General features: G+C 68.2%; 64 protein-coding genes and 1 pseudogene (2 of these 65 running past the window's edge). 34 read left to right on the top strand and 31 right to left on the bottom strand.

Going from position 1 to position 52,234, the window contains the following annotated elements; all coding sequences use genetic code 11:
- The 4 genes from ACPW96_RS02655 to ACPW96_RS02640 form a co-directional block, all read left to right on the top strand.
- Positions 1-969: the 3' portion of an FAD-dependent oxidoreductase gene (locus ACPW96_RS02655; RefSeq protein WP_425881923.1), read on the top strand. Its footprint begins 450 nt before the window's first position; the window shows 969 of its 1,419 coding nt (coding positions 451-1,419); the start codon falls outside the window, past its left edge; the stop codon is at positions 967-969.
- 117 nt (positions 970-1,086) lie between these two features.
- Positions 1,087-1,743 (top strand): histidine phosphatase family protein, encoded by a 657-nt coding sequence (locus ACPW96_RS02650; RefSeq protein ID WP_425881922.1) that lies wholly within the window; start codon positions 1,087-1,089, stop codon positions 1,741-1,743.
- A 144-nt stretch (positions 1,744-1,887) separates the two neighbouring features.
- Entirely contained in the window at positions 1,888-2,217 is a 330-nt protein-coding gene (locus ACPW96_RS02645) for a hypothetical protein (protein ID WP_425881921.1), read from the top strand.
- Positions 2,218-2,302: 85 nt separating this feature from the next.
- Positions 2,303-2,467, top strand: coding sequence for a hypothetical protein (locus ACPW96_RS02640; protein WP_425819438.1), 165 nt, complete (start codon positions 2,303-2,305; stop codon positions 2,465-2,467).
- 25 nt (positions 2,468-2,492) lie between these two features.
- Here ACPW96_RS02640 and ACPW96_RS02635 read toward each other — a convergent pair whose 3' ends face one another.
- Both ACPW96_RS02635 and ACPW96_RS02630 read right to left on the bottom strand, forming a co-directional pair.
- Positions 2,493-4,535: an elongation factor G gene (locus ACPW96_RS02635; protein ID WP_425881920.1), complete on the bottom strand. Its 2,043-nt coding sequence runs from the start codon at positions 4,533-4,535 to the stop codon at positions 2,493-2,495.
- A gap of 149 nt (positions 4,536-4,684) precedes the next feature.
- Positions 4,685-5,059, bottom strand: a complete 375-nt coding sequence (locus ACPW96_RS02630) for a hypothetical protein (protein ID WP_425881919.1) — start codon at positions 5,057-5,059, stop codon at positions 4,685-4,687.
- Between the two features lie 222 nt (positions 5,060-5,281).
- Here ACPW96_RS02630 and ACPW96_RS02625 point away from each other — a divergent pair, with 222 nt between their 5' ends.
- The 3 genes from ACPW96_RS02625 to ACPW96_RS02615 all read left to right on the top strand — a co-directional run bounded on the left by ACPW96_RS02625 (position 5,282) and on the right by ACPW96_RS02615 (position 8,241).
- Positions 5,282-6,907 carry a DUF5597 domain-containing protein gene (locus ACPW96_RS02625; RefSeq protein WP_425881918.1) on the top strand — a complete coding sequence of 542 codons (1,626 nt, stop codon included), beginning with the start codon at positions 5,282-5,284 and terminating at the stop codon, positions 6,905-6,907.
- A 97-nt stretch (positions 6,908-7,004) separates the two neighbouring features.
- Positions 7,005-7,325 carry a winged helix-turn-helix transcriptional regulator gene (locus tag ACPW96_RS02620; protein WP_425881917.1) on the top strand — a complete coding sequence of 107 codons (321 nt, stop codon included), beginning with the start codon at positions 7,005-7,007 and terminating at the stop codon, positions 7,323-7,325.
- Between the two features lie 502 nt (positions 7,326-7,827).
- Positions 7,828-8,241 (top strand): hypothetical protein, encoded by a 414-nt coding sequence (locus ACPW96_RS02615; protein ID WP_425881916.1) that lies wholly within the window; start codon positions 7,828-7,830, stop codon positions 8,239-8,241.
- A 107-nt stretch (positions 8,242-8,348) separates the two neighbouring features.
- Here ACPW96_RS02615 and ACPW96_RS02610 read toward each other — a convergent pair whose 3' ends face one another.
- On the bottom strand, positions 8,349-9,395 hold the full coding sequence (locus ACPW96_RS02610; protein ID WP_425881915.1) for a PDDEXK nuclease domain-containing protein: 1,047 nt from the start codon (positions 9,393-9,395) through the stop codon (positions 8,349-8,351).
- Between the two features lie 84 nt (positions 9,396-9,479).
- The gene (locus tag ACPW96_RS02605; RefSeq protein ID WP_425881914.1) at positions 9,480-9,920 is read right to left on the bottom strand and encodes a DUF1801 domain-containing protein; all 441 of its coding nucleotides are present in this window, start codon (positions 9,918-9,920) and stop codon (positions 9,480-9,482) included.
- Positions 9,921-10,071: 151 nt separating this feature from the next.
- On the opposite strand from ACPW96_RS02605, the gene ACPW96_RS02600 reads away from it, so the two are divergent.
- On the top strand, positions 10,072-10,677 hold the full coding sequence (locus ACPW96_RS02600; RefSeq protein WP_425819454.1) for a dihydrofolate reductase family protein: 606 nt from the start codon (positions 10,072-10,074) through the stop codon (positions 10,675-10,677).
- Between the two features lie 228 nt (positions 10,678-10,905).
- Positions 10,906-11,943 (top strand): alpha/beta hydrolase fold domain-containing protein, encoded by a 1,038-nt coding sequence (locus ACPW96_RS02595; protein WP_425881913.1) that lies wholly within the window; start codon positions 10,906-10,908, stop codon positions 11,941-11,943.
- Here the strand turns inward: ACPW96_RS02595 and ACPW96_RS02590 are convergent.
- From ACPW96_RS02590 to ACPW96_RS02580, 3 genes are read right to left on the bottom strand one after another with little or no spacing between them, the layout of a single operon-like run.
- Entirely contained in the window at positions 11,909-12,364 is a 456-nt protein-coding gene (locus ACPW96_RS02590) for a DUF2255 family protein (RefSeq protein ID WP_425881912.1), read from the bottom strand. The genes ACPW96_RS02595 and ACPW96_RS02590 overlap by 35 nt on opposite strands.
- Positions 12,365-12,372: 8 nt before the next feature.
- On the bottom strand, positions 12,373-12,975 hold the full coding sequence (locus tag ACPW96_RS02585) for a response regulator (protein WP_425819460.1): 603 nt from the start codon (positions 12,973-12,975) through the stop codon (positions 12,373-12,375).
- On the bottom strand, positions 12,972-14,195 hold the full coding sequence (locus tag ACPW96_RS02580) for a sensor histidine kinase (protein ID WP_425881911.1): 1,224 nt from the start codon (positions 14,193-14,195) through the stop codon (positions 12,972-12,974). Before ACPW96_RS02580 ends, ACPW96_RS02585 begins: the two co-directional genes overlap by 4 nt.
- 165 nt (positions 14,196-14,360) lie before the next feature.
- Between ACPW96_RS02580 and ACPW96_RS02575 the strand changes: the two genes are divergently transcribed.
- The 4 genes from ACPW96_RS02575 to ACPW96_RS02560 all read left to right on the top strand — a co-directional run bounded on the left by ACPW96_RS02575 (position 14,361) and on the right by ACPW96_RS02560 (position 17,122).
- On the top strand, positions 14,361-14,924 hold the full coding sequence (locus ACPW96_RS02575) for a hypothetical protein (protein WP_425881910.1): 564 nt from the start codon (positions 14,361-14,363) through the stop codon (positions 14,922-14,924).
- Between the two features lie 122 nt (positions 14,925-15,046).
- A complete protein-coding gene (locus tag ACPW96_RS02570) occupies positions 15,047-15,253 on the top strand; it encodes a hypothetical protein (protein ID WP_425881909.1) in 207 nt (68 codons plus the stop codon).
- Positions 15,254-15,344: 91 nt separating this feature from the next.
- Positions 15,345-16,388, top strand: a complete 1,044-nt coding sequence (locus tag ACPW96_RS02565) for a lactonase family protein (protein ID WP_425881908.1) — start codon at positions 15,345-15,347, stop codon at positions 16,386-16,388.
- 8 nt (positions 16,389-16,396) lie between these two features.
- Positions 16,397-17,122: an AAA family ATPase gene (locus tag ACPW96_RS02560; RefSeq protein ID WP_425881907.1), complete on the top strand. Its 726-nt coding sequence runs from the start codon at positions 16,397-16,399 to the stop codon at positions 17,120-17,122.
- Positions 17,123-17,164: 42 nt separating this feature from the next.
- On the opposite strand, the gene ACPW96_RS02555 is transcribed toward ACPW96_RS02560, so the two are convergent.
- From ACPW96_RS02555 to ACPW96_RS02535, 5 genes are all read right to left on the bottom strand, one after another.
- Positions 17,165-17,578, bottom strand: coding sequence for a hypothetical protein (locus ACPW96_RS02555; RefSeq protein ID WP_425881906.1), 414 nt, complete (start codon positions 17,576-17,578; stop codon positions 17,165-17,167).
- 4 nt (positions 17,579-17,582) lie between these two features.
- Positions 17,583-18,065 (bottom strand): pyridoxamine 5'-phosphate oxidase family protein, encoded by a 483-nt coding sequence (locus tag ACPW96_RS02550; RefSeq protein WP_425881905.1) that lies wholly within the window; start codon positions 18,063-18,065, stop codon positions 17,583-17,585.
- Between the two features lie 179 nt (positions 18,066-18,244).
- On the bottom strand, positions 18,245-18,607 hold the full coding sequence (locus tag ACPW96_RS02545) for a nuclear transport factor 2 family protein (RefSeq protein ID WP_425881904.1): 363 nt from the start codon (positions 18,605-18,607) through the stop codon (positions 18,245-18,247).
- 59 nt (positions 18,608-18,666) lie between these two features.
- Positions 18,667-19,098, bottom strand: a complete 432-nt coding sequence (locus tag ACPW96_RS02540) for an SRPBCC family protein (protein ID WP_425881903.1) — start codon at positions 19,096-19,098, stop codon at positions 18,667-18,669.
- Positions 19,091-19,414, bottom strand: a complete 324-nt coding sequence (locus ACPW96_RS02535) for an ArsR/SmtB family transcription factor (protein ID WP_425881902.1) — start codon at positions 19,412-19,414, stop codon at positions 19,091-19,093. Before ACPW96_RS02535 ends, ACPW96_RS02540 begins: the two co-directional genes overlap by 8 nt.
- A 118-nt stretch (positions 19,415-19,532) precedes the next feature.
- Here ACPW96_RS02535 and ACPW96_RS02530 point away from each other — a divergent pair, with 118 nt between their 5' ends.
- Positions 19,533-19,970 carry a VOC family protein gene (locus tag ACPW96_RS02530; protein ID WP_425881901.1) on the top strand — a complete coding sequence of 146 codons (438 nt, stop codon included), beginning with the start codon at positions 19,533-19,535 and terminating at the stop codon, positions 19,968-19,970.
- Positions 19,971-20,535: 565 nt separating this feature from the next.
- Here ACPW96_RS02530 and ACPW96_RS02525 read toward each other — a convergent pair.
- Positions 20,536-20,982 (bottom strand): annotated as a pseudogene (locus tag ACPW96_RS02525) (SRPBCC family protein); the annotation flags it as partial.
- Positions 20,983-21,223: 241 nt separating this feature from the next.
- Between ACPW96_RS02525 and coaBC the strand changes: the two are divergent.
- The 3 genes from coaBC (at position 21,224) to ACPW96_RS02510 (ending at position 24,231) form a co-directional block, all read left to right on the top strand.
- Entirely contained in the window at positions 21,224-22,471 is a 1,248-nt protein-coding gene (coaBC, locus tag ACPW96_RS02520; RefSeq protein ID WP_425881900.1) for a bifunctional phosphopantothenoylcysteine decarboxylase/phosphopantothenate--cysteine ligase CoaBC, read from the top strand.
- The gene (gene coaA / locus ACPW96_RS02515; protein ID WP_425881899.1) at positions 22,468-23,424 is read left to right on the top strand and encodes a type I pantothenate kinase; all 957 of its coding nucleotides are present in this window, start codon (positions 22,468-22,470) and stop codon (positions 23,422-23,424) included. Before coaBC ends, coaA begins: the two co-directional genes overlap by 4 nt.
- Before the next feature lie 102 nt (positions 23,425-23,526).
- Positions 23,527-24,231, top strand: a complete 705-nt coding sequence (locus ACPW96_RS02510; protein WP_425819959.1) for an NRDE family protein — start codon at positions 23,527-23,529, stop codon at positions 24,229-24,231.
- Positions 24,232-24,235: 4 nt separating this feature from the next.
- Here the strand turns inward: ACPW96_RS02510 and ACPW96_RS02505 are convergent, their stop codons facing one another.
- Positions 24,236-24,925, bottom strand: coding sequence for a MerR family transcriptional regulator (locus tag ACPW96_RS02505; protein ID WP_425881898.1), 690 nt, complete (start codon positions 24,923-24,925; stop codon positions 24,236-24,238).
- A 111-nt stretch (positions 24,926-25,036) separates the two neighbouring features.
- On the opposite strand from ACPW96_RS02505, the gene ACPW96_RS02500 reads away from it, so the two are divergent.
- From ACPW96_RS02500 to ACPW96_RS02490, 3 genes are all read left to right on the top strand, one after another.
- Positions 25,037-25,483 (top strand): DUF6194 family protein, encoded by a 447-nt coding sequence (locus ACPW96_RS02500; protein ID WP_425819491.1) that lies wholly within the window; start codon positions 25,037-25,039, stop codon positions 25,481-25,483.
- 68 nt (positions 25,484-25,551) lie between these two features.
- On the top strand, positions 25,552-26,916 hold the full coding sequence (locus ACPW96_RS02495; RefSeq protein WP_425882134.1) for an FAD-binding oxidoreductase: 1,365 nt from the start codon (positions 25,552-25,554) through the stop codon (positions 26,914-26,916).
- Positions 26,913-28,271, top strand: a complete 1,359-nt coding sequence (locus tag ACPW96_RS02490; protein ID WP_425819495.1) for a class I SAM-dependent methyltransferase — start codon at positions 26,913-26,915, stop codon at positions 28,269-28,271. The genes ACPW96_RS02495 and ACPW96_RS02490 overlap by 4 nt, the downstream gene beginning before the upstream one ends.
- Here the strand turns inward: ACPW96_RS02490 and ACPW96_RS02485 are convergent.
- Positions 28,268-28,936 (bottom strand): TetR/AcrR family transcriptional regulator, encoded by a 669-nt coding sequence (locus tag ACPW96_RS02485; RefSeq protein WP_425819497.1) that lies wholly within the window; start codon positions 28,934-28,936, stop codon positions 28,268-28,270. The two genes, ACPW96_RS02490 and ACPW96_RS02485, sit on opposite strands and share 4 nt — an antisense overlap.
- Positions 28,937-29,049: 113 nt before the next feature.
- On the opposite strand from ACPW96_RS02485, the gene ACPW96_RS02480 reads away from it, so the two are divergent.
- On the top strand, positions 29,050-29,751 hold the full coding sequence (locus tag ACPW96_RS02480; protein ID WP_425819499.1) for a DUF899 domain-containing protein: 702 nt from the start codon (positions 29,050-29,052) through the stop codon (positions 29,749-29,751).
- A gap of 62 nt (positions 29,752-29,813) precedes the next feature.
- Here the strand turns inward: ACPW96_RS02480 and ACPW96_RS02475 are convergent, their stop codons facing one another.
- The 4 genes from ACPW96_RS02475 to ACPW96_RS02460 form a co-directional block, all read right to left on the bottom strand.
- Complete coding sequence (locus ACPW96_RS02475; RefSeq protein WP_425819501.1) at positions 29,814-30,443, bottom strand: LysE family translocator; 630 nt, start codon at positions 30,441-30,443, stop codon at positions 29,814-29,816.
- 136 nt (positions 30,444-30,579) lie between these two features.
- Complete coding sequence (locus ACPW96_RS02470) at positions 30,580-30,732, bottom strand: hypothetical protein (RefSeq protein ID WP_425819503.1); 153 nt, start codon at positions 30,730-30,732, stop codon at positions 30,580-30,582.
- Positions 30,733-30,740: 8 nt separating this feature from the next.
- Entirely contained in the window at positions 30,741-31,586 is an 846-nt protein-coding gene (locus ACPW96_RS02465) for a class I SAM-dependent methyltransferase (RefSeq protein ID WP_425881897.1), read from the bottom strand.
- A 124-nt stretch (positions 31,587-31,710) separates the two neighbouring features.
- Positions 31,711-32,799: an alpha/beta fold hydrolase gene (locus ACPW96_RS02460; protein ID WP_425819505.1), complete on the bottom strand. Its 1,089-nt coding sequence runs from the start codon at positions 32,797-32,799 to the stop codon at positions 31,711-31,713.
- Between the two features lie 232 nt (positions 32,800-33,031).
- Between ACPW96_RS02460 and ACPW96_RS02455 the strand changes: the two genes are divergently transcribed.
- The 3 genes from ACPW96_RS02455 to ACPW96_RS02445 all read left to right on the top strand — a co-directional run bounded on the left by ACPW96_RS02455 (position 33,032) and on the right by ACPW96_RS02445 (position 35,961).
- Positions 33,032-33,970, top strand: coding sequence for an ABC transporter ATP-binding protein (locus ACPW96_RS02455; protein ID WP_425881896.1), 939 nt, complete (start codon positions 33,032-33,034; stop codon positions 33,968-33,970).
- The gene (locus ACPW96_RS02450) at positions 33,967-34,725 is read left to right on the top strand and encodes a hypothetical protein (protein ID WP_425881895.1); all 759 of its coding nucleotides are present in this window, start codon (positions 33,967-33,969) and stop codon (positions 34,723-34,725) included. Before ACPW96_RS02455 ends, ACPW96_RS02450 begins: the two co-directional genes overlap by 4 nt.
- A gap of 207 nt (positions 34,726-34,932) precedes the next feature.
- Positions 34,933-35,961, top strand: coding sequence for an alpha/beta fold hydrolase (locus tag ACPW96_RS02445; RefSeq protein ID WP_425881894.1), 1,029 nt, complete (start codon positions 34,933-34,935; stop codon positions 35,959-35,961).
- Positions 35,962-35,969: 8 nt separating this feature from the next.
- Here ACPW96_RS02445 and ACPW96_RS02440 read toward each other — a convergent pair whose 3' ends face one another.
- The 3 genes from ACPW96_RS02440 to ACPW96_RS02430 all read right to left on the bottom strand — a co-directional run bounded on the left by ACPW96_RS02440 (position 35,970) and on the right by ACPW96_RS02430 (position 38,061).
- The gene (locus ACPW96_RS02440; protein WP_425881893.1) at positions 35,970-36,509 is read right to left on the bottom strand and encodes a glyoxalase superfamily protein; all 540 of its coding nucleotides are present in this window, start codon (positions 36,507-36,509) and stop codon (positions 35,970-35,972) included.
- Positions 36,510-36,919: 410 nt separating this feature from the next.
- Positions 36,920-37,465: a hypothetical protein gene (locus tag ACPW96_RS02435; RefSeq protein WP_425881892.1), complete on the bottom strand. Its 546-nt coding sequence runs from the start codon at positions 37,463-37,465 to the stop codon at positions 36,920-36,922.
- A gap of 200 nt (positions 37,466-37,665) precedes the next feature.
- Complete coding sequence (locus ACPW96_RS02430; protein ID WP_425819518.1) at positions 37,666-38,061, bottom strand: VOC family protein; 396 nt, start codon at positions 38,059-38,061, stop codon at positions 37,666-37,668.
- Between the two features lie 181 nt (positions 38,062-38,242).
- On the opposite strand from ACPW96_RS02430, the gene ACPW96_RS02425 reads away from it, so the two are divergent.
- Complete coding sequence (locus ACPW96_RS02425) at positions 38,243-39,034, top strand: hypothetical protein (protein WP_425881891.1); 792 nt, start codon at positions 38,243-38,245, stop codon at positions 39,032-39,034.
- A 25-nt stretch (positions 39,035-39,059) separates the two neighbouring features.
- On the opposite strand, the gene ACPW96_RS02420 is transcribed toward ACPW96_RS02425, so the two are convergent.
- Positions 39,060-39,488 carry a DUF1801 domain-containing protein gene (locus ACPW96_RS02420; RefSeq protein WP_425819522.1) on the bottom strand — a complete coding sequence of 143 codons (429 nt, stop codon included), beginning with the start codon at positions 39,486-39,488 and terminating at the stop codon, positions 39,060-39,062.
- Positions 39,489-39,693: 205 nt separating this feature from the next.
- A complete protein-coding gene (locus ACPW96_RS02415) occupies positions 39,694-39,888 on the bottom strand; it encodes a hypothetical protein (protein WP_425819961.1) in 195 nt (64 codons plus the stop codon).
- A gap of 116 nt (positions 39,889-40,004) precedes the next feature.
- On the opposite strand from ACPW96_RS02415, the gene ACPW96_RS02410 reads away from it, so the two are divergent.
- Positions 40,005-40,496, top strand: a complete 492-nt coding sequence (locus tag ACPW96_RS02410) for a methyltransferase domain-containing protein (protein ID WP_425881890.1) — start codon at positions 40,005-40,007, stop codon at positions 40,494-40,496.
- A 57-nt stretch (positions 40,497-40,553) separates the two neighbouring features.
- On the opposite strand, the gene ACPW96_RS02405 is transcribed toward ACPW96_RS02410, so the two are convergent.
- Complete coding sequence (locus ACPW96_RS02405; RefSeq protein ID WP_425819526.1) at positions 40,554-40,823, bottom strand: hypothetical protein; 270 nt, start codon at positions 40,821-40,823, stop codon at positions 40,554-40,556.
- Positions 40,824-40,962: 139 nt separating this feature from the next.
- Here ACPW96_RS02405 and ACPW96_RS02400 point away from each other — a divergent pair, with 139 nt between their 5' ends.
- Positions 40,963-41,763: a nucleotidyltransferase family protein gene (locus ACPW96_RS02400; protein WP_425881889.1), complete on the top strand. Its 801-nt coding sequence runs from the start codon at positions 40,963-40,965 to the stop codon at positions 41,761-41,763.
- A 123-nt stretch (positions 41,764-41,886) separates the two neighbouring features.
- Here ACPW96_RS02400 and ACPW96_RS02395 read toward each other — a convergent pair whose 3' ends face one another.
- Entirely contained in the window at positions 41,887-42,300 is a 414-nt protein-coding gene (locus ACPW96_RS02395; RefSeq protein WP_425881888.1) for an SRPBCC family protein, read from the bottom strand.
- On the opposite strand from ACPW96_RS02395, the gene ACPW96_RS02390 reads away from it, so the two are divergent.
- Positions 42,299-42,862, top strand: a complete 564-nt coding sequence (locus ACPW96_RS02390; RefSeq protein ID WP_425881887.1) for a TetR/AcrR family transcriptional regulator — start codon at positions 42,299-42,301, stop codon at positions 42,860-42,862. The two genes, ACPW96_RS02395 and ACPW96_RS02390, sit on opposite strands and share 2 nt — an antisense overlap.
- Positions 42,863-42,890: 28 nt before the next feature.
- Here the strand turns inward: ACPW96_RS02390 and ACPW96_RS02385 are convergent, their stop codons facing one another.
- The gene (locus ACPW96_RS02385; protein ID WP_425819534.1) at positions 42,891-43,061 is read right to left on the bottom strand and encodes a hypothetical protein; all 171 of its coding nucleotides are present in this window, start codon (positions 43,059-43,061) and stop codon (positions 42,891-42,893) included.
- A gap of 213 nt (positions 43,062-43,274) precedes the next feature.
- On the opposite strand from ACPW96_RS02385, the gene ACPW96_RS02380 reads away from it, so the two are divergent.
- The 3 genes from ACPW96_RS02380 to ACPW96_RS02370 all read left to right on the top strand — a co-directional run bounded on the left by ACPW96_RS02380 (position 43,275) and on the right by ACPW96_RS02370 (position 45,579).
- On the top strand, positions 43,275-44,141 hold the full coding sequence (locus tag ACPW96_RS02380; protein WP_425881886.1) for a GyrI-like domain-containing protein: 867 nt from the start codon (positions 43,275-43,277) through the stop codon (positions 44,139-44,141).
- Positions 44,142-44,238: 97 nt separating this feature from the next.
- Complete coding sequence (locus ACPW96_RS02375; protein WP_425819538.1) at positions 44,239-45,006, top strand: alpha/beta fold hydrolase; 768 nt, start codon at positions 44,239-44,241, stop codon at positions 45,004-45,006.
- A 3-nt stretch (positions 45,007-45,009) separates the two neighbouring features.
- Entirely contained in the window at positions 45,010-45,579 is a 570-nt protein-coding gene (locus ACPW96_RS02370; RefSeq protein WP_425819540.1) for a dihydrofolate reductase family protein, read from the top strand.
- A 124-nt stretch (positions 45,580-45,703) separates the two neighbouring features.
- On the opposite strand, the gene ACPW96_RS02365 is transcribed toward ACPW96_RS02370, so the two are convergent.
- On the bottom strand, positions 45,704-46,093 hold the full coding sequence (locus ACPW96_RS02365; RefSeq protein WP_425819542.1) for a hypothetical protein: 390 nt from the start codon (positions 46,091-46,093) through the stop codon (positions 45,704-45,706).
- A 65-nt stretch (positions 46,094-46,158) separates the two neighbouring features.
- Between ACPW96_RS02365 and ACPW96_RS02360 the strand changes: the two genes are divergently transcribed.
- A complete protein-coding gene (locus tag ACPW96_RS02360; RefSeq protein WP_425819544.1) occupies positions 46,159-46,869 on the top strand; it encodes an NADPH-dependent F420 reductase in 711 nt (236 codons plus the stop codon).
- A gap of 64 nt (positions 46,870-46,933) precedes the next feature.
- Here ACPW96_RS02360 and ACPW96_RS02355 read toward each other — a convergent pair whose 3' ends face one another.
- Positions 46,934-48,196 carry an MFS transporter gene (locus ACPW96_RS02355; RefSeq protein WP_425819546.1) on the bottom strand — a complete coding sequence of 421 codons (1,263 nt, stop codon included), beginning with the start codon at positions 48,194-48,196 and terminating at the stop codon, positions 46,934-46,936.
- A gap of 272 nt (positions 48,197-48,468) precedes the next feature.
- Between ACPW96_RS02355 and ACPW96_RS02350 the strand changes: the two genes are divergently transcribed.
- A complete protein-coding gene (locus ACPW96_RS02350; protein ID WP_425881885.1) occupies positions 48,469-48,639 on the top strand; it encodes a hypothetical protein in 171 nt (56 codons plus the stop codon).
- A gap of 30 nt (positions 48,640-48,669) precedes the next feature.
- Here the strand turns inward: ACPW96_RS02350 and ACPW96_RS02345 are convergent, their stop codons facing one another.
- Both ACPW96_RS02345 and ACPW96_RS02340 read right to left on the bottom strand, forming a co-directional pair.
- Positions 48,670-50,058: a hypothetical protein gene (locus ACPW96_RS02345; RefSeq protein ID WP_425881884.1), complete on the bottom strand. Its 1,389-nt coding sequence runs from the start codon at positions 50,056-50,058 to the stop codon at positions 48,670-48,672.
- Positions 50,059-50,062: 4 nt separating this feature from the next.
- Complete coding sequence (locus ACPW96_RS02340) at positions 50,063-51,079, bottom strand: diacylglycerol/lipid kinase family protein (RefSeq protein ID WP_425881883.1); 1,017 nt, start codon at positions 51,077-51,079, stop codon at positions 50,063-50,065.
- 274 nt (positions 51,080-51,353) lie between these two features.
- Here ACPW96_RS02340 and ACPW96_RS02335 point away from each other — a divergent pair, with 274 nt between their 5' ends.
- On the top strand, positions 51,354-52,234 hold the beginning of the coding sequence (locus tag ACPW96_RS02335) for a hypothetical protein (protein ID WP_425881882.1). 919 nt of this gene lie beyond the right edge of the window; the window shows 881 of its 1,800 coding nt (coding positions 1-881); the start codon lies at positions 51,354-51,356; its stop codon lies off the right edge, out of view.

Below are 52,234 nucleotides of genomic sequence, written 5' to 3'. Positions count from 1 at the left end.
CGGCTGCTGCCGACAGCGGCGACGGGGCTGACGTTTCACGATGCGCGCGTCAGCGGCGTGCGATTGTCGGCCGCGGACGAGGAGAGCGTCGTGCCGGCCGAGTTCGTCGTGGATGCGATGGGCCGCTCCAGCAGGCTGGCGGCCTGGTTGGAGCGCGACGGGTGGGAACCGCCGCCGTTGCAGCGCATGCAGATCGACGTGAACTACGCGACGGCCTACTTCGCCCGCTCACAGAACGAGCCACCGGTCGCGGTGGCGACATCCCGCGTCTCGCCCGATTACCCGAAGAAGACGCACGCAGCGCTCACCGCCGTCGAGAACGGCCGATGGATGCTTCTGCAGATGACATATGGCGAGGATCGGCCGCCTCAGGACTGGGACGGCTTCGTGGCCCGTTGCGCCGACCTTCCTCCGGTCTTCGCCGATGTCGCGCACAACCAGCCGATAGGAGAGGTGCACGCCTTCCGGCTCGCGGAGGCGCGGCGGCGCCGCTATGACCGGCTGAATCGCCTGCCCGGTGGTCTGGTCAGCGTCGGGGACGCCGTCGCGTCCTTCAACCCGATCTACGGCCAGGGCATGTCTTCGGCCGCACTGCACGCGTCATGCCTCTCGGAATATCTGTGCGGCGCCTCCGATGCGACCGGCGTGGCGACCCGCTTCTTCGAGCTGCAGAAGGTCGTCGTGGATGCGGCGTGGGACTTGTCCACCCAGAGCGATGCCCAGCGGCTCGAGACCGGCCGGCCCCCGCTGCCGACCCGGTTGCAGCGCGCGCTGGTCGATCAAGTCCTCGCTGCCGCCGTGGTCGACATCCCCGTTGCGACGGCATTCAACGAGGTGGCGTTCATGAATGCGCACCCCAGCACGCTCGCGGCACCCTCCGTGGTGCTCAGGTCGGTGGCCTCGAACGTGCGCACCCGTGCCCGTGCTGCGCGAGGAAGGCTCACATCAGAAGCCGGCACGCCTGGGTAGCTCACCCCTCTTCGCCGCCGTCTCGGTGGCCGTCGCCCGTCGGCATGCTCCGACCTGCGCTGTCTTGGATCGCTCGGGACGAAGCCGGGAGAGCGGCACCGACACTACGGTTGCGATGTGTCCACAAACGATCCGCTGCCCGACCGGCCCGCTCCCGACAACCCGTCGGGAAAGCTGATCCTCCTGCGCCACGGCGAGACGGAGTGGTCGAGGAGCGGCCGGCACACAGGACTCACGGACGTTCCGCTCACCGCCCGAGGGGAGGATCTTGCGCGCGGGGCAGGCGAGTTGGTCGCCGGTTATCGTTTCTCGCTGGTCCTGACGTCGCCGCTGCAGCGCGCGCGACGCACTGCTGAACTCGCCGGCCTGCATGCCGACGTGGATCCCCTCCTCGTCGAATGGGACTACGGCGGGTACGAGGGGCGGACGACTCGTGACATCCGCAACGAGCTCGGCTACAACTGGAGCGCATTCACCCACGGCGTCATTCGCGGGCTGACGCCCGGTGAGACGGTGGAGGAGGTCGCCGCCCGTGCATCGCGCGTGCTTACAAGGGTGCTGCCTGCGATGGCCGAGGGGGATGTCGCCCTTGTCGCGCACGGCCACTTCCTGCGCATCCTGACCGCCGTGTATCTGCGACTCGCCCCTCGCTTCGCCTCCCAGATCACCCTGGACGCTGGGTCGGTGTCGGTGCTGAGCTACTACCGCGAGCAGCCGGCGATCCTGTCGTGGAACTATGGACGCGAACTTCCCCTGGTGCCCTCAGAGTCCTGACACTCCGTGGTCGATGGGTCGCCTGCGTAGCACCACCTGCACCTCCTGCCCCCTGAAGCGCGAGCGAGCGTTGATCCCATATCCCACGGTTCGCTGCGACGCTACCCCCGTCCGCAATGCCGGCCGGCGGGGCTATACCCAAGCATGAAATCGATCATCTACGCCCACACCGAGCTCCTCACTGGAGACGCGATCGCTGTGGCCGTCCTGCACTACGGCGCCGCACTCGCCGACAACGGTCTGGCGGAAACGATCGAGATCCCCATCCTGGAGCCCGACGGCTCACGCTCCACCGCCCTCATGCTGATCGGGCCGGCCAGCCAGATTGTGGCAAAAGGGGTGCAGGCGGGTATCGAGGAACTGGTGGACACCGATGTCGTCGCAGAGCTGGAACGAAGAACACGGATGCTGAGGCCCGAGGGGATGGAGGACTTGGGCGATCCCGGCTATGTCGAGTGGCACAGTGAGGCCTGACGAGGCGGCGCTATAACGCCCTAGCACCACGCACCCGCATTTGGAATGCCCCGGCTTGCGCGGACTTGGCGCGTAGGTTGGCTGCATGTGGACAGTTCTCGTGATCTTGCTTGTGGCCTGGGCGGTCCTGTCGATCGTCGGTTTCGCCTTCGAGGGTCTTCTCTGGCTGGCAGCGGTCGGAATCGTGCTCTTCGTCGGCACGCTCGTCTTCGGAGCGGTCAGGCAGCGCGCTCGGGGGAAGCGACCCTAGCCGTCATCCAGCGATGCTCGCACGGTCACGCTGAATGCGGTGCGGGTTCGTAGCGGTCCGGCGCGATCGTCAGCTCGGCCTCGCCGCCGGTGAGGGACCGCAGTTCCAGCACATACCGGCCGAGCTCGGCCTCGGGCACGCGGGCGATGATGCGGGTGCGTCCATCGTCCGTCGATTCGGTCGCGTGCACATGCCCGCGCCTGGATGACAGGTCGGTGAGAACCGGGCCCTGCAGGGCTGCGGGGACGGTGATCGTCACGGCTGAGACGGGTTCGAGCAGCACCGTGCCCGCTTCCACCAGAGCCGCCTTGACCCCGAGCGAAGCCGCGGTGCGGAAGGCCATCTCGGAGGAGTCGACGGAGTGCGACTTTCCGTCGTACAGCTCCACCCGCACGTCGACGACCGGATGACCCTGCGGCCCGCCGGAGGCCAGCGCGTCACGCGCGCCCCTCTCGACAGCGGGGATGTATGTGCGAGGCACGGAGCCGCCGACCACAGCGTCGACGAACTCGAAGCCGCTCCCAAGCGGAAGCGGCTCCAGGCGGAGCTGCACGACCGCGAACTGGCCGTGCCCGCCCGACTGCTTCTTGAGCCTCCCCTCCGCGCGGGCGGGCTTCGCGATCGTCTCGCGATACGCCACAGGGGCCGGCGCCGACGTCACATGGACACCGAGGACCCGCGCCATGCGCTCGATGGCGACCGCGACGTGCGTGTCGCCCAGCCCGCGGAGGATGGTGTCGCCGCCCGCGCGGTCGATCACGAGCGTCTGATCCTCGGCGACGAGGCGCGCGAGGGCCGTGGAGAGCTTCGCATCGTCGGACTGGGATGACGGTGTGAGACTGACGGCATACACCGGATGCCGCTTGGGAAGACGCGCCGGACGCGCTGCGCCCTGCGCACGCGACCACAGCAGCGATCCGGATGGGGAGCCGCTGAGCTTGGCGACGGCTCCCACCTCCCCTGTGCGGAGCGCGTCGACGGGCAGATGCTCCGCGCCTCGCAGCCGGAAGAGCGCCGGCATCCGCTCCTCCGCGCCCGTCGTTGCGTTGTACAGCCGTTCGCTTGGCCGCAGGACGCCAGAAAGCACCTTCAGCATCGCGATCTGCCCGACGAACGGGTCGGCCACCGTCCGGAAGACATGCACGAGCGGCTCCCCGTCGGGGTTCGGTGAGACGGCATGCTCTCTTCCGCCGTCACCGCCCATCAGGATCTTCGTGTCGCGTGCGAGCGGGTCGGGTGCGAGGCCCCACAGCAGATCGAGCACGCGATCGACTCCCGTGCCGGTCGTGCCCGAGCACAACACCACCGGAACGGTCTCCCTGGCAGCGACCTCGTGGGCGAGCGTGCGCTCCAGGTCGGCTGCGGTCGGCTCCGTCCCGTCGAGGTACGCCTCGAGCTGGGCATCGTCGTGGGAGACGATCTCCTCGGTCACGTCACGGTGCAGCGTGTGCTCCTCGGCCTCGGCCTCGGACGGCAGAGGTTCGTCGTGATGGCGACCGTCCTGGTCGTAGACCAGTGCGCGCTCGCTCAGGACATCGGCGATCGCGCGGAAGCCCTGCTCCTCGCCGAGCGGAAGCTCCAGGGGCCAGACGTGCGCGCCGAACTCGGCCTGCAGGCCCGCGAGCACGCTGCGGAAGTCGGCGCGAGCCCGGTCCTCCTGCGTGACGACGACGACGCGCGGCACACCGGCCTGCTCGACCGCCGCCCAGGCCGCCCGGGTGCCGGCGGTCACGCCGTCGACGGCGCTGACGACGATCGCGGCGGCGTCGGCCACGGCCAGCGCCGTGTCGAGGCCGCCGACGAAGTCCGGGTGACCGGGCGTGTCGATGAGGGTGAGTGCGCGTTCGGCGCCGTCATCGGTCCACGTGAGGCTGGCCAGCGAGATGGTCAAGGTCGTCCCACGGGCAATCTCCTCGGGGTCGTGATCGCCGACCGTGGTTCCCTGCTCGACAGCGCCGCGGCGCGAGATCGCGCCGGCGCGGAACAGCATCGCTTCCAGCAGGGTCGTCTTGCCGGACCCCGGTCCGCCGACCAGGGCGATCGTGCGGTGAGCGGAACTGCGAGCCATGTCCATCGAGCCTCCACTGCGGTGTGGTGTGCGACCATCGTCCGCGATCCCGACCGTCAGCGCCAGGGGCGGCGCCATCACGCGCGCAATCTCGCCCGCACGGCTCGGGCTCGCCCTGCCGATCAACCCGAGGCCGGGTGGAACACGACCTAGAGACGTCCAGAGGCCGTCACGACGCGGCGGGTGTGTTCGGCTCCCGCGGTTGATAGATGAAGCTCGCGGTCCGGGTCAGCGGGTTCGGGCATCACATAGAGGCCGCTCTGCGAGTTGGCCGCGCTCATGAGATCAGTCAGCCACGCCCTGTTCAGGAAGGGGACATTCCGCCCATCGAATCTGTAGAGCAGCGAGCAGCCCGGATGGATCCAGACGCTGCTGCGTCCACCGCCATGGCTCCTGTCGTCCGTCCACGAGAAGTGAAAGGACTCACCGCGGCGCACCTTTGCGCCGATCACCGACTGAAGGTGCGCGAGCGTGCGATCCTCGAAATCCACTCGGACTATCTCGCCGTACCTGAACGATCCCATGGCGACGCTCCCCACGCATCGAAGGGTCCGCCCGGTCAGCGCCCCTCGCCCACTCCAGCAGATGAGCGGGTCGGCGGTCACACCCCTAGGGGTGAACCGAGAGCAGGTGACCGTGGTGATCGCGGCTGCGCAGGCACTACTGTCGAAAACAGACTAAAGTTGCGCGGAGTCGTTCCGGCGATACGCCCGCGCGACTCTCGCCCCTACGATCCTGGAGTTTCGATGACGAATGTGCCCGTGCTGGAGCGTGCCGGTGGTCACGTGCGGCTGATTGTGGACGGCGAGCCCTTTCTCTGCCTCGGAGGCGAGCTGCACAACTCGAGCTCGTCCGATTCGACCTATATGGCTCGCATCTGGGAGAGGCTGGGACGCTCCGGAATCAGCTCCGTCATCGCGTCCGTCGGGTGGGATCAACTTGAACCCGAGGAGGGCCGATTCGACTTCCACGTCGTCGAGGAGCTGCTGCAGGGAGCGCGGTCTGCCGGCGTGCGCCTTGTCCTGATCTGGTTCGGCGCCTTCAAGAACGCCTCGTCGACGTACGCGCCGACGTGGGTTCGGGCGGATCGTGCGAGGTTCCCGCGCGCCGACCGCGGCGCGACACCCTATGCCGAGCCGTTCAGCTACGAAGGGTCCATGCCAAGACCCGCACTGTCCGTCTTCGGCGCGGAGCTTCGAGAGGCGGATCTGCGCGCCTACACGGCGCTGATGCAGCATCTCAGCGAGGTGGATGCGCAGCACACGGTCGTGATGATGCAGGTCGAGAACGAAGTCGGCCTGCTCGGGTCGGGACGGGATCACTCGCGGCCTGCGGTCGAGGCGTGGAATGCGCCGATCCCCGCCGATCTGCTGGCCGCGATCGAGGCCGACGGCGTCGGCTTCGACCAGGACATCCTCGATCTCTTCGCTGATCCGTCCGATCGGGGCGTGTCGTGGACGGAGCGATTCGGTCCCGGCAACCCTGTCGCCGACGAGGTGTTCATGGCGTGGGGCTTCGCTCGCTACGTCGGCGCGCTCGCGGATGCCGGCAAGGAGATCACGCCCCTGCCGGCGTATGCGAACGCGTGGCTGGGGCCGCAGCCCGGGCAGGACCTGCCCGGCCAGTACCCAAGCGGCGGACCGACTGCGCGGATGGGCGGGGTCTGGCGAGCAGGCGCTCCTGCGCTCGACTTCATCGCCCCCGACATCTACGTCTCAGACGGTGCGACCGTGATGGCCGAGTACGCCTCGGACCTCAACCCTCTTTTCGTTCCTGAAGCGCGTCTCAGGACCGGTGACGCGTTCTTGGCCGTCGGCGCGTTCAACGCGATCGGCTACCACGCCTTCGGCATCGACGACGTCAGGGACGAGAGCCAACTCTTCGTCGCCATGCGGCAGCTGCTGGCATTGAGGCCCGAGATCGTGGCCGCACAGCGGGAGGGACGTATAGTCGGATTCGCGCTGGATGATGACGTCGAGGCTGTCACCGCTGCCCTCGCGGACCTCACGGTCGTCATCCGGAACGCACCGAAGCTGCTCGCCCGCATGCTGCTCGACGTCGGTGTTCAGCTGCCGGCACCGGTTCCGCTGCCCAGCGAAACGACGTCGAGCAGCCACGGCGAGCAGCCGGCCGATCCGCGCCCATTCGGCATCCTCATCGCCACCGGGCCACTGGAGTTCGTCGCGATCGGCCAGAACGCCGTGATCGACTTCTCGCGCGAAGGAACGGAACTCGAGGTCGACAGCGTCCGAGAACTGCGATTCACCGACGGCTCGTGGACGGGTGGGCGCATCCTCAACGGGGATGAACGGCTGAACATCCTCGGCACCAACACCATCACCGCCGCAAGGATCACACTGCTCGGGTCATGACGCGGCGGCGCGGGGGGGCTCTTCCCCTTCTCAACCCGTGCCACGAGACTGATCCCGTGCAACGGGGCACCGTCCTCCGGCGACGGGCGGGCAGTGCGTGACGTTCTGGATCGGGGTGGGTGACAAGTGGTCGCTGCTCGTCATCGTCACCCTGCAAGGGGGGCGCCTGCGCTTCAGCGAGCTGCAGCGTCACATACCCGGTATCTCGCAGCGCATGCTGACCCTGACCGTACGGCAGCTCGAGCGCGACGGCCTTCTCGTGCGCACGGTGCATGCCGAAGTGCCCCCGCGCGTCGAATACGACCTCACCGAAACCGGCCGCACCCTGATCGAGCCCTCCCGGGCGCTGGCGGAGTGGGCGATCGCCCATTACGCGTCGATCGAGCGCGCGCGGGAGCGCTACGACGCAAAGGCTTGATCGCCGATCCTCCCGCCCCTTCAGGTGTGAAGTGCGCGGTCAGGATCTCTTGCTCTTCGGTATCGACGTCCGCCGCGAGCGACATGAATCGCTCGCGCCATGCGGTGCGCTGTTGCGAGGTGAGCGCCATGCCGCCGGCGAATCACCGGAGGTGCATATCGAACATGTCCGCGGTGAGTCGGGTCGGACGCCCACGGCCCGACAGGGTGACTTCGGACGGTTCAACACGACCGCGATTTCGGTGCCCGTATTCGGAACGGGCGTGTTCGTCGCCCGTTCACGACGACGGCGCGATCGCTACCGCCGTCGATGGCAACATCCGGGTGATCCACGAGTTCGCCTGAACCCGTACGCGCTTCGCACGCGCCTTCCAGCCGCGGGGCACTGGCTTTACGGCTGGATGTGCGTGTCACGATGAGCCGTGGCGATCTTCGTGAGCGGCAACCCCGGTTCCGGCAAGTCGACCTTGACGGCCGAGCTGCTTCGCAGAGGTGTTCACGCCGTGGACGCGGACGAGGCGGATGGGTTGGCCGGGTGGATGAACGCCGACGGGCAGGTCGTTGGTGACTCCTCCGCTATTCCGACCCCCGAGCTGCTGAAAGACTGCTACTGGGGGTGGTCACCATTACGGATCGACCAGCTCATCACGGATCTTGGGCCCCGCGGGGTCCTCCTCGGTATTGCCGCCAATCAGTGGGACTACCTCCGTCGATTCGACGACCTCGTTCTGCTCGAACTCGACGCCGACACGCAGCGCGAACGGGTGAGTGCTCGGCACCCTCTCTTTCAGGAGCAGATTCGGGCCGGCCTACCCGTCTTTCAGGCCCGGATGATCGAGCACGGTGCCCTTCGCATCAGCGCGACGCGACCGACGACCGCGATCGCGCAAGCCGTGATTGCACATCTGAGGGACTGACAAGCGATCGCGGTGAGCCAGCGCTGGGCGGGCAGTCGTCGTCGACGAGCTACGCGCCGCATCCGACTTCACTCCGCGTCGATGGGAGTATGGCTGCGCGCGCTCAGTCAGGGGACCTCGGGCGGCGGTTCGGTGGTTGTGTCCGCGACCTCGGCGGCGAGTCTGGTGAGAGTGTCTTCGGCGGGAAGCGCCGCCTGTTCGGCCGCGGACAGCTCGTATCGGGACACGGCCATGGGCTTCGATGTGCCGGCCAGTGAGTAGCGGACGACGGTTTCGTTCTTTTCGGCGACCAGAAGGATGCCGACCGTGGGCGCGTGCCGATCCGGCAGGCGCAGCCGGTCATCGACGAGAGCCACGTAGAAGCCGAGCTGACCGGCGTCTCGTGGGTCGAACTTGCGCGTCTTCAACTCGAAGACGATGTACCGCAGTTGCTCCACATGGAAGAACAGCAGGTCGATGTAGAAGTCGTCACCGTCCACTTCGATGTGATGCTGACGACCGATGAAAGCGAACCCGCTGCCCAATTCGCGGAGCGTGTCGACGATCCGCCGAGTAAGGCGATCCTCGAACTCCCGCTCGGTGATGTCAGCATCCACGCCGAGGAAACCCATCGTGTAGGGGTCCTTCGTCAGCTGCTGAGCGAGGTCAGAGTCGGATCTGGTGAGTGCCGCCGCGAAATTGCTGGGGGCTGCGGCGTCGCGTTCGTGCAGTCCGGTGCGGATCTGGTGGACCAGGACAGCTCTGCTCCAGGCGTGCTGCACGTCCTTCCCGGCGTACCACTCACGCAGCGCCTGGTCGTCCAGCTTCTCGAGGAGTTGGACGATGTGGGTCCACGGCAACTGTCCGACCGGCTGCTGGACGATTCCATTTCGCTCCGGCCACGCGGCGGCGAACGCTCGCATCGAGAAGAGGTTGGACCTCGAGAATCCGCGCATCGTGGGGAACTCCGCCTGAAGGTCCTTCGCGAGGCGGGCGACCACGCCGGTGCCCCATCCACTCGTCTTCTGCTTTCGGAGGATGGTGTCGCCGATGTGCCAGTACAGCGCGACGAGCTCCGCGTTCGCACGCCGCTGCAACGTGAATCGCGCGTCGCGCACACGGCGCTTGAGCGCGTCGAGCGTCTCGGTGTAGTCCGTCGGCTCTACTTCTCCCACCGTCCCAGCATCCTCCACCGGGCAGACACGGCAATAGTCCAGCAGCCTGCTGGACCATCACTTGAAGGGCTGGCGTCCGACGGGCTACTCGGCGGTTTTCCAGAGGATCTGACGTATCGGCCCCTCTTGGGACTTCGACTCCACGAACTCGTAGGACTCTCGGACGATCCGTTCGAGCACGGTCAGGTCGACATCGCTGAGCCGCCGTATGTAGACGCAGTATCCGCTCAAGGAATGCGTGCCGAGCTTCGCCAGAAGTGACGAATGACGTGCCGTGCCGTCCATCAGATAGATGGTCAGCTTGCCCTTTCTCGGGTAGAAGCCGATCGTGTGACCGTCGCCCTCCCGGCCGCTCTGGTACTTGTAGTGGTAGGTGCCGAATCCGATCGTGCCGACGTTCCACAGCGCGGGCTCCTGTCCACTGACCCGCTGCATCATCTCGATCAACGTCTCGCTGTCCTTGACGGTCTGCTCATCGAGCGACGCGATGTAATCGTCGACCGAGCGATCCTGTTGGTCTGTCATTTCACCTCTGCATTCCATGCCCGGACGGCAACCTGTCCCAGGACGCCCGCGGTGCCCCGTTCCGTGCCACGGTAGTCTTCCAGCCTGTGGTCGGCTCGTTTAGGTCCCGGGCGACTGCCCGCGAACCGCAATCACCCTCGAGAGGTCCCGGATGCCGGACACCACCTGCCACATGTCGATCTCGCTCGACGGCTTCGTAGCAGGGCCGGACCAGAGTGCCGAGCACCCGCTCGGCAGACGCGGGATCGAGCTTCACACCTGGCACGTCGGCGACCCGAGGGCCACCGAGGCGGACGAGATCGCGGCCGGATGGCTGATGCGCCCGCGCGGCGCCTACGTGATGGGCCGCAACATGTTCGGACCGATCCGCGGTGAGTGGGGCGAGGACTGGCGCGGATGGTGGGGGCCGGAGCCGCCGTATCACGCGCCGGTCTTCGTGCTGACCCATCATGCCCGCGAGCCGATCGAAATGGAGGGCGGCACGACCTTCTTCTTCGTCACCGAGGGCTTCGACGCGGCGTACGCACGTGCGCGTGAGACGGCCGGCGACGGCGGCGTCGACATCGCGGGCGGCGCCTCCACGGTGCGGCAGGCCCTCGTAGCAGGGGTCGTCGACGAGCTCACGCTCGACATCGCCCCAGTCCTGCTCGGGTCGGGCGAGCGGATGTTCGACGGCGTCGAATCCTTCGGGTTCGAACCGGTAGAGGTGCTGCACTCGCCGCTGGCCACGCACATCCGCTACCGCCGGGCGCGCTGAAGCCTGCTCCGACAAGTCCGCCACACGGATCGGCGGAGGCGCGAACCAGGCCGCGGGCTGCCGTGAACTGGTGAGGAACCGCTCGACCCGTCAGACCGACCTCGCGACTCCCCGCTCATGCGCTCATGGTAATCCGCTGGCAATCGCGCCGTCAGTGCCCCCCGCACCGGCAGTGCGAGGCGTCCCCGACGCTCCTGCTGGGCTTCGTTGTTGCAGGAGGGCACCGGGGTGCACGACGCTGAAGGCACGAAGCTCCCCGATGACGCCTGGAGGATCATGTCCGTGCACCCTGCGCCGCCGTTCGACCCGGAACTCGCCCCGGTGCTGGCGGCCATCGCCGACCGAGTTCCGCCCACCCTGACGCTGGAGATGGTCCCGCGCTTCCGGGCCCTGCCCGCAGATCCCTCCGTGGGTGGTCTGGTCGACGCCGTCGGCGCTGTCCACGACGAGCGCTCGCTCCGTTCGGATGACGGTGCCGAGATCGTCGTCTCGGTGTTCCGCCGCGCGGTGCGCTCGGGATACGGCGGCCCCGGCATCCTGTATCTGCACGGCGGGGGGATGCTCTTCGGCAATCGGTTCGGCGGCGTGCAGGCGTACCTGCCGTTGATCGAGAGCCACGATGGCGTCGTCGTCGCCGTGGAGTACCGGCTCGCACCCGAGCATCCCGACCCGATTCCCTTGGAAGACGGCTACGGCGCGCTCTGCTGGATGTCGGACTCGGCCGCAGAGCTCGGCATCGACCCCGCACGGCTCTTGATCGCAGGTCAGAGCGCGGGCGCCGGCCTCGCGGCGGGGGTGGCTCTGCTCGCCCGCGAGCGCGGTGGTCCGGTTCTTCGCGGGCAGGTCCTCGTAAGCCCCATGCTCGATGACCGGGACGAGACTGTCTCCACCCGGCAGGTCGACGGCATCGGCGTGTGGGATCGGCAGAGCAATCTGCTGGGCTGGTCCGCGCTGCTGGGTGACCGTCGCGGCCGTCCGGATGTCGGAGGCCCGACGGCACCCGCGCGAGCGGTCGACCTCACCGGCCTGCCACCGGCGTTCATCTCGGCCGGCAGCAGCGAGGTCTTCCGCGACGAAGCCGTGGCATTTGCCTCGCGCATCTGGGCCTGCGGGGGAGTGGCCGAACTTCACGTCTGGCCGGGCGGCTTCCACGGGTTCGAGAACTTCGCGCCGCAGGCGGCTCTGTCACTGGCTGCGGCCGCCGCCCGGGACGGATGGCTGCATCGGCTCCTCAGCGACGTCCCGCCGGATGATTCTGCTGCGTGATCGTGGGCACCGGCCGGGGCGCGAGGCGGAGGGTCGATGCGACGGCTTCGGCGGTGAGCATGGACTGTGCGCCGGCCGCGCCGTACTTGGCCCGGTAGGACGCGTCGACGGCGTCGGCATCCGTGCTTCCCGTCGCGGTTACGATCACGTGGACCGGTTCGCCCCGCATGCGGATCAGAGCGCTCCCCGATGCGACTGCCCTGCCGTACCAGCCGGTGTTCCGCCGGTGCCAGGTGCGGACGAACACCTCGTCGTCGGCGACGACGACCCAGATCGGTGTCCAGCGCCCGGGAACTCCGTCGGCGGGCGGCACCGAGATTTCCAGCTCACGCAAGCCATCGAGGTGACGCAGGTCCTGAGGGGACCACGTCGGCCCACTTGGGCTGTCAGCCTGCGGGCGCAATCCGGAATCTTCCTGCATCGACGTCGTCAGATCCAGCCGCGCTCTTCGGCGAGGAGCACGGCCTGCTGACGCGTTCCGACGGACAGCTTGCCGAGGATGCTGGAGACGTGGTTGCGCACGGTGCCGGGCGCCAGCGACAGCGCGCGAGCGATCTGACCCGTCGTCTCGCCCCGCCGCCCGGCACGCAACACATCGCACTCCCGGTCTGTCAAGGGGCTGCGCTCGTCGCTCAGCGCGTCGGCGGCCACCTCGGGGTCGACGTAGCGACCGCCGGCGGCGACCCGCCGGATGACCGTCGCGACCTCGTCGGCGCCGCGCGATTTCGGAAGGAAGCCGGCGACGCCGGACGACAGCGCACGTCGAAGCACGCCCGGTCGGGCGTGACGCGTGACGACGACGCATCGCGTCACCAGCAGGCGGTTGAGCCGCTCCGCCACCTCGACTCCGTCGAGGCCGGGCATCTCGAGGTCGAGCAGGCAGACATCCGGTTTCAGCCTCAGCGCCTCTGCGAGGGCATCCGTCCCGTTCTCGCACTCGGCGACGATGTCGATGTCCGGCTCGAGCCGCAGCAGGGCTGCGAGCGCGGAGCGGATCATCGCCTCGTCGTCGGCAAGGAGCACCCTGATCACCGGCGACCCTCCTGCTGCACCGGGATCGTCACGACGATGGAGAAGCGCTCCCTGTCAGAAAGCACCTCGATCCGCCCGCCCGCCTCCGAGACCCGCCGCTCCATGCCCTGGAGCCCGGAGCCGTCACCGTTCACGACCGCACCAGGTGTGAGGTCGTTCGAGATCTCGTACCTCCACGAGTCGCCGTCCGGCGCGAGGGAGAGGCTCGCTCGCTGCCCACCGCCGTGTCGCAGGACGTTCGTCGTCGTCTCGCGGATGACGGGGCCGAAGACGGATGCCGGCGCGCGGTCGGCATCCGGTGCCACGATCGCATCCGTCCCGATTCCCGCGGCGATCAGCAGATCACGGGCGTTCTCGATCTCGTCGCGCAGGGGCACCGAGCGAAACCGTGTCGCGAGGTCGCGCGTGCCCTGTCTTGCGGCGTCGACGCTCTTGCGCGCGGCCCGAAGCGTGTCGAGCGCCGCATCGGGGTCGCGCGACAGGAGCCTTTCGGTGAGCTCGAGCTGCAGCGCGATGACCTGGAGGTGGTGTCCCTGCAGGTCGTGCACATCCGTCGCGACGCGGAGCCGCTCCTGCGTCGCGCCGAGCCGTGCCTCCGACGCGCGGGCGAGGTCGAGGGTCACGAGAACGTCCCACCACCACAGCGACAGGACCGTCATGGCGGGCAGGAACGTGGAGTAGAACGCCAGCAGCACCCAGCCCGACGCGTCGCCCAGCGTCGCGGCGTCGCTGAAGGACCCTCGAGCGTCGAAGATCCAGGCGCAGCCCAGCGATGCGGTCACCACGAGGAGCGCGCGTCCGCGCACGTGCCTGGGCCAGTTCAGAAGCATGAGGGACTGCGCCACGGGAAGCAGGCCGATGAGAACGCTCTCCGTGATCACGACCGACGCTGCGCCGTATGCAGCCGCGATCAGCACAGGGATGAGCACCCGAGGCGACCTCGCCGACACCCCGGCATCCGTTCGGTGGCGGTAGTCGGAGAGGAGCGGCAGCGTCGAGGCCAGCCAGATCGATCCCCCGATCGCGACGGTCCACAGCCCCACGGGTGCGACGCCCGCCTCGAGCAGGGTTGCCAGCCAGACGACGACGATCATGACCTCGAAGAAGACGATGACCGACACGGTGTACCACCAGGTCGCTGTGACGCCCCGAGCAAGCCGCAGCGTCGCCCGCGCATCCGCCGTCGGGACGCCGACATCCGGCGCCATGCCTCGTTTCACCCGCCCCACCATACGGCCATGACACTTGTCATGGACCGCGCGTGCGAATCACCCGGCGACGGGTGACAGCCCGACACTGCCGCTCTACGGTCGCATCCGATGAGCTTGAGTTCACACCCCGAGGCGAGCCGACACGCGGCCGCCTGAACTACAGGAGCCCGTCCCATGACTCTCATCGACACCTTCCAGGACCTCGTCGCGCAGGTTCCCGACGCCGTCCAGCCGCTCATCGTGGCCGCCGCAGGAGCCATCCCCTTCATCGAGGGCGAGGGGGCTGCGACGATCGGCATCATCGGCGGGATCCCGCCTGTCATCGCCGTCGTGGCCGCGATCATCGGCAACTTCTTGTGCGTCGCCGTGCTGGTGGTGCTCAGTTCCCGCACACGCACGGCCGTCATCGGGCGACGTCGCAGCCGCGCGCAGCTACGCGAGACGGTGCCGGCCGGGGCACCCGGCCGCGGTGCATCGAGGGAGGGCGACGTGCTCGACGCGACGCGCCCCGCGGTCTCGCCGCGCGCGGCGAAGTTCCAGCGAGCGTTCGAACGCTACGGAGTGCCGGGTGTGAGCTTGCTCGGCCCCCTGCTCCTACCCACCCAGTTCACCGCCACCATGCTCGCCGCCGCCGGCGTCCGCAAGGCGCGCATCCTGATCTGGCAGGCCGTCGCGATCATCGGCTGGACCACCGCGGTCGCGCTCATCATCAGCGGCGCCGTCTACGCGGGCCGATGACGACCGGATGCCGGTGAGTGCGCGCCCGCGGGAAAGGGTGCGACTCGGCTGCGTCAAGCCGGTTGCACGTCCACCGTCTGACCGGGACGCTTGGCGTACGGAAAGCTGAAGAGGAGAAGAACATGGCGGATGGATCGACGCAGGGTCGCGCGGCTGAGGAGAAGGAGCCGACGAACGACGAGCTGGAAGAGCCCAGCACGGAGAAGGAACCGGGTGAAGAGCCGAAGTCGGACGACGGAGGAGAACCACCGCCCAGCCATCAGGCAGTGGGGATCGGCGTCGTCGGCGGCCCACTGGTCGACGCAGAGCAAGACTCAGCCGACGACTGACCGCACAACCCGCACCTCCTCCCGCTTCCCCGTGGGGAGCGCACGGCCGTCTGACCCTCACGCTCCGGAGTGCACGTTCTAGGATCGGGGGATGACGGAGACTCCTTCACTCGTGCTCGTCGCAAACGCCGGTGATGGCAGCATCAGCGCTTTCCGGCTGTCGGACGGTGCGCTCGAGCGCCTGGCCGTGACGGACGGGCTTGCCGGCTGCTCGACATTCGCAGTCGATCCCACTCGCGACCTTGTGTATGCCGCGGTGAAGGCGTCAGCGGAAGGTGAGCAGGCGGCCATCGTGACGCTTCAGCTCGACCGCGGCACCGGGGCACTCGAGCAGCGCTCGCGCCTCGATCTTCCGCAGGGCGGGATGAACTACCTGGCCCTCTGCGGGGACGGGGCGGGCCTGCTCGGCGCCTCGTACGGCGGCGGATACGGAGTCAGCTGCCCGGTGACTGATGGCGTCGTGGGTGCGGCCATCTCGCAGATCAGCTTCCCCAATCTGCACTCCGTGCTGCCGAGCGATGACGGGCGATTCGCCTACTTCATCTCCCTCGGCGACGATCTCGTGGCGCAGTACTCCCTGGACGAGGATCTGCGATTGACGCCGCTCGAACCGGCCACGGTCGCGGCGCCTGCCGGCAGTGGTCCACGCCATCTCGTGCTGAACGAGGCGCAGGACGCCGTCTACGTGCTCACCGAGTTCTCCGCGCAAGTGCTGCACTTCGCGCGAGACACGCAGACCGGAACACTGGAGCTCCGAGGTGCGGCGGACGCGTTCGACCCGACGAAGAGCCTTGAGCACAGCCGCTTCGGGGCCGATCCGCGGGCGGAACACCTCATCTGGGGTGCCGACCTGCACCTGGCTTCCGGCGGCCGATGGCTGTGGTGCTCGGAACGCACGGAGAGCACGCTCGGCGCGGTATCGGTCTCGGATGATGGCTCGGTCGCCCCGCCCGATCGGTTCTTCACGACGGAACCGCAACCGCGCGGGTTCGCCCTCAGCCCGGATGGTGCCCACCTGATCGCCGCGGGCGAGCGATCGACGACGATCTCCTTGTATGCCGTGGACGGCAGCCGTCTCCGCCTGCTCGAGCAGGCGGAGACGGGTCGTGGCGCGAATTGGGTGCGCTTCGTCTGACCTCCTCGATGCTCTCGCCGCAGCCGCCCGTCGTCGCCGTCACGGCGTACGACGACCGCGGGTCGCCGCTCAGCACCTGGCCCGGCAGCATCCCGGCGGTACGGCAGCTTCTCGATCGGGGGCTCCGACTCGATCCGGGCATCACCTTCCTGGTCGGGGAGAACGGGTCCGGCAAGTCGACGATTCTGGAGGGCATCGCTCTGGCGTACGGGATGTCGCCCGAGGGCGGCTCGACGTCTGCTCGACACGGGACCAGACCGACCGAGTCGCCGCTGTCGGACTGGCTGCGAATGCAGCGCGGCGTGGGCGCCAGCCGCTGGGGTTTCTTCCTCCGTGCGGAGACGATGCACTCGTTCTACACCTATCTGGAAGCGAACCCCTCGAGTGGCCCCGAGCCGCGCTTCCATGAGATGAGTCATGGCGAGTCTTTCCTCGCCATCCTCGAAACCCGCTTCGATTCGCCCGCGTTCTATTGTCTCGATGAGCCGGAAGCCGCGCTGTCGTTCACCTCAACCCTGGCACTGATAGCGAAACTGCGCCGGATCGCAGACGAAGGCGGTCAGATCCTCTGCGCAACCCACTCTCCCGTCCTCGCCGCCATCCCGGGCGCCGCCATCCTCGAGGTGGGGTCGTGGGGGATGCGCCGCTCTTCGTGGGAAGACCTCGAACTGGTCCACCACTGGAAGTCCTATCTCGACTCGCCGAAGCGATACCTGCGCCACCTGCTCGACTGACTGGTCACATCCTGGAGCGGAGCACGTCGAACCCGGCCGCGCCTAAACGAAGGGCTGTTCCGGACCTTCGGACTGCCCGATGATCCGGATCGGCAGGTCCTTGGTGCCTCGTGCTCGCAGCCGCAACTCGAACCGGCGCGTGATCGCTTGCAGCACTTCGTACGGTTCGACGTCGTGAACCAGGAACTCGGTGGCCGGAATCTGTCCGCCGTGCTCCGCGGCGATCTTCGGGAACACATCGGCGGCTTCGGGAATGAGGTCTCGGTCCACGGCCACGACGCGCAGCTCGTGGCCATGGTCGCCGTCGCGTATGTCGAACCCGACGATCAGCCACTTCTCGCTGTCCAGGCCGGCGAGCTGGGCAAAGTCGGCCGAGCGTCGCTGATCGAGTTGCGCGGTGCCGCTCCAGTCCGCCGATGCAACATCGGCGGCCCGCCAGATGAATCCGTCTCCCATGGCGCTATCTTCCACCGAAAACGAAGCGCGAGGCATCCGTCGGGAAACTCGTCCATGCGAGAGCGCGGTGGGGCACGACCATCCAGAGCGGTGACGCATACGCGGCAGGGTCTCCGTACCCGTACTTCGCCCGGGACCGGGCCGTCAACATCTGCGCCTGCTCGCTGCTCGGAGTGATCAGTTCCGCGATGCCCTCGACGATCACCGGTGCTATCGCGTCTTCGGTATGCACCGATACTTCGCCACCACGGAGCAGGTTGAGGTGATGAACCGTCGCGACGCTGCCACCGAACCACAGGCAGTCGGTCTCCCAGAGTCCGTCTATCGGGACGGTGTGTGGCCGACCATCGCCCCGAACCGTTGCCAGCCAATAGTGCGGCGCCATGCTCAGTCGGCGGGACACGTCCGCCCACCTCAACGTGTGCTTCACCCGCCCGTACTCACGGGGCAGGGTCAACGGCTCGACCCGGGGTTCGTGCTCGCTCATTGCTTCCCCTTCCGCCGTTGATCGACACGAAGGCCCACCTATGCTCAGACGCGCATCATTTTGCCCTCCGGGTCGGACATCCGGAACCGTTCAGCATCGAGACGCTCTCTCGATCGTGCGGCAGGCGGCGTTCGATCCTGTCGAGAAGCTCTCGCCGGGCATCTGGTTCTGGCATGGAATCACGCGGCCTGCGGCGGCCTGTAGCCGAGGCGGTCGAACGTCAGATGGATGCTGGTGATCCGGCCGCCCTCGACGGTGAACAATTCGCTGGCGAGGGTGTTCTCCGTGACGGCCGTCTGCGGGTAGTACCAGAGGGCGACCCGCTTCCCCTCCGTCATCCGAGTCAGCTCCGGTGTTCCGGTGAGCATCGGCATGAACGCGGAAAGGTAGCCCCGCCAGTGCTCTTTCGTCGTGACGTCCGGATCGGGGGCGGAGCACACGAAGGAGTCAGCCACGTAGGTCATTGCGCGATCCACATCACCGCTCGTCCAGGCCCGGTGGTAGGCCTCGACGATGGCAACGGGTGCGGGGCTTTCGGGCATGTCATGCTCTCCTTCGGTCTCGATCTTGGCCTGGGTCTGGGTCTGAGTTCGGGTCGGGGTCACGGCGAGGGGCTCCAGGTGTCGGGCGGAAGGGTCGCACCGGTCGCGGCGAGCGCGAACCGGGAAAGGAAGTGCTTCCACCCGTCGATGTGTCCGGCCACTTCGCCGTCCGGCAGGTCGGTGTGCACGACCACGAGACGGGTGCCGGCTTCGATGGCGCTCAGTTCGAACGACACCGTCGATGATCCGGGCGGCAGGGCCGCGCTGCCCTCGAATCCCCACGTCACCGTCACCCGTCGGGGCGGGTCGACCTCGAGGAATGTCCCTCGGGCGCCGTAGCCGGCGATGTTCACGGAGAACTCGCCGCCCGGCGTCGGCACGACCCGGGCCCAGTCGCCCATCCACGCCGTGATTCCTTCCGCAGTCACCAGGTACTCGAAGACCCGTTCCGGGGCGGCGGCGATGTCGACACTGGAGCGGTGCTCAACCATCGGCGGCACCCGCGTTCTCGATGGTGTGCTTCAGGCGGGTCAGGCGCTCCGGCCAGAAGTCGTCGAAGAACGCCTTGCCGACCGCGAGGCCTTCCACGCGCACGGCATACAGGTGCCGAGTGCCGTCGCGGGTGCCCGAGACGAGTCCCGCTTCGCGGAGCACCTTCAGGTGGTGGGACACGACCTGCTGCGACAGTGCAAGTTCGCTCGCGATCTCACCGACCGGGCGGCCACCACCGCGCACCAGCGCGAGGATCGAACGACGGTTTCTGTCGGAGAGAGCGTGAAACGCGTCATCCAGAGCGAGGGAATTCATCAGTACCTCCACGCCCATCCTGCTCCACACACGCATGTTTGTACAAGTGACCGTTTGTGGATGCGCGGCGGCTCAGCACTGGTGGAGTTGAGGGGCCGGGCTCTGTAGCGTGCCGTGCATGGCCATCAGACTGGAGAACGTGGGCATCGCCGTTCGCGACCTCGAAGAGACCATCGCCTTCTTCACCGACCTGGGGCTCACCGTCATCGGCCGCGACACCGTCAGTGGCGAGTGGGCCGAGACCGCGGTGGATCTCGACGGCAATCACGCCAAGATCGCGATGCTGCAGACGCCCGACGGTCAGGGGCGCCTCGAACTCTTCGAGTACATCCATCCCGAAGCGATCGAGACGGAGCCCACTCGTCCGAACGAGATCGGCATGCACCGAGTGGCCTTCTCGGTCGACGACATCGACGAGGCCCTTGAGATCGCCGCGAGGCACGGCTGCCTCCCGCTGCGCGGCGTGGCGACCTATCAGGACGTGTACAAGCTCGCGTACGTGCGCGGTCCCAGCGGCATCATCGTGATGCTCGCCGAAGAACTGAAGAAGGGCTGACGGCCGGATCGGCTCGCACGCGCACCTGCGCACTGAACGAGCCCACCGAGGTGGAGATCCATCTGCTGTACGACTGGGATGCCGGCCGCTGACTGATCGACAACGTCAGCTGACTTCAACCGTGCGCCCCGGGCCTCTCCGAGGCCCGGGGCGCACGGCGGGATCACAGGTCCCTGCGTGTTTCCCTCGTGGCGGGATCCTCGTCGACCAGGAGATCCTCTTCGGCGCTGGTGCGTGTTGCGCCCGTGGATCCCTGCTTGTCCTCTAGCGCCTCCTCTTGGGGGCTGCCCTCCCACGGGCCGGTGAGTGTCCCGGAGGGGTCGCTCGTGTACTGCTCCGGCAGCGCGTCACCCGCTGGCCTGGCCGTGACGTCGGCCCGCACATCGGTGTCGTCCTCGTCACCCTGCTTGCTGGCGGCGACACCGACACCGACGGCGGCGGCCGCGGCTGCCGCGGCGACTCCCACGCCGGCCGCCACCTTGCCCGAGACTCCTGCCTTGCCGCTGTCACCGCGTGAGGCGGCGGCGTCCTCGACTCCCGGCTGGCCGGCAGCAGTGCCGTTCCCGACCGTTCCGCGCCACGCGCCTGTCGCGTAGCCTTCCGACTCGATGAATGCCTTGAAGCGCTCTAGGTCGGCTTCAGCCTGGTTCTCGACGACGTTCAGCTTGTCGCCGACCTTCTCGACCAGACCCTCCGGCTCGTACTCGAGGACCAGGTGCACCTGCGTCTGCCCGCCGCCGACATCTTCGAAGGTGACGGACCCGGCGTTGGTCGCGCCCTCGGTCGCGGCCCACGACACCTTCTTGTCCGGCACCTGCTCCAGGATGGCTGCCTTCCATTGCCGACGGACGCCGGCGATCTCCGCGACCCACTCGAGGTTCTTGTCATCGAGCTGAGTGACGGACTTGATGCCCCCCATGAAGTGCGGGAACTCTTCGAATTGAGTCCACTGGTTGTACGCGATGCTGAGCGGGACGTTGACGAGAATGCTCTTTTCGACCTTCGTGCTCATGGTCTCTCCTTCTGCCGTACGTGATCTGCGCGGGTAGCGCTTGCTCCCGTAACAGAAACACGCCCCGGCGCGAGCGGGTACCCCCTTGCATTTGCCGAGGAGCAGCATAAGAATCTGTCCGCCGCGGCGTCAGGTCGCCCTCGCCTCGCCCGTTGGCCGACATGACCGCCGGGCATTTCGAGCGGGGTACTACGCTGTCGCACGCGGGCCGGCGCCGTTTCAGCTCGCGGAAGGGCAGACGATGAGCCAACCCCTGGACATCGTCGTGGGTGTCACCGGCGGCATCGCGGCGTACAAGGCGGTGCAGGTGGTGCGCGACCTCGTGCTCGCCGGTCACACCGTGCGAGTGATCGCAACCGAGTCGGCATTGCGCTTCGTCGGCGCGCCCACCTGGGAGGCGATCAGCCGCCAGCCGTTGCACACCTCCCTCTACGAGGGTGTCGCCGCCGTGCGGCACGTCGCCCTTGGTCAGCGGGCCGACGTGATCGTCATCGCACCCGCGACCGCGAACACGATCGCGAAGCTGGCCGCGGGCATGGCGGACGACCTGCTCGGCACGACGGTGCTGGCGAGCCGAGCGCCGCTCGTGCTTGCGCCCGCGATGCACACCGAGATGTGGCAGCATCCGGCGACCGCGGCGAACATCCAGACGCTTCGTGCGCGCGGGGTGTCGATCGTCGGGCCGGAATCTGGCCGGCTGACGGGTCCGGACGTGGGACTGGGGCGGATGTCGGAGCCCGACCGCATCGTCGCGGCGGTGCTGGCCGCGGGCACCGGAGCCGCTTCGCTCGAGCCGGCTCCTCCGCGCGACCTCGAAGGCCGGCGCGTGCTGATCACGGCGGGCGGCACACGGGAGCCGATCGACCCGGTGCGCTATCTGGGCAACCGCTCCAGCGGCAAGCAGGGAGTCGCCTTCGCCCTTGCGGCCGCCGCGCGCGGCGCCCATGTGACCGTGGTAGCCGCCCATCTCGACGAAGGTCCGGCGGCCGAGCTCGCGGCTGCCGGACTGGCCACCGTCCCCGTCGAGACCGCGGCAGAACTGGCCTTCGCCGTCCAGGACGAGGCGAGCGCGGCATCCGTCGTCATCATGGCGGCCGCCGTCGCGGACTACACCCCGGCGGAGGTGGCCGAGCGGAAGATCAAGAAGACCGAGCGCGGTGAGCAGCTGGAGATCGTGCTCACCCGCACGAGAGACGTGCTCGGTGAACTGGTCGCACACCCCGTCCCCGGGCGCGTGGTCGTGGGGTTCGCGGCCGAGACGGCCGAGGATCGGGATGAACTGGTCGCTCTCGGACGCGAGAAGATCGCCCGTAAGCCGGCCGACCTGCTGGTCGCGAATGCCGTGGGCAACGGGCGTGGGTTCGGGGCTGATGACAACTCGGCGGTCGTGCTCGCGGCATCCGGGGAGATCGTGCTGGAGGTGTCCGGCAGCAAGCGGGCCGTGGCGGATGCCGTGCTCGACCGCGTCGTGGAGCTGCTGGCACGGTGACCGCTCGGGCCGAGCCGCCGGCGCCCGCGGTCGCGAGGGAGCTCTACCGGGAGGTCCTACGGTCCGACTGGGCTCGCCTGGCGCCGGGCTTGAAGCAGCCGCTCACCGAGAGCGAAATCGCTGAGGTGCGTGGGCTCGGGGATCGTCTGGACATCGACGAGGTGCGTGAGGTCTATCTTCCGCTGAGCCGGCTGCTGAGCCTGTACGCGAATGCGGCGAAGCAGCTCGGCGCCGCCACCAGCCGGTTCCTGGACGAGCCCGACACGACGACGCCCTTCGTTCTCGGTATCGCCGGTTCGGTGGCCGTCGGAAAATCCACCGTCGCCCGGCTCCTGCAGGAGCTGCTCAGCCGCTGGCCCGAGACACCCAAAGTCGAACTGGTGACGACGGACGGCTTCCTCTATCCGAACGCCGAACTGGAACGCCGCGGGCTGATGCACCGTAAGGGCTTTCCGGAGTCGTACGACCGGCGCGCGCTGCTGCAGTTCCTCACCGAAGTGAAGAGCGGGGCTGCGGAAGCTCGCGCCCCGATCTACTCGCACCTCCGATACGACATCGTGCCCGGCGAGGTGGTCACCGTGCGCCGGCCGGACGTCGTGATCGTGGAGGGGCTCAACGTGCTGCAACGCCCGCCCGGTGCGCAGGACGCCTCGATCGGCGAGCTGTTCGACTTCTCGATCTACGTCGACGCTGACAGCGACGACATCGCCCAGTGGTATGTCGACCGGTTCATCGCATTGAGACGGAGCGCGTTCCGTGATCCGTCGTCCTACTTCAATGTGTACGAGCGGATCGGTGACGAGGAGGCGGTCAGCCGGGCGATGGGGTTCTGGAACGACATCAACCTCCCGAATCTCCGAGAGAATGTGCTGCCGACCAGGCACCGGGCGACGCTGGTGCTGCACAAGGCCGCCGACCACCGGGTGAGCCACGTGCTCCTGCGCAAGCTGTAGGTCGCACACGCGCCCACCCGCCGTGCTACCCCGTAGGCGAAGGACACATGGCCGACGCCTTACCATCGTTGAGTACCCGAACCCTGAAGCCGGGAGCGTCTCATCTGCACCGTCGTCGTCCGTGTCCCCTCCTCGCCGCACGAGCCCACACGCGTGCTGGCGATCCGCGACGAGGACCCCGAGCGCCCGTGGAGCCCGCTCGGGCGATGGTGGCCCGAGTCTCACGGCGGGGTCGTAGGCGTCCGCGATGTGCGGGCCGGTGGCGCATGGCTGGCCGCTGACTCGGACGCGGGGCGGCTGGCCGTGCTGCTGAACCGGGCGGATGAGTCACCGCTGGCGGAATCCGAGATCGTCTCGAGGGGCAGCCTGGCTCTGGACTCGGTGGCGGGCCGGACCCCGCGGAATCCGCGGACCCACGGCTTCAACCTGGTCGAAGTCGAAGGGCAGAGCACGCGGGTCACATCCTGGGACGGGCTGCAGCTTCGCAGCGAGACGCTCGCCCCGGGCACCCACATGGTCGCCCATGACGACGTGGATGACGAGGCGACACCACGCATCGCGCGGTGGCTCCCGGACTTCTCGGACGCCCCTCTCACCGGATCCGGTCGATGGTGGGCGCCGTGGATCGATGTGCTCGCGTCCTCCACGTCGCTGGAAAGCACCGACGACCAGGCTCTCATCCGCGACAACCGTCCCCACGGCTACCCGACGCAGTCGCTTCTCGTCTGTGTGGCGTCGGTGACGGAGGACGCGGTCGACGTCGAGTACCGCGCTCTCCGCGAGCCCGGTCATTGGGACGGCTTCTGAGCGCTCACCGGATCACCGGCGGCCGTGAAGGCTCCCGCGCGACGAGCAGTGCATGCAGGTGGGATGCCGCCTCGAGGAGAGCGATGCTGCGGCGGCTGAGATCGGCGAGCCGTTCGTCGAGCAGCGCTCGAGCCTCCATGGTCAATCCGGTCTCGCGCAGTTGCGAGAGGATGCGGGCGATCGGCGGGATCGGGGAACCACCGCTGCGAAGTGCCGCCACCATTCGTGCCTCCGTGATCGCGCGAGCGTCGTAGCGCCGGGCCTGCGACCCGGTGATGCGGTCGGGGCTGACGAGTCCTTCGTGCTCCCAGTGACGCAGGGCGGATGGCCGGACATCGAGTGCTTGAGCCAGCTCGCCGATCGTCATGGCGTCATGCTCGTCGAACGCGTCGGCGGCCTCTGTCAGGACCGTGTCGACGCCGCGGCGTGCTTCACGCACTCGAGCGCGGTCGCGCGCGATGGCGGCGTGGAGCTCGTCGATCATCTCGGCTGCTTCATCGAGCGTGCTCGCCAGCAGCGTGGGCAGAAGCTGTCGCGCCGGCACCGGGCCGATGGCTGCCGCGAGAGCCCGGTATGTCCCGAGGGCGATGATGTGTCGCTGCTCGTACAGCCGATAGCCGTTTGCGCCTCGCACAGCGGTCGGGATCACACCGAGGCGTTCCAGGTCGCGCACCTGCTGGCTGGAGTAGCCCACGAGCCTACCCAGCGCTGCAGTCGTCAATCGCGGCACTTGAGGGTTCGGCATCCTCATGCCCGCGTTCACGGCGCCAACTCCACATAAGCACTGTAGGGCGACGATTGAACCATGAAAATGCGAGAGATCATCGATGCGGTCAGCACCTTCGACGGCTCACTTGTCGTCGTGCCGGAGGAGGGCGGGTCGTCCCCGGAGGTGGCGTGGGGTGATGCGTTCTTCTACTACGCCCCCGACGGCGTGATGCCGGAGCGCACCCAGCCATACGGAACCATCATCACGAAGGACTACCCGGACGATGGGGACTCGAGATTGGGAGAAGACGACCGGTTCCGGGTCAACATCCATGTCGGTCACGATCAGGCTGCGCGGCTCACCACGGCAGCCTCGGATCCCGCCGAGCCCGACGCCTTCTTCCCGCACCCGCTGTACAGCGCAGCGGGATGGGTGTCGGTGGTCAACCCTGGAGCGAAGACGGCGGATGCGGTCGTGTCGCTCTTGCGCGACGCGCACGACGCCGCTCGCGCTCGGATGGCTCGCCGCTCGGCGAACCGGTAGGTCTCGCGACCAGGACCCTTCAACTGGCGACGTCCGCGGACTACCGTGTCAGTGTGTCCGCTCCCGCGATCGATGCACGGACAGCTCACGCGGCAGGCGTGGAGCGCCTGCTGGAGAGCTATCGCGCCGTGCCCGCGAGCAGCTCCGTCCGGCTGGCGAAGCGCAGCTCGAATCTCTTCCGGGCACGTGCCGCGCCCGACGCCCGCGGCCTCGACACGTCCGGTCTGACCGAGGTCGTCGCCGTCGATGCGGCGACTCGGACCGCCGACGTGGCCGGCATGTGCACCTACGAAGACCTCGTGGCCGCGACCCTGCCCTTCGGGTTGGCCCCTCTGGTGGTGCCGCAGCTCAAGACCATCACGCTCGGCGGCGCCGTCACCGGCCTGGGCATCGAGTCGACGTCGTTCCGCAACGGGCTCCCGCACGAGTCCGTGCGGGAGATGGACATCCTCACCGGTGCGGGGGAGCTGGTCACCGCGTCGCCCGTCGAGCACACGGACCTGTATCGCGCCTTCCCCAATTCGTATGGGACGCTCGGCTACGCCGTGCGGCTGCGCATCGAGCTCGAGCCCGTCCAGCCGTTTGTCGCGCTGACCCACCTGCGATTCCACGCGCTCCCGGACCTGGTGGCGGCGATGGAGGGCATCGTCGAAACCGGTCGCCTCGACGGCGTTCCCGTCGACTACCTCGACGGCGTGGTGTTCAGCCCGCAGGAGAGCTATCTGTGCGTGGGCGTGCAGACCGCGGCATCCGGCCCCGTCAGCGACTACACGGGCCGGCAGATCTACTACCGGTCCATCCAGCACGACAACCGCGTCAAGGAGGACCGGCTCACCATCGCCGACTATCTGTGGCGCTGGGACACCGACTGGTTCTGGTGTTCGGGGGCGTTCGGCGCCCAGCATCCGGTCGTGCGTCGCTTCTGGCCACGGCGGCACCTGCGCAGCAGCTCCTACTGGAAGCTCATGAAGCTCGAACGGCGGTTCGACATCGGGGATCGCCTCGAGAAGCTGCACGGCCGCCCCCCACGTGAGCGGGTGATCCAGGACGTCGAGGTGCCGATCGGGCGCTGCACGGAATTCCTCGACTGGTTCCTCGCCAACGTCCCCATCGAGCCGGTCTGGCTGTGCCCGCTCCGGCTGCGCGACGACGACAGCTGGCCCCTCTACCCGATCCGTCCGCACGAGACGTACGTGAACGTCGGCTTCTGGTCGACCGTGCCGGTGGGTGCGACCGAGGGAGAGACGAACCGGATGATCGAGCGCCGGGTCAGCGAGTTCGACGGGCACAAATCGCTGTACTCGGAAGCCTTCTACGCCCGGGATGAGTTCGACGAACTGTATGGCGGCGACACCTACCGGACGGTGAAGGAGCGGTACGACCCCGACTTCCGACTGCTCGACCTGTATGCCAAGGCGGTGGAGCGACGATGACGACGTACGACGAGAACACGACGGATGCCGAAGCGGTCCTGGGCGCGACAGAACCCGCGGATGCCGGGGGAGCGGGCGCGAAGGAGGGAAGGCTCAGCCTCGCCGAGGTCCTGGAGATCTTCGTCGGCAGTCGCCTGCCGCTGCGGATCACCGCCTACGACGGAAGTTCAGCCGGACCGCCCGACGCGCCGTTCGGGCTGGACCTGAAGACGCCGCGCGGCACGACCTATCTCGCCACCGGCTTCGGCGACCTGGGTCTGGCTCGCGCGTACATCGCCGGTGACCTCGACATTCGCGGTGTCCACCCCGGTGATCCCTACGAACTGCTGAAGGCGCTCGCCGAGAGCCTCGAATTCGCCCGGCCGCCGGCGCGGGTGATGGCGCAGATCGTCCGCTCCATCGGCGTCGAGCACCTGCGGCCGATCGCACCGCCACCGCAGGAGGTGCCGCCGCGCTGGCGCCGTATCGCCGGAGGACTCCGGCACAGCCGCTCACGCGACGCCGAAGCCATCCACCACCATTACGACGTCTCGAACGACTTCTACGAGTGGGTGCTCGGGCCGTCGATGACCTATACCTGCGCGTGCTATCCCCACCGCGACGCAACGCTCGATGAGGCGCAGGAGAACAAGTACCGCCTGGTCTTCGAGAAGCTGCGACTGAAGCCGGGCGACCGGCTGCTCGACGTGGGGTGCGGCTGGGGCGGCATGGTGCGCTACGCGGCCCGCCGCGGCGTGAAGGCCACCGGCGTGACGCTCTCCCGGGAGCAGTCGGCCTGGGCTCAGAGGGCCATCGCCGAGCAGGGGCTGTCGGGAATGGCCGAGGTGCGGTTCGGGGATTACCGCGACATCGCCGAGCGCAACTTCGACGCGGTGTCATCGATCGGACTGCTCGAGCACATCGGGGTTCGGAACTATCCGTCCTACTTCCGCTTCCTCGCGTCGCGGCTGCGACCAGGTGGGCTGCTGCTCAATCACTGCATCACGCGATCGGACAACCGCACCGAACCGTCGGCCCGCGGATTCATCGATCGCTACGTGTTCCCCGACGGGGAGCTCACCGGCTCGGGGCGCATCATCAGCGAAGCCCAGGACGCGGGGCTGGAGGTGCTGCACGAGGAGAACCTGCGCCCGCACTACGCGATGACGCTGCGCGACTGGTGCGCCAACCTCGTCGAGCACTGGGACGACGCCGTCGCCGAGGTCGGGCTTCCCGCCGCCAAGGTGTGGGGTCTGTACATGGCCGGATCGCGACTGGCCTTCGAGTCGGGCGGGATCGAGCTGCATCAAGTGCTGGCGGCCACGCGGGACCATGGTGCCGGCGACCTGCCGCTGCGACCATGGTGGACGCCTTAGCTCAGGATGCCGGTGATCGCTGCCTCGACCGTCCGCTGGGCGGCGGCCTCGATGTCCTCGGGCGAGCGCTGACGCAGCGGGCCGTACAGCGCGAGCAGCGCGAAGCCGTGGACGGCCGACCAACAGGGCCACTCCGCGCCCGGGCGCGCCGCGGGCGCCAATTCGCCCGAGTCGACCAGCGCGTCCAGGGCCTCGATCAGGAAGGCGAGCGGCGCGGGTACCGCGCCCGCGTCGCCCGTTGCCGCACCGTTCGGCACCGGATGGTCGATCGTCGCGTCGTTCAGTGCGGCGGATGCCGCGCCGAAGGCGTCGGGGCCCCCGAAAGCGACGTCGAACCAGCCCGGTTCGGCGAGGGCGAACGCGATGTATCCGAGGCCCACAGCGGTCAGTCGGGCGCGGGCCTCCGACATCCCGGATCGGGCCGGGGGCTGCAGCGCCAGCATCCGCTCGACCATCTCGTCTTGGATGCGCGTCGCCACGGCGGCACGCAGGCTCTCGCGATCGGCGAAGTGCCGGTAGGCGGCGTTCGGCGAAACGCCCACCGCACGAGTGACGTCGCGCAGCACGAGGCCTCGTGATCCGGCCACGCGCGTCAGGTCGAGCGCGGCGTCGATCAGCGCCGACCTGAGGTTGCCGTGGTGGTAGGTCGAACGAGCCGGATCCATCGTTCCCCTTGACTCACCGTGGTGAATGTGTACCCTGTCAACATAGCATGTGGACACCGTACACATGTGTCACCCGCGCGCGGCGGGCCGACACCGGATAGAAAGGCGAGCCGATGGATGCAACGACCACCACGGCGCTTCCCCCCATCACCGATGCCGCCGAGTGGCGCCGCCGGCTGGATGAACTGCGTGTTCGCGAGAAGGCGGCCACGCGCGAGCTCGACGCGATCGCCGCTCAGCGACGACGACTGCCGATGGTCGAGCTGCCGGACTACGTGCTACAGAGCGAGGACGGCCCGGTCCGGCTCGTCGATCTGTTCCAGGGCAAGAGGCAGCTGATCACGTACCACCACATGTGGTCGCCCGGTAAGGACTGGCAGTGCCCCGGTTGCACGGGCTTCACCGCACAGTTCACCCGGCTGGACTTCCTCGAACCGTACGACGCCCGATTCGTGATCGTCACCCAGGGCGAGATCGGCGAGGCCCTGGCATACCGCCACAAGGTCGGGAATCGGATGGAGTGGTACTCTACGGCGGGCAGTTCGTTCGGCGCAGACGTCGACGCCCCTCCGGGCGGAGGGTTCGCCGTCAATGTGTTTCTGCGCGACGGCGACAGGGTCTACCGCACCTGGCACACGAACGGACGCGGGACCGAGCAGCTCACGCACACCTTCCCCCTCATCGACCTGCTGCCATACGGGCGCCAGGAGGAGTGGCAGGACTCGCCCGACGGCTGGCCGCAGCTTCCCGCCTACGAGGGCTGGCGCAACGCAAAGGACATTGCGAGGCTGTACGGTCCGAGCCGACCCGCGTAGTCGGAGCCGGCCGCGATCGCTGTCCCGGCCGACCACCACTCCGCGGCGACCGAAGCCCAAGGTCAGGTGACGGCGCGGCGGGACGACGCGAGCCAGAACGCCAGAGCGAGCAGGACGCCGCCGCAGACCCGTTCGATCCAGATTGCTCCGCGTTGTCTCAGCAGGCGAATCGCCTGTGAGCCGAGAAGGGCGTAGGCGAACATGATGGTGAAATCGAGCGCACAGAACACGATGCCGATCACGATGTACTGCGGGATCGGCGCCGCTGCCGGAGCGATGAACTGCGGCAGCAGCGCGCCGACGAACAGGTACCCCTTCGGGTTCGTGACCGAGACCAGGAAGCTCTTGACGAAGACCGCCGTGCGCGCGCCGCGCGGATCTGCCGCGGGGTCGCCATGCAGGAGGGAACCCTTGGACAGCATCATGCGGATGCCTAAGAATGCGAGGTAGGCGACACCCACCCACTTGACGATGGAGAAGGCGACTTCGCTGGCGAGGAGCAGCGCCCCGAGGCCGACGCCGACAGCGACGACCAGGATGACATCCGAAGCGACGGCGCCCAGCATCCCGAAGGTCGCCCGGCCCACGCCGTACCGGGAGCCGTTCGCCAGAGCCAGGAGGACGGTCGGCCCCGGGATCGCGATCGCGACCGTGGCGGCGAGTGCGAAGGCCAGGACCGTCGTGGGTTCCATCTCATTCCTCCGAGGTTCTGCGTTCAAGACGTCCAGCGATGTCGTGAGGGTGGATGAGGCCCGCCGACGTCGCGTCGCGAGCCTAGCGAGAACCCCGCGGCTCCCGGAAGACCGGGAGCCGCGGGGCTCGTATATTTCAGCTCTGCGGGAAGAGCCGCCAGCGTCCCGGAGCCGGACGACGGGGGTAGCCGCCGGCCCTGCGGGCGCTCAGGATCGCGTGACGTTGGGCGGCGTCACGACTCACCTGGTGGCTGTCGGGCACGAGGTCGATGAACATCAGCGGATGCATGACTCCTCCTAGCGACGCTTCGCGGTGACGATGAGGTACTCCCACGGCATGACGCCGCCGTCGAGGAACCTGTCCCCGAGTGCCGCCATCTCCGCGTCGAGCGCGGCCACCTTCTCCGCGTCGTCCGCGATGAAGCGGTACACCGCGATCGTGGGGCCGTAATTGGCCTTCATGAAGTCGCGGAACTCCGCGCCGCTCGTGAATCGATCGACCACGAGGGCCTGCTGGCGAGCCACGAACTCCTCGACGCGGTCGCCGAACAGATCGCGGACGTGCTCGACGCTGCCCCACAGCGGCGCCGGAGAGGCTCCGGGCGGGGGCGGCGGCGCGAAAGGCTTCATGGTGGTGAACAGCTGCCCGATGAACCCGTTGGGGGTCCAGCTGAGGACGCCGATCGTTCCGCCGGGGCGGCACACGCGGATGAGCTCGGCCGCAGCCAGCTCGTGGTGCGGGGCGAACATCACGCCGATGCTCGACAGAACGACGTCGAACGCTTCGTCGCTGTATGGCAGCGCCTCCGCATCCGCGGTCTGCCATGTCAGGGCGAGCCCCTCGGCGTCCGCCGCGGCGCGCCCGACTTCGAGCAGCTCCGGTGTGAGGTCGGTCGCGACCACTTCGGCTCCGCGTCGGGCCGACGGGATCGCCGACGTTCCGGTGCCGGCGGCGACGTCGAGGACGCGCTGACCGGCGTGCACGTCGATGGTCTCGACGAGGATGCCGCCGAGGGTATGGACGACCTCGTCGACGACGGTGGGGTAGCTTCCGCTCGCCCACATCGCCGCGTGCTTCGCCTTGAGTGCCCGATCCTCCGGCGTTGCCGTCAGGGACCGGGTGGTGCTGGTAAAGGTTGACATCTGGGTTCCTCCTGTGTGGTTGCTCATGTCACCACGGTAGGAATCAGGCACACCTCGCCACATCGGCGCCGACGCGTAACGAACCCCCTCGGCCGGAGGGCCGTTGGCGGCTGACGCGTAGGCGTTACGCGCTCGACAGCAGGCGAGCGACCGCGGCGGTGCGGGCCGTGCGGCCGCTCAGCCCGAGCTTGGCGTAGGCATTCTGCAGGTGTCGCTCGACGGTGCGCACCGATAGGAACAGCTCGGCCGCGATGGCGTCGTTGTCATACCCGGCGGCCGCGAGCCGGAGGATGTCGAGTTCCCGCGGCGACACCAGGGCGGCGACGTCGTCGGCGATGATGCCCGGCGCGGCCTGGCGATCGGGCTCGAGGAAATCAGTGATCTCGCGAAGGAACGCCGGCCAAGCCGGCTCGTCGGCGAGCACGATGTGGTTGTTGCTGTCGAGCCCCACCAGGCGTGCGCCACGGATGCCGGCCGCCAGATCCCGCGCGTGATGGAACTCGTTCATCTGGTCGCCGCGGCTGTGGATGACCAGGGTCGGCGCGGTGATCTCGGGCAGGCGCCAGGTCGAGTCGCAGATCTGACGCTGCGACCTCGCGATCACCGCGGTCTCGGTGTCGCACGCCATCCTCTGGAGGTCATCGAGCCAGCGCATCTGCTCCTCGGTGCCTCCCGGAATCATCATGCTGCTGAACACGCGACGGAACTCGGATGTCGGGCGAGCCCACCCGACCCGGATGAGGGCCTCGAACGCGGCCAGGAGCTCCAGCTCTTCTTCGCTCGATCCCGCTTGCGCGCCCGCATAGCTGCCGTAGAACACCAGGCGGGTGAGGCGATCGGGATGCCGCGCGGCGTATTCGATCGCGACCGGACCGCCCTGTGCCATGGCCATAAGGGCGAACCGGTCGAGTCCGGCGTCCTCGACGACCGCCTCCAGGTCGGCGACCCGGGCCTCGAGGCTGTGGTCGGTGACGTTGCGATCCGACAGACCGTGGCCGCGTTCGTCGTACCGGATGACGGTCGCGATCTTGCCGAGTTCGACCAGGTAATGGCGCCAGACCGGACTCTCCCAGTCGAACTGCAGATGACTGAGCCAGCACGCATCGATGAGAAGCGGAGGTCCGGAGCCATGCACGGCGTACGCGATCCCCACGCCGTCGGCGGAGCGTGCGAAGCGGATGTCCTGCACGACATCGGCTCTCAGCGTCTCCACGCCGACATCATAGGAGCCCCGCGCGGTCAGCGCACCGTGGTCGTCCGCCGCACCGCGGCGACGATCATCGGGCTTCCCGATCCAAGTCATCGTCATCCAACGGCTTACTTGTTATTCCTAGTGTTTATCGATAGATTCCTGCTGTCTAACGATCAGGAGGGTACTGGATGACCCAGCGCTTGTATACCGCGTCGCGACGGGCGATCTTCTTCCCGGGTTCGCGGGTGCATCAGTGATCCGGGTTCACGGTCTGACGAAGACCTACGGGAAGGTGGTCGCCGTCGACGATCTCTCGTTCGATGTGGACCCAGGCCGTGTCACCGGCTTTCTCGGCCCCAACGGCGCCGGGAAGTCCACGACCTTGCGCGTCATGACAGGCCTTGACCGGCCCACGGCGGGGGAGGCGCTGATCGGCGGTCACCCTTACCGGCGGATCCGGCAGCCGCTTCGCGAAGTCGGAGCGCTGCTGGATGCCGAGGCGATGCATCCCGGACGCACCGGTCGTGCGCATCTGCGCATCGCGGCCCGCTCGAATGGCTTGCCGGGCGCGCGTGTCGACGAAGTGATCGAGCAGGTCGGCCTGGGCGAGGCGTCACGGCGGCGCATCAAGGGCTACTCCTTGGGCATGAGGCAGCGGCTCGGCATCGCCTCCGCGCTTCTCGGCGACCCGGGTGTCCTCGTGTTCGACGAGCCGGTGAACGGATTGGACATCGATGGCGTGATGTGGATCCGGAGCCTCATGCACGGTCTCGCCGCGGAAGGTCGAACGGTCTTGGTCTCGAGCCATCTGATGAGCGAGCTGCAGCAGATCGCCGACCACATCGTCATCATCGGCCGTGGCCGCCTTCTCGCCGATGCCCCGCTCGGCGAGCTGTTGAGCTCCCTCGGTGTCCGGCGAGTGCGGGTGCAGACGCAGGCGCCGGAACCGCTCATCGTCGCTCTGAGACAGCGCGCCGTCGAGTTCATACGTACGGGAGCGGAAGAAGTGGAGATCGTCGGTCTGGATGCTTCGGAGGTGGGTGCCCTGACGCACAGGCTGAATCTGCCGGTGCGTCACCTGTCCCAGGTGCACCATTCGCTCGAGGACGCCTACCTCCGTCTCACCGAAGACGCCGTGGAGTTCCATGGAGACGACGCGCCATCGACCGATACGCGCGGAGCGCGTTCGTGAGCGCCACGGGGATCCTCGGTAGAAACGCCGGGGCCGAGTGGACACGGCTGTGGTCGGTGCGCTCATCGTGGCTGTTCGTTCTCGGGGCGGCGGCGGGAGTGATCGGACTGTCCGTCTTCGTCGGCGTATCCCAGGGTGCGTCGGCCCCCGCAGGGGGATCGCCCTGGAGGCTGGCCGGCATCTTCGGACTGCTCGGGCTCTTCGCCATCCTCGTGCTCACTACCGTTGCGGCGACAGCCGATCACGCGACCAAGAGCATCATTCCGACCCTTCAGTGGACGCCCCAGCGAGCCATTGTCGTGGCCGCCAGAGCCGGCATCCTCGTCCTGACCGCCGCCTGCCTCGGCCTCGTGCTCATGACAGCGGCGAGCCTGGTGATCTGGGTCTTCGCCCCCCAACTCACGTTCTGGTCGGCAGAGGGGGCCGCTGCCCTCGCTGGGGCGACCCTCGTCTACGCGACGGGCGGTCTGCTCGCCGTCGGGCTGGGCCTCGCGACACGCAATACCGCCGCCGCGCTGACGAGCGTGTTCGCGCTGATGCTGGTGCTGCCCCTGATTCTGCAGGCGTTCCCCCTGGATTGGATGGTCCACGTGATCGGGGGGCTGCCAGGATCGGGCGCGTTCTTCTTCCTGCTCGGCGAAGGGCCGGGCGACACACGGATGACGGCCAGCTCGTCGTCGATCGTGCTCATCGCCTGGTCTGTCGCAGCCTTGGCAGCCGGAACGTGGCGTCTGCTCCGGACGGACGCGACCTGACTCCGACGGCCGGGCGCGGGGGTTGCTCACGGCACGGGGATGCGATTCGCATCCTGCGTGAAGAGCTGGCTGAGCGCGGACTCACCTTCTTAGAGTGATCGTGAACGGCTCCGCACGAGGCTGCTGTTCCATCCAGCGGCAACACGGTTCGTCGTGATCGCCGCCGCAGGCGCGCGCCGTTGCCCGCCCGCCGAGAGGACGAACCCCATGAGCAATCCATTCGAAGGCCGACTCGAGCCGTTGCCTGGTCGGCTGCAGCACCGCGGATTCGAGCAGTCCATCGCGCATGTGGGCGACGGCGTTGGTCTTTCCTACGTCCGCGGGCAAGCGAACGGCCCGCCGCTCGTGCTGATTCCCGCTCAGATGGGCACGTGGCGCACGTACGAGCGCGTCGCGGCCGAGCTCAGCGACAGCTTCCAGGTGTTCGCGATCGACGTGACCGGGCACGGCGCCTCCACCTGGACGCCCGGGCGCTATACGTGGGACCTCGTCGGTGCTCAGCTGCGGCGGCTCCTCGAGACGGTGGTCGAGCGCCCTGCGATCATCAGCGGCAACTCCTCCGGCGGCGTGCTGGGATTGTGGCTTGCCGCGAACGCGCCGGATGCCGTGGCCGGGCTGGTGCTGGAGGATGCGCCGGTCTTCTCTGTCGAGTGGCCGCGATTCCGCGACCGCGACCGGTTCGTCTACCGCGGTCTCGTGCACGCGGTCGAGGTACTCGAGCGACCGGACCGCCGGCTCGCCGATTACTTCCGCGGGCAGGAGCTGCCGGTGTCCCCGCGTCGCACCAAACGCTTACCGGGCTGGGCGGTCGACCTCATCGACCGCGGTGTGCGTCGGTGGGAGAACGCGCATCCCGGCGAACCCTCCGGCTTCTCGGCGTGGTGGGCGCCCGCTTCATTCGGCGATCTGTTCCGGTCGCTGTCGATGTTCGACCCCGACTTCGCGCGAGCCTTCGTCGACGGACGGATGTACGGCGACTTCTCGCACGCCGAGGCGCTGCGCTCCGTCGCCGCGCCGATCCTGCTGATGCACGCCCGGTGGATGCGACTCGAGCCGTATGGCCTGGTCGGCGCACTCGATGACGACGACGTTCGCCACGTGCAGGAACTGGCTCCGCAGACCCGTGTCGTGCGGTCGCGCGCGAATCATGTCGTGCACCGCTACGACCGCGCACTGTTCGTGCGCGAACTGCGCAGGTTCTCCACCGACCTCTCAGCGAACGGGGGGCGGCGATGACGCTCGTGTCACCGATTCCCGTTGTCCGGCGTCGGGCGCGGTGTATGAAAGGTCAGCCGGTTGCCGAACGGGTCGGGAACCGTGAGATCGTCGCCCCACGATTCGCTGTCCAAGCCGATCCGCAACGGGTACACCGCACTCTGGGCGAGCTCACGCTGGAGTCGTCGGACGTCAGAGATCTCGATCCGGACCGCGGAGCCGGGAGTGGCATCACCGTGGTGCTCGCTCAGGTGCAGGACGCAACCGTCGCGAGAAACCTGCTGATACAGCGGCATCCCGTCCTCGAAGCGGTGCTCCCAGTCCACCGTGAAGCCGAGGAAGGTGACGTAGAAGCGCCGCGCCTCCTCGCCCGGGAAGGTGCGCAGAATCGGCACCGTGATCGGGTGCGGTGGGGCATTGCGCGCTGCCGCGAGGGTGTTCCAATCCCGATACCCGAGTTGTGCGGCGACGAGATCGAGCGCCCGGCTGTGCGAGATTCCCGTTCCGTCTTCGGCAAGCCGCGCACGCAAGCGGGAAGCCATGGATTTGGGATCTGTCTCGATGGTCATGACAACTCACTCTTCCGCCGGCGAAGTCTCCGAAGGCCTCTCCATTACCCGGGATCGCCGGCCGAATCGTCGTGTCGATCACCATCAGAACGTACGGGGCTTCACCATCTCGGCTACGCCGAGGGAGAGGGCAGGCGCCCGCCGCCACACCGCGAATGTACCCCCGCGCGCGGCGAAGCGAAAGGTGCGCCCCGCTCGAAGCACCTGTCTGAGAGCTTGGCCTCGTGAGGATGGTGTTCGCCTCGCTCGGATCGACAAACGAACGATCGAACCAGAAGGCGCACCAAGAAGGGGCCAATTCTCGTCTACTTCCTCCGGCCCGATTCGCTGGCCGTGGTGGCGTGAAGTCGAACGGCTGATTGCGGCCAAGGCTTGGACGGATCGTGCTGGGCCCGGAAGCGGGGAGCGAGTCAGACGCCCCAGTGAGCGAGCATCGCCTCGCAGTAGTCGTCGTTGGTGCCCGTCGAGCCGAAGATCAACTCTTCGCTGAGGATCTCGTCCGTGGCGATGTCGATGATGAGGAGCATCCGGATCTGGCCGTCGCCCTTCGCGAGGATCTTTCCGTCGCTTCCGACGAGCCGCCCGCCTCCGGCGTACAGCACCGTGACGCTGAGCGTCCCGTCGCCGTTGTCGATGATCTTGTGGTCCTTCACGACCGTGTTCGGCTCGATATCAGTCACGGTCATCCCGTCGTAGGTGAACGTCCGGGTGACACTCGCCTTCTCGTGGAACCAGAACGGACCGTCCTGGCCGCGCAGCTTCACCGAGCCGGATCCTGTCTGCTCGTAGGTGTAGGCGACCTGCAGCCCCGCGCCGCAGAAGTCGTCGACGACACCGCTTTCGGAGTAGTCGAGGCTGTACCGCTCGACCACCTCCGCATGAGCGGGGGCTGCCCCCGCGAGGAGGAGACCGCCGACGAGGAGCGTGGCGACCAGCGGGCTGAGTTTACGGAACATGATGGTGCCCTTCAATGCGAGGAAATCGGCGGACGCACAGCGTCACAGCACAGCACCCCGGCGTTCCCCAGAAGATCGGCTGCAACGACGATCCCACCTGCCGCAGACGGTACTCCTCGGCCGCGCCCAGCGATACCCACTCCGCCTGCGCACACGACTCCGGTCGAGGCGGTCCCGCCTGGCGGGGCGGGGGTGCACACTCAGAAGTTCTCGCCCGTGCGCCATGCCATCTCCTGCAGCAGCAGGGTGTTGCCGTCGGGATCCGCGAACTCCGCAAACCTCACTCCACCGCCGACATCGATGATCTCGGCGACGTCGACACCCCGATCACGGAGCTCGGTGCGGGCGGCCTCGATGTCGTCGACGACCAGGTGCAGGCCGTGCACGCTCCCCGGCGCCATCCTGTCGAGCGCCGGTACGCCGTGACTGAGCACGATCGAGCAGGCGGAGCCGACAGGTGTGAATTGAACGAACCGAACGCCGTCCGCTGGAACGTGGTCGACGTCGAGAACGAAACCCACCTGTTCGTTGTAGAAGCGGATGGCGCGATCGATATCGGTGACCGGTACAGGTACGAGCTCCAGTTTCAGGTTCATTTCGGCTCCCGGAGAGTGAAGGCGACGAGCGTGTCGGTCGTGGAGATGCGGCTGCGTCGCGGACCACCGCCTCACCCAGTGCGTCGAACGAAGGATCCGAAAATCGACAGGGCGGCGGCCGAATCTTGCCCCGCGAGGTGAGTTGAGGGCCCGGAACGGCGCACCTCCTTCGAATGAGCCGATGTGTGCGACGATGCTTGCGATGGACCTCGGGAGCGATGACGAACTCCGCATGCTGCGCGCTCGCGCGTACGGCCCATCGGCTGACATCGGCAACGATCCCGCTGCGCTGGAGCGGCTTCGAGCGCTGGAGGAACTCGCTCGCGCGGGTAGCGAGTCCCCGCCGGACGCGGCCGGTGGCGGTGCTGAGCCTGCGCGGGTGACCACTCAGGCACCGGCAGCGCCTGTCGAGCCGATCGCCTCCGCCGCGGAAGATCCCCTTCGCGGGTCTCCGGAGGCTCCCGAGACACCCGCTCCTCGATCGCGCCGCCTCTCCCGCCGGATCGCCGCCGTTTGGGCGATATCGGTGGTGGTGGCGGCCGCCGTCGCGGCCGCCGTGACCTTCGCGGTCGCCTCCATCACGCCTGTTTCGCGCGACCCGGACGCTCGCCAGATCGCCACGCTGCGTGCCGAGCCCGGTGTCGACCTGCCGGGCGACTTCTTCGGCTTGGGAGTGGAGACCGTCGTTTTCGAGTTCTACGGCCTGACGATCGTTCGAACCGATGGGGGCGTGTTCAGCAATGGAACCGGCGAGTGCCTGACCGTCGTGGCCACACAGGACATCGATCCGGATTCACCCTCGATCAACGGGCCGGTGTACTACGGATGCCGCGCCGGCGGGTTCCCCGCCACGGTGCAGCTGGACGTCGACGCCACGACGCCGTCGGCCCTCCGTGACCGTGTCGCACAGGGCAGCGCCCTGCTCTTCGTCCTCGACGGCGAGCTGGTGGGCGTCTTCTCCGACGAAGGGTGACGCGCGCGCAGGTGTCGACCCGGCGTCACGATTTCGGTTCGGGGTCGTCCTGGCGCGACCAGGCGATCGCGATCAGCTCGCGCAGCACATCCAGATCGATGTCCTCGAGCTTCTTGGCGTAGACGCAGCCCGCGCCCAGTGTGTAGGTGCCGAGCTTCGGCAGCAGGGCGGCCGAACCCGGCATGTCGTTCAGCCCATAGAAGGTCAGCTGCGCTTTGCGAGGCGAGAACCCGGTCTTCGGCCAGTTCCCGCGTGTGCGCGGGTTCGCGCGCGAGATGTAGCGGAAGCTCCCGTACCCGATCATCGTGGGACCCCACATGACGGGATCGGTGCCGGTGACCTCTCGGAAGACCTCCGCGAGCCGCAGCCCCTCCTCGCGGCGCCGGGGCGTCGCGGCCGCCTCGAGGAACTCGTGCACGTTCGCGTCCGTCGGACGCGTCTTGGGCTCGCTCATGCTGCCGGCGCCGCCTCTGCGAGAAGCGATCCAGCAGTCGTCACGGAGAGGGCATCGCCTGGGGCCATGAGACATCCTCGTGTTCGGGTCCGCGCACGGAACGACTGTCCCGGCGTCGCGAACGATACTCCCACGACCCTCGGCGCGCCAGACGGCAGGGGGGCGCTCGGGGATCAGCGGACGGGAGGTGTGCGGCTGTCGCCGATCACTGCTCGGCGCGGCGTCGGCGGGCGATCGCCATCCAGATCAGCACCAGGCCGACGAGGAGAACGATCGGGCCGATGATGGCCCACAGCGCCTGACCGCTCATGGCGGACCCGCCCAGCACGTCGAGGCCCTGCAGGGTCCAGACCAGGCCGACAACGCTCAGGAGTATGCCGGGCACGAGGAACGGCCACATTCGCTTCACAGGCTCACCCTAGTTCCGGGTGCCGGGTGGAGCGGTCGCATCGGATGCTCCGTTCGAGCAGAATCGTCCAATGCGACTCCGGACGGCTCCTTCTTGGGGGAGTGACGATGGGTGAACGACTGTCTGCGCGTCTGCGCCGGGTGGTGGACGCGCTGCCGCTCGAGCCGGGGATCAGGGTGCTCGAGATCGGCGGCGCGCCCGGCGCGGCGGCACGCGCGGTGGCCGAGATCGTCGGAGAGAGCGGGCACGTACTGGTGCTTGATCGGTCAGCCAAGGGCATCGCCCTCACAGAAACGCACTGCGCCGACGAGATCGAGCGTGGAGTGCTCTCCGTTCTCTGCGCGGAGGTCGAGAGCTTCGCGCTGCCGCCCGGATCCGAGCGGTTCGACGTCGCGTTCGCGTGCCGGGTGGGGGTGCTGGACGGGCGTCACCCGGATCGCTACGAGGCCGCACTGGCGCGCATCGCAGAGGCTCTGTCGCCCCAGGGTCGTCTCTTCGTGGACACCGGCGACCCTTTGGACGAGGTGCCGCTCGCTCACTCACGTGCGCGGCCCAGCGGGCGATCGCAGCGCGATCGGCTCGCCGGGCCGGTGACATGACAGCCCTGGATGCCGGGCCGCGCGGTACAGACCGGCACGGCACCGGCATCCGGCGGCTCAATGGCCGACCTTGGTGACGCCGAACATGAGGGTGCGGCGGGGGATGTCGTAATGGACATCGTCCGTATTGGCGAGCAGATCCTGCAGCACGTCTGCGTCGTCGGCATCGACCGTCAGCACCTCTTCCCACGCACCCTGATCGAGGATCAGCTGCAGTGTGAAGGTGCCCTCCTCTGCAGGCTCTCCGGCGACCCAGGAGAACTGATAGTGCGTCAGCTGGCGCACTTTGAGGCTGTTGTCGGTGACGGGCTGGGGAACTTCGGGCATGATGCATCCTTTCTCTCGAGATGGTGTTCCCTGCATAGAACGGCCTGTGCCGAGATGGTGGGGGCTGGACGATCGAGCGAGCATGCGGTAGCGGTCGCGCGCGGCTGCCCGACGCGCGCGTGGTCGATAGGCTCCCGTCATGCTCAGCGAAGACCGCCTCCGCCTGATGGCGCGCGAGCTGTGCGCCGTGGGCGGCGTCCGCGCGGTCGCCCTGGGCGGGAGCCGCGCTCGCGGCACCCATCGACCCGATTCGGACATCGACCTGGGCCTGTACTTCGAGGGTGACGTCGACCGTGTCGCGCTCGACCGCCTGGCCGCCCGGTGGACCGGCGGCCCCGTCACCGTCGCGTCGCCCGGCGCGTGGGGACCGTGGGTCGAGAGCGGTGCGTGGCTCGTGGTCGAGGGGACCGCCGTCGACTGGATTCTCCGTGATGCCCGCCGGGTCGCCGAGCAGTGCGAGCGTGCCCGGCTCGGTCACTTCGCGTTTCACACCCAGCCTGGTCACCCCCTGGGTTTTTTGGATGTCTCGTACGCGGGCGAGGTGGCGATGGGCGTGCCGCTGTGCGACGAGACCGCTCTCCTGGCCGGGCTGGCCGAGGGACTCACGCCGTATCCCGAGCCGTTGCGCGCGGCCATGCTGCAACGGCTCTGGCAGGTGGACTTCCTCCTCGACGGCGCGGAGAAGGGAGCGAAGGGCGCGGATGCCGCCTACGTCGCGCTCTGTGCCGGGACGGCGGCCATGATCATCGCCCACGCGTGGCATGCCCTCGCCGGCCGGTGGGTGCTGAACGAGAAGGGGCTCGTGCCCGGCGTCTCCGGCCTGCCCATCGACACCCGGGGCTTCGCCGAGGCGGCTGCCTCGGTTCTCAGCACCCTGGGATCGACGCCGGAAGAGCTCCATCGATCCATCGCCGCCATGCGCGCGGTGCCGCGGCCCTAGGTCCGCTGAGGGACTCCTCCACAACCGCGTCTCGAGGGACGGTCGGCTTCCCCGCATTCCGCCCGCCTGTCCGGGAGACCGCCAACGCGCTGCAATCTGCTGTGCGGTGTCGTCAGCCCTTCCTCAGACTGACGCTCTCGCACGCACGTCGTGCTCCGCTGCCCGCACCGCCCGCTGGAGGGAAGCCTTTGCGTACAAGCGCCACAGCGGGGCCACGACCAGACGGAACAAGCCGACTCGACCCGGCAGCGGCTTGAACTCATAGGTCCAGCGAACAACTGTGGTCTCGCCGTCGGGCGTGAAAGTCCATTCGCCGCGTACCCCGGCAATGAGGTGGCGCAGGGGCCCGGTGAAATTCGTGAGCTCGTACGCGAAGCTGTGAGGAGGCGTCAGTTCGGTGAGACGCTCGTCTGCTGTCGAGCCGTCCGTCAGATCAGGATTGCGAGTCTGGCCTACGGCGTCCCAGTCGCCGGTCTGATTGTCGGACCTTCGGACGCCCGGAAAGGGCCCCCAGGCCTGAAAGACGGGGGTCGCCATGGCTGAGACAACCCGCAGCAAGCTTCTTCGCGTCGCCGCTGAGCTGCTCGACGCGGAGGGCCTGAACGCCGTCACGCTAAGAGAGGTCGGTGCGCGAGCCGGTGTGAGTCGACAGGCCCCGTACCGGCACTTCGCTGACAAGGATGATCTCTTGGCTGCGGTCGCGGAGGCCGGTCTCGCGGAGATACTCGAGCGCGTAGCCACTGAGGTCGCTGACGGGATGTCTCCGCGACATCGTCTTGACGCCGCCCTCATCGCTTACGTGCGCGCCGCCCTGGAGAACCCGGAACTCTACTCATTGGTCTTCAGCGCGTCGCTCTCGCAAGCAAAATACGCCGACCTGCACGCCGTCGGGGGGCTCGCTTTCGCGCTGTTCCGTGAGCTGTTGGCGGCGTTGCTCCCAGCCGACCGACTCGACAACGTCGCACCCGTGATCTGGGCGGCAACCCATGGCGTGATCATGCTGTCCTTGAGCGGACACAACGAGGACGCCAAGGGGATGCGAGACCCCGAGAGCGTAGTGAGGGCGGCGCTGACTCTGGCACTTGCTGAGCACAGCTGAACGATTGCCCGACCGACGCAGATCTCCGTCACTCCGGGTGCGAGCTGTGGTCTTCCACGTCGGGTTCGGCGCGCAGCACGTCGGCGATCTCTTCCTCCGGGCGAGGGGCGACGGTCTCGTCGTCCTCGAGCTGCGGAACGGTCGGCTCGTCCGGCCCAGGGATGTGCCCGGGAGATGAGTGCTCGTTGTGGGACGACACGGTGATCCTTCGGTGGGCGACATCCACAGCGTATGCCGATTTCGGCGCCATGGAGCGGGGCCCGGCGATCCGGCATCCGTGAGGCTCGCCCTGGGCGAGACCTGGCTTGGTTGGGATAGTTGACCATGGCCACCGCGCCGGTGATCGATTCGGGCAGGGATGATCGGGTGCCCGGCGATGTCGCTGGGCAGGCTGGATGCCGAAGGGGGAGCCGTGATCGCAGTTCTCAACCGACTCGTCGGACTCATCGAGGACCGCCTCGCCGACGAGATCGACATCGCCGGCCTCGCGAGCAGCCTCGGCACGACGGAGTACCACCTCCGCCGGATGTTCTCGTCGCTGGCCGGTATGCCGCTGTCCGAGTACATCCGGCGCCGTCGTATGGCCGTCGCCGCAGCCGATGTTCTCGGAGACGGCGAGCTGCTGTCGATCGCGGTGCGCTACGGCTACGGCTCGACGGAGGCCTTCGGTCGAGCCTTCCGGGGGGTGCACGGCGTCAGCCCCGGCGAAGTGCGCCGGCACGGTGGCCCCCTTCGCACACAACCGCAGCTCAGGTTCCGCCTGACCGTAGAAGGGAGCACCCCCATGGACACCCGCATCATAGAGCGACCGGCTTTCCGGCTGGTCGGGCACTCGGCTCGCGTGCCGCTGATCCACCGCGGCGCCAACCCGCACATCCAAGCCCACATCGCTTCCCTGCCCGCGGCGGAGCACATCCGCCTGAAGGCGATGAGCGACTCCGAGCCGGCGGGGCTGCTCCAGGTGAGCGCCGACGTGGAGCCGGACTACACGGAGGGCAGCGAGCTGACGTACCTGCACGGCGTCGCCGTGGGCGAGACGACGCCGGTGCCGGAGGACCTGACCACGATCGAGGTCCCCGCCGGAACGTGGGCGGTGTTCCGCACGTCGGGCCCGTACCCGGCGTCATTGCAGTCGACGTGGGCGACGACCGCCACAGACTGGTTCCCGTCCAACCCTTGGCGCTTGCGGCCGGGCCCCTCGATCGTGGCCGTGCTCGATCGCGCCGCCGACTTCAGCACTGCGACCTGTGAACTGTGGCTGCCGGTCGAACGCGCCTAGCCCGAAGCAAAGGCACCGGCCGCCCGGCGGCTGCATATCCCATCCCTGACTCCCGTTGGTTCTTGTCCACCGGATTCCGCCGTGGAAGGGTGTCTGGATGGTGAGCGAGCAAGGTCTCTGGTACGCGGACGAAGGGTCGGGGCCACCGCTGGTCGTGCTGCATCCGGGTGGCACCGACTCGAGGTCGATGACGCCGCTTCTGGACCACCTCGACGGATACCGCCGGATCACGATCGACCGACCGGGTCACGGCAGATCTGCAGACACCGCCGGCGCGTGGAGCTTCGCCGACATGGCGGACTCGATAGCGAGGGTGCTTCGAAGTCTGCCGGTGCACGACACGCACGTGGTGGGCTGGAGCGACGGCGCGATCGTGGGGCTGCACCTCACCCTGCGTCATCCGGATCTCATTCGCACGCTCGTTTTCGGGGGTGCGCCTCGGCACTACTCGGGCTGGCGCGAGAGCGTTCTGGAAGGCGATCCGCCGCAGTTCATGGCCGACGCGTACGCGGAGGTGTCGCCGGATGGCGCTGAGCACTGGGACGTGGTCGTCCGTAAGTCTGCGGAGCTGCATCGATCCGAGCCGCGCCTCAGCCTCGAAGAGCTCAGCACCGTGACGGTGCCGGTGCTCATCCTCTCGGGCGACGACGACGAGGTCCGCTTCGAGCACCTCATCGAGCTGTACGAGGCTCTGCCCGACGGCGAACTGGCCATCGTGCCGCGGTCCACGCACGCGCTGATCGTGGAGAAGCCGGACCTGGTTGCGCGACTGATCCGGGATTTCCACGCCGAGCCGCGCCAGAACGGGTTCGCGCCCATCCGTCGCGCCGACCGGCGCGACACCGCTACGAAGGGAGGCGGTTAGCACGTGGGGAGCACAGTGCTGTACATGTCGATGTCGCTCGACGGGTTCATCGCCGGACCGAACGAGACCGACGATCACGGGCTCGGCGACGGCGGCGACAGGCTCCATGAGTGGGTGTTTCCTCCCGAGGGCGACGTCAACAGGCAGATCGTGGATGAGTTCATGTGCACCGGCGCGGTCGTCGCCGGTCGCGCAACATTCGAGCCCGCCGAAGGCTGGCACGGCGATCACCATGACGGGGTCCCTATCTGGGTGCTCAGCCGCCGGCCGATCCCGGACTGGGCGCGCAGCATGCCGGCGGTCACCTACACGAACGTCATCGAGACGGCCTTCCGCGACGCGCGCGACGCTGCCGGCGAGAAGGACGTGCTGGTGCATGGCGCGAGCACCGCGCAGCGGGCGATCGCCGCGGGCGTGCTGGACGAGATGCAGATCCACCTCGTTCCCGTTCTGCTCGGCGAGGGCCGCCGGCTCTTCGATCATCTGGGCGCCGAGCAGCGCCAGCTCGAGCGGCTGAGGGTTCTGGTGGGCGAGGGAGGCGTCACGCATCTCCGGTACCGGATCCGCTACTGACCGGGAACGCGCCCGGTCAGTTCGATCGTGGTTCGGGACCGGGCCTGCTGCGGCGGATGCGCTGGGCTAGCGTGTGGCGTATGACTCGTCTGAAGGTCTTCACCCTCATCCCATGGTCGCACCCCTAGGAGCCGGCGTCGTCGAACTCTTCCCGCAGATATCTCGGAGCCTGAATGCGCCACGCCTCGGTGACGAGTTCGGCCAGGTGGTGCTCGTCGATGCCCGCCATACGGAAGGCGATTTTCGGTTCACCCCAGGGCGTCGTGCTGCTCAGGAACACATCGGGCGCCATGTGAACGAGCGCGAGCGCGTCCAAGCGGTCGGCGACCTTCACGCCCACGACGAGCTCGGCCGCGATGATGGCACGCACCTCCGCGGGGATGCTCGGCCACGGGTGGCACTCCCAGGCGTAGAGCTTGCGGCGCACGAACCACGCGGCGCCGCCCGTGGTCGCTCGCTCCTCGCTCCCCGGCAGCTCGGTCGCGGTGCGGCGCAGATCGTCGAGGGTGGCCACGACGCAAGGATATGCCGCACCCCCGACAGAGCAAGCGACCGCACGACGAAGCACCGAGGTGCCGGATGACCGTCGCCCGGCCCGTGATCGGGATCATCGGTGCCGGCAGGCTCGGCATGGTGCTGGCTCGGCTGGCCACGCGTGCGGGGTATCAGGTGCTCATCGCGGCATCCGGGGACCCGAAGCGGATCGCACTGGCCGACGACGTCCTCGCCGAGGGGGCTACCGCCACCACCGCGCTGGATGCCGCCGAGCGTGCCGACGTCGTGATCCTCGCCCTCCCGTTTCGCAGGTACCGGGCGATCCCCGCCGACGCACTCGCCGGAAAGCTCGTGATCGACGCCACGAACTACTGGTGGGAGGCGGACGGGCTGCTCGAGGAGTTCCGCGACCCGCTGACCTCGAGCAGCGAGCTTCTGCAGGGTCACCTCCGGGGGTCGCGGGTCGTCAAGGCGTTCAACCACATGAGCTACGCCGACCTGGGCGACGAGGCGCGACCGCCCGGTCAGCCGGGGCGCAAGGCCATCGGTATCGCGGGGAACGACGCCGACGACGTGAACACCGTCGCCGCATTGGTCGACGACCTCGGATTCGACCCCGTGGCGGCGGGCACGCTCGCCGACGGCGTCAGGCTGGAACCCGGCACCGATCCGTTCGGCGCCGACGTCGATGCCCGGGAGCTTCAAGACATGATCGACGGCTTCCCGTCTTCGCAGAGCGGCCTCCGGCGGGCAGCCGCGTCGGCGGCACGCCATCCATCCGCATCCGACGAGTAGAGCCTCCTCGCATCGCACTCCGTGCATCGCCGTCACTAGACGCAGAGACGCACGATCGCGGTGCCTACGGCTCGCTCGGAGATTCGCCGGTGTCGAGCACCGGGCGAGCGGCTGCGATGTGCGAGATCGGGCGCCACACCAGCAGGAGGGTGACCGCCGACCCCGCGAAGGCGAACCACCACGGTGCCGTGAGACCCCACGCCTGGGCGATGAGCCCCCCGAGCAGCTGACCGATCACGAGGCCCCCGAACACGCCGACCATGTTGACGGATGCGATGCGCCCTTGCAGCTGCAACGGCACGAGGCGCTGTCGCACGGTCGTCGAGATCGTGCCCCAGACGAAGGCATAGGCGCCGAACCCGAACATGATCACGAAGGCGATGACCGGCGACGTCGTCAGCGCGAACGAGAGGTGCATGACCACCTCGAGCGACAGGCAGACGCGCATGAGCGTGGCGAAGGACACGTGGCGCTCGAGCCAGCCGAAGGATCCGGTGCCCACCAGCCCGCCGAGGGCCGACGCCGTGGTCAGGGCACCGAAGCCCACGGCACCCATGTTCAGATGCTCGGTCGCGTAGAGAACGAGGATGCTCCAGGGAGCGGCCCACGTCACGTTGAAGACGAGGATGATCAGCACGAGGGTCCGCACGGGGGCGTTGCCGCGCAGCCAGTGCAGGCCCTCGCGGATCGGGTGCGGCCTCGTCCCCACCGGCACCGGCTCCTTCGGTGGAATCGGGGTGCGTGCGATCCGCGAGATGAGCACGACGGCCAGGCTCACGCAGAGGATCTGGACGAGAAACGGCCAGAACGACCCGATGGCGAAGAGGAACGCGCCGAGCGGGGGACCGGCGAGTTGATTCCCGACGAGGAACCCCGTCTGCAACCGCGCGTTTCCGAGCCCCAGATCGGCGGGCTTCACGAGCATGGGCAGAAGCGTGCTCCCCGCCGTATCGGCGAAGACCTCGGCGGTGCCATAGAGGAAGGACGTCGCGAGGACGACCCACACGCTCACCTGACCGGTGAACAGGAAGACGACCAGGGCCAGCACGATCACCGCGCGCGACCCGTCCGCCAGCATGACGAGCCGGCGTCGATCGTGGTGGTCGGCGACCGATCCGGCGAACAGCCCGAACAGCAGCCACGGCAGGAACTGCATCATCGCCCCGCCTGCCACCAGCAGCGGCGACGAGGTCAGCGAGGCGATCAGCAGCGGTGCGGCCGACAGCGCGATCCCGTCGCCGATGTTGCTCGTCCACGACGACGCCATCAGCCAGCGGAAGTCGCTGCCGAGCCGGCGTGGCGCGATCAGTTCGCCGAGCGAGGGCATTGCGCCATTCCTAGAGGTACTCGACCGCCTGCGGATGCTTCAGGGACGTGAACGCGAACCGGAACTGCTCGTTCCGGTCGCGAAGGCGGAGGAGAAGAGGATACCGCGGTCAACCGCAGTGGTGAGGCGCCCAGACGCTGACCGAGGATCCGTCCGGCGGCAGCCGACGAGCCATCCGATCGACGCTCGATACACCCATCGCCTGACCGGTGCAAGCGCCGTGAGCGATCGCCCCCGCAGTCCTAGCCTGCATGGAGCGAAAGGAGCACATCATGGTGGAGACATCGGACTCGCGTGAGTCGCAGGAGGACGGCAACCCGGCCAGCGATCTGAAGACGGACGTGATCAAGGACATCGAGCGCGACGACACGATCACGAGCGACTTCGTGGGTCCTCGGGGCGACGAGGTGCCGGACGACTCCGCAGACGACGACGGGGACTGAGTTCTCCCGCATCCCCGGCGCGGCAAGGCGTCAGCCCCGCGCGAAGACCTGCTCGAGGAGCGCCACCGTGCGCTCGACGAGCAGCTCGCCGGCCTCCGGCGGAACGCGACACGCGTCGTTCACCTCGTACCCGCCTTCGTCGTAGGCGGCTCGAGTCGGCACGTACCACAGGGCGCCGTCGGTATAGCCGACCACCCCCGTCCAGACGCTCGGGGAGCCGATCTTGATCGCTCTGCCCAGCTCGGTGAACAGTTCTGCGGGCGCGAAGGAGAGGGCCGCGTCGCCGATCCTCAGGACCGAGATGTCCGCCTCGATGGTGGGCCGGCGTCCCGACTCGAGAGCCGCGAGCACCTCGCGGGCCTCCTTGATCTTCAGTTCCAGCCACCACCCGGCATCCGGATCGGCGGATCCTCTGGCCGCCATGTCGGCGAGCAGCCCCTCCAGCTCGGATCGGGCGCCTGACACGGAGTCGGCTCCACGGCGCGGGATCGCCAGGCGCCGGCGCTCACTCGTGAGGGGTGTCGCCGCCAGGTGCTGCGCGGCCGATGAGGCGCGGATCGCCTCGGTCGCGAGGGAGAGGCCGAAGGACTCGGGCAGCGACCAGTCGGGCGCCCTGGTCTTGGGATCGATGTCGCCCGCGGCGCCCTGCAGGAACAGCGCTGTACCGCCGACGACCTGCTCCACTCGCGCGCGCATCGCGCCGGGGAAGTCGGCGCTGATGCTTCTGACGCTCGCCTCCAGCGAGCTCGGATGGCACGCGAAGCTGACGATCGTCGCAACCGTCGCCGGATCGCCGCGCGAGTCGCCGGCTGCATCCGTCGCGGTACGGTCGAAGCGCAGGATCTGCACCTCCGGGTCGAGCGGCCCGTCGGGGTTGCGGCCCAGCGCGATGGTGCCATCCGGCTGCGGTTCGCGCCGGTTGACGCCGACTCGGCACGCGCCGCGCCCGGCGAAAAGGGTCACGGGCTCCCGTCGGCTGTCCGCCTCCGCCACGCACCGGGCGATCCATGTGGGGAGCCGGGCACGGTACTCCGCCGCCTCGGAGGTCTCGCCGCCGGGCATGTCGCCGTTCTCGGCGACGACCGGGCCGTAGTGCGTGTGACTGCACGCCAGGAACACCCGCTCCGGCGGTATACCGGTGGCGCGCCGCACGGCTGCCTTCAGCGTGGCCACGAGTTCGTCGCTGTACATCCCGATGAGATCGAGCGCGACGATCGCCACCCTGGTGTCCGCCTCGAGGTCCTGCCCGCCCCGCTCCGCAAGCACGAGGGCCGTCGCGAAGAGGTCATCGTGGATGTCGAGGGCAGGGCCCCTGCCGACGAAACCGGACATCGGAACACCCCGCGCGGGCGTGATCGCCGCGCGTGCGACCCCGGCGGTCAGCGTCGTCCCCGCCCGCCGGTCGCCGACGCGGCGCATGTGGTCAGTCCGTCGACTCGACGGGCACGCGGATGGTGAGCCCGTTCGGCACCACCCAGGTGCGGATCGCGACGGCCTCGCCGAACTCGTCGCCGTCGAGCTCGATGGCCTCCGGGTGGTTCAGGGTCATGGTGAAGCGCTCGCCCTTGATGTAGTTGAGTGCCTTCACCTCCTTGGTGGTGAACTTCTGCCCGAGCCGAGTGCGGCTGAGCACGCCGTTCTCCCACACGATCTTCGTGAAGATCTGCGCCCAGCTGAGGAAGCCCTCCGGCCGCAGCAGCACGATGTCGAGCTGGCCGTCGTCCACCGCAGCCTCCGGCATCAGGAGCACGTTCGCCTGCAGCGTTCCGCAGTTGCCGATGATCACCGTGTGCGCGCGGATGTGCTTGACGGGCGTCGCGTCGAGCTTGTACTTGAGCCGGAGCTGGTTCTTGTCGCGCAGTGCGATGGCGATGGCCTTGACGTATGCCAGCCAGCCGATCTTCGCCTTCAGCTCCTCGTCGGTGTTCGCGAGCATCTTGGCGTCCAGGCCGAGCCCCGCCATGACGACGTACGCGTGCGTGTCGACCTTCGAGTCCCCTCGACGGATGTCGATCATCGCGAGATCGATCGGCCGATCCTCGCCCGTGAAGGCGGAGTGGATGGACTGCTCGAGGTCATCGAGCGTGAGCTTGAGGTTGCGCGCCAGCAGGTTGCCGGTTCCCGACGGCAGCAGCGCCAGCGACACGTCCTTCTCATGCACCGCCTCGGCCACGGCGCGCACCGTGCCATCGCCACCCGCGACCACGATCATCGACACGTTCTGCGCGAGCGCCGCCTCGGTGGCACCCTGCCCCGGGTCGTCCTCGGACGTCTCGAACCAGAGCGTCTCGCCCCATCCGGCCGCCGCCTGCTCCGTGGCCACGACGGCCTGGATGGCGGGCAGGTCCACCTTGATGGGGTTGTAGACCACCGCGGCGACCTTCGTTGCGGTGTCCGGCGGCGTCGGCGTCGAAACGGTCGGGTTCTGTGTGTCGGTCATCGTCGTCTGTCCTTCGGATGCTGGTGGTGCGGCCCCCGCCACCGGATCGGGCCGGGGACCGGGGTCGGTGAATGCGGCGGTCGCTCTGAGCGGCACGGAGCGGCTCAGCAGCGACAGAGGAACGCGCGCGTTCTGTCGGCGCCCTCCCCGGCGCTTCTTCACACAACGTTACGCAACTCGGCGGACATCCGGGAGGCCTTGACGCGCTCGACCGGGCCGGATACGCGACTGCACCTCCGCGCTTATGGGAACGATGTCACATAGGATGGAAAGCATGAACCCCGCACCCTCGCTTGCGGGCGACTCCGAACGTGTCATCGTTCGCGGCCACGGTTACACCCTCGCGTGGAAGACCGGGCCCTCTGGACTGACCCTGTCGCCCTATTTCCATCTTTCGGATGAAGAAGGCGCCCGCTGGATGCGCCTGTGCGCCCTCTCCAGCGCCCACACCCGCGAGACGCCCGACGAGAGCATGCGTCTCTTCGAGCCCGAGGTCGAGGTGGTCGAAGGCGCGGTGATCATCACCGTGCGGACGGAATCGTCAACATGGCAGCGACGAGCGCTGATCCTGCGGTGCACGGCGGAAACCGTCGAGCTGACCCTCGAGGCGGAGGGTTCCGGCTCGCTCACCGATGTCACGATCCTCGGGGGCGACGGCGTCGTGCCGACCGGCGCCTCCGGCACCTTCCGTACGGGGTTGGACGCGCAGAGCGTATACGTGCCCAGCCCGACCGAGCCGATCGCGTTCGTGCGGCCCGTGTGGTCGGCAGCCTCCCTCGGCGTGGTGGGCGATGCGGATCCCGGACGCCTCAACGGCATCTTCTCCCCGCCGCCGTTCGCCCTCGCCTTCGGCCGCGATGCGGCGTCGGATCCCTTTGCGCCGGGCCTCGGCCCCTGGCTGGCCGTGTGGCTGCGCGCGCCGGTGGAGGAGTTGTCCTTCACGACCCTTCGCTACGAGCCCGTCGATGACGGCGCGCTCCTTCGTCTCGCGTACGAAGGGCACACGCAGATCGACGGGACATGGCGTTCGCCGACGATCGTCATCCGCCCGGTGGCGTCTCCGGCGAAGGCGCTCGAGGCCCATCGAGCAGACCTCGTCCACAGCGGATACGCGTCGGCGGAACACCGCGACCTCGAGGACTGGTGGCTCGAGCC

The organism is Micromonospora sp. DT81.3, assembly GCF_049847225.1.
In the GTDB taxonomy this organism is placed as follows: Bacteria; Actinomycetota; Actinomycetes; order Actinomycetales; family Microbacteriaceae; genus Microbacterium.
This window is presented reverse-complemented; position numbering and strand designations above follow the sequence as displayed.

Excerpts from the sequence above, each read along its gene's own strand:
- ACPW96_RS02645 (WP_425881921.1), top strand. The coding sequence starts at position 1,888 with ATGAAATCGATCATCTACGCCCACACCGAGCTCCTCACTGGAGACGCG.
- ACPW96_RS02640 (WP_425819438.1), top strand. The coding sequence starts at position 2,303 with ATGTGGACAGTTCTCGTGATCTTGCTTGTGGCCTGGGCGGTCCTGTCG.
- ACPW96_RS02635 (WP_425881920.1), bottom strand. The coding sequence starts at position 4,535 with ATGGCTCGCAGTTCCGCTCACCGCACGATCGCCCTGGTCGGCGGACCG.
- ACPW96_RS02630 (WP_425881919.1), bottom strand. The coding sequence starts at position 5,059 with ATGGGATCGTTCAGGTACGGCGAGATAGTCCGAGTGGATTTCGAGGAT.
- ACPW96_RS02625 (WP_425881918.1), top strand. The coding sequence starts at position 5,282 with ATGACGAATGTGCCCGTGCTGGAGCGTGCCGGTGGTCACGTGCGGCTG.
- ACPW96_RS02605 (WP_425881914.1), bottom strand. The coding sequence starts at position 9,920 with ATGACAGACCAACAGGATCGCTCGGTCGACGATTACATCGCGTCGCTC.
- ACPW96_RS02600 (WP_425819454.1), top strand. The coding sequence starts at position 10,072 with ATGCCGGACACCACCTGCCACATGTCGATCTCGCTCGACGGCTTCGTA.
- ACPW96_RS02590 (WP_425881912.1), bottom strand. The coding sequence starts at position 12,364 with ATGCAGGAAGATTCCGGATTGCGCCCGCAGGCTGACAGCCCAAGTGGG.
- ACPW96_RS02575 (WP_425881910.1), top strand. The coding sequence starts at position 14,361 with ATGACTCTCATCGACACCTTCCAGGACCTCGTCGCGCAGGTTCCCGAC.
- ACPW96_RS02570 (WP_425881909.1), top strand. The coding sequence starts at position 15,047 with ATGGCGGATGGATCGACGCAGGGTCGCGCGGCTGAGGAGAAGGAGCCG.
- ACPW96_RS02565 (WP_425881908.1), top strand. The coding sequence starts at position 15,345 with ATGACGGAGACTCCTTCACTCGTGCTCGTCGCAAACGCCGGTGATGGC.
- ACPW96_RS02560 (WP_425881907.1), top strand. The coding sequence starts at position 16,397 with ATGCTCTCGCCGCAGCCGCCCGTCGTCGCCGTCACGGCGTACGACGAC.
- ACPW96_RS02555 (WP_425881906.1), bottom strand. The coding sequence starts at position 17,578 with ATGGGAGACGGATTCATCTGGCGGGCCGCCGATGTTGCATCGGCGGAC.
- ACPW96_RS02550 (WP_425881905.1), bottom strand. The coding sequence starts at position 18,065 with ATGAGCGAGCACGAACCCCGGGTCGAGCCGTTGACCCTGCCCCGTGAG.
- ACPW96_RS02545 (WP_425881904.1), bottom strand. The coding sequence starts at position 18,607 with ATGCCCGAAAGCCCCGCACCCGTTGCCATCGTCGAGGCCTACCACCGG.
- ACPW96_RS02540 (WP_425881903.1), bottom strand. The coding sequence starts at position 19,098 with ATGGTTGAGCACCGCTCCAGTGTCGACATCGCCGCCGCCCCGGAACGG.
- ACPW96_RS02535 (WP_425881902.1), bottom strand. The coding sequence starts at position 19,414 with ATGAATTCCCTCGCTCTGGATGACGCGTTTCACGCTCTCTCCGACAGA.
- ACPW96_RS02530 (WP_425881901.1), top strand. The coding sequence starts at position 19,533 with ATGGCCATCAGACTGGAGAACGTGGGCATCGCCGTTCGCGACCTCGAA.
- coaBC (WP_425881900.1), top strand. The coding sequence starts at position 21,224 with ATGAGCCAACCCCTGGACATCGTCGTGGGTGTCACCGGCGGCATCGCG.
- ACPW96_RS02500 (WP_425819491.1), top strand. The coding sequence starts at position 25,037 with ATGAAAATGCGAGAGATCATCGATGCGGTCAGCACCTTCGACGGCTCA.
- ACPW96_RS02490 (WP_425819495.1), top strand. The coding sequence starts at position 26,913 with ATGACGACGTACGACGAGAACACGACGGATGCCGAAGCGGTCCTGGGC.
- ACPW96_RS02485 (WP_425819497.1), bottom strand. The coding sequence starts at position 28,936 with ATGGATCCGGCTCGTTCGACCTACCACCACGGCAACCTCAGGTCGGCG.
- ACPW96_RS02480 (WP_425819499.1), top strand. The coding sequence starts at position 29,050 with ATGGATGCAACGACCACCACGGCGCTTCCCCCCATCACCGATGCCGCC.
- ACPW96_RS02475 (WP_425819501.1), bottom strand. The coding sequence starts at position 30,443 with ATGGAACCCACGACGGTCCTGGCCTTCGCACTCGCCGCCACGGTCGCG.
- ACPW96_RS02470 (WP_425819503.1), bottom strand. The coding sequence starts at position 30,732 with ATGCATCCGCTGATGTTCATCGACCTCGTGCCCGACAGCCACCAGGTG.
- ACPW96_RS02465 (WP_425881897.1), bottom strand. The coding sequence starts at position 31,586 with ATGTCAACCTTTACCAGCACCACCCGGTCCCTGACGGCAACGCCGGAG.
- ACPW96_RS02445 (WP_425881894.1), top strand. The coding sequence starts at position 34,933 with ATGAGCAATCCATTCGAAGGCCGACTCGAGCCGTTGCCTGGTCGGCTG.
- ACPW96_RS02440 (WP_425881893.1), bottom strand. The coding sequence starts at position 36,509 with ATGACCATCGAGACAGATCCCAAATCCATGGCTTCCCGCTTGCGTGCG.
- ACPW96_RS02435 (WP_425881892.1), bottom strand. The coding sequence starts at position 37,465 with ATGTTCCGTAAACTCAGCCCGCTGGTCGCCACGCTCCTCGTCGGCGGT.
- ACPW96_RS02430 (WP_425819518.1), bottom strand. The coding sequence starts at position 38,061 with ATGAACCTGAAACTGGAGCTCGTACCTGTACCGGTCACCGATATCGAT.
- ACPW96_RS02425 (WP_425881891.1), top strand. The coding sequence starts at position 38,243 with ATGTGTGCGACGATGCTTGCGATGGACCTCGGGAGCGATGACGAACTC.
- ACPW96_RS02420 (WP_425819522.1), bottom strand. The coding sequence starts at position 39,488 with ATGAGCGAGCCCAAGACGCGTCCGACGGACGCGAACGTGCACGAGTTC.
- ACPW96_RS02415 (WP_425819961.1), bottom strand. The coding sequence starts at position 39,888 with ATGTGGCCGTTCCTCGTGCCCGGCATACTCCTGAGCGTTGTCGGCCTG.
- ACPW96_RS02410 (WP_425881890.1), top strand. The coding sequence starts at position 40,005 with ATGGGTGAACGACTGTCTGCGCGTCTGCGCCGGGTGGTGGACGCGCTG.
- ACPW96_RS02405 (WP_425819526.1), bottom strand. The coding sequence starts at position 40,823 with ATGCCCGAAGTTCCCCAGCCCGTCACCGACAACAGCCTCAAAGTGCGC.
- ACPW96_RS02400 (WP_425881889.1), top strand. The coding sequence starts at position 40,963 with ATGCTCAGCGAAGACCGCCTCCGCCTGATGGCGCGCGAGCTGTGCGCC.
- ACPW96_RS02390 (WP_425881887.1), top strand. The coding sequence starts at position 42,299 with ATGGCTGAGACAACCCGCAGCAAGCTTCTTCGCGTCGCCGCTGAGCTG.
- ACPW96_RS02395 (WP_425881888.1), bottom strand. The coding sequence starts at position 42,300 with ATGGCGACCCCCGTCTTTCAGGCCTGGGGGCCCTTTCCGGGCGTCCGA.
- ACPW96_RS02375 (WP_425819538.1), top strand. The coding sequence starts at position 44,239 with ATGGTGAGCGAGCAAGGTCTCTGGTACGCGGACGAAGGGTCGGGGCCA.
- ACPW96_RS02360 (WP_425819544.1), top strand. The coding sequence starts at position 46,159 with ATGACCGTCGCCCGGCCCGTGATCGGGATCATCGGTGCCGGCAGGCTC.
- ACPW96_RS02355 (WP_425819546.1), bottom strand. The coding sequence starts at position 48,196 with ATGCCCTCGCTCGGCGAACTGATCGCGCCACGCCGGCTCGGCAGCGAC.
- ACPW96_RS02350 (WP_425881885.1), top strand. The coding sequence starts at position 48,469 with ATGGTGGAGACATCGGACTCGCGTGAGTCGCAGGAGGACGGCAACCCG.
- ACPW96_RS02345 (WP_425881884.1), bottom strand. The coding sequence starts at position 50,058 with ATGCGCCGCGTCGGCGACCGGCGGGCGGGGACGACGCTGACCGCCGGG.
- ACPW96_RS02340 (WP_425881883.1), bottom strand. The coding sequence starts at position 51,079 with ATGACCGACACACAGAACCCGACCGTTTCGACGCCGACGCCGCCGGAC.